This window comes from Neorhizobium sp. 05N33 (assembly GCF_056397445.1).
Genome location: NZ_JBFTNK010000001.1, coordinates 226,326 through 283,996 on the forward strand (window position 1 = coordinate 226,326; position 57,671 = coordinate 283,996).

48 protein-coding genes and 3 pseudogenes (2 of these 51 cut by a window edge) are annotated in these 57,671 nt (G+C 60.7%); 29 read left to right on the plus strand and 22 right to left on the minus strand.

The features are described from left to right. Positions 1-396 (plus strand): annotated as a pseudogene (locus AC1DLT_RS01090) (Tn3 family transposase) (its annotated part extends 48 nt beyond the left edge of the window); the annotation flags it as partial. Positions 397-848: 452 nt separating this feature from the next. Here AC1DLT_RS01090 and AC1DLT_RS01095 read toward each other — a convergent pair. Continuing rightward, entirely contained in the window at positions 849-1,187 is a 339-nt protein-coding gene (locus AC1DLT_RS01095; RefSeq protein ID WP_477485588.1) for a hypothetical protein, read from the minus strand. Between the two features lie 317 nt (positions 1,188-1,504). On the opposite strand from AC1DLT_RS01095, the gene AC1DLT_RS01100 reads away from it, so the two are divergent. Next, positions 1,505-1,810: a hypothetical protein gene (locus AC1DLT_RS01100; RefSeq protein WP_040125076.1), complete on the plus strand. Its 306-nt coding sequence runs from the start codon at positions 1,505-1,507 to the stop codon at positions 1,808-1,810. Positions 1,811-1,834: 24 nt separating this feature from the next. Here AC1DLT_RS01100 and AC1DLT_RS01105 read toward each other — a convergent pair whose 3' ends face one another. Then, the gene (locus tag AC1DLT_RS01105; protein ID WP_477485589.1) at positions 1,835-2,743 is read right to left on the minus strand and encodes a LysR family transcriptional regulator; all 909 of its coding nucleotides are present in this window, start codon (positions 2,741-2,743) and stop codon (positions 1,835-1,837) included. Between the two features lie 232 nt (positions 2,744-2,975). Between AC1DLT_RS01105 and AC1DLT_RS01110 the strand changes: the two genes are divergently transcribed. The 10 genes from AC1DLT_RS01110 to AC1DLT_RS01155 all read left to right on the plus strand — a co-directional run bounded on the left by AC1DLT_RS01110 (position 2,976) and on the right by AC1DLT_RS01155 (position 14,738). Continuing rightward, the gene (locus tag AC1DLT_RS01110; RefSeq protein ID WP_477485590.1) at positions 2,976-5,039 is read left to right on the plus strand and encodes a hydantoinase/oxoprolinase family protein; all 2,064 of its coding nucleotides are present in this window, start codon (positions 2,976-2,978) and stop codon (positions 5,037-5,039) included. Between the two features lie 4 nt (positions 5,040-5,043). Then, complete coding sequence (locus AC1DLT_RS01115) at positions 5,044-6,753, plus strand: hydantoinase B/oxoprolinase family protein (RefSeq protein WP_477485591.1); 1,710 nt, start codon at positions 5,044-5,046, stop codon at positions 6,751-6,753. Between the two features lie 10 nt (positions 6,754-6,763). Further along, positions 6,764-7,876, plus strand: a complete 1,113-nt coding sequence (locus tag AC1DLT_RS01120) for a M24 family metallopeptidase (RefSeq protein WP_477485592.1) — start codon at positions 6,764-6,766, stop codon at positions 7,874-7,876. Beyond that, entirely contained in the window at positions 7,873-8,928 is a 1,056-nt protein-coding gene (locus AC1DLT_RS01125; RefSeq protein ID WP_477485593.1) for an aminopeptidase P family N-terminal domain-containing protein, read from the plus strand. Before AC1DLT_RS01120 ends, AC1DLT_RS01125 begins: the two co-directional genes overlap by 4 nt. Then, a complete protein-coding gene (locus AC1DLT_RS01130; protein WP_477485594.1) occupies positions 8,925-10,211 on the plus strand; it encodes an MmgE/PrpD family protein in 1,287 nt (428 codons plus the stop codon). The genes AC1DLT_RS01125 and AC1DLT_RS01130 overlap by 4 nt, the downstream gene beginning before the upstream one ends. A gap of 64 nt (positions 10,212-10,275) precedes the next feature. Then, positions 10,276-11,259 (plus strand): ABC transporter substrate-binding protein, encoded by a 984-nt coding sequence (locus AC1DLT_RS01135; protein ID WP_040125088.1) that lies wholly within the window; start codon positions 10,276-10,278, stop codon positions 11,257-11,259. 63 nt (positions 11,260-11,322) lie between these two features. Beyond that, complete coding sequence (locus AC1DLT_RS01140) at positions 11,323-12,117, plus strand: ABC transporter ATP-binding protein (protein WP_477485595.1); 795 nt, start codon at positions 11,323-11,325, stop codon at positions 12,115-12,117. Beyond that, complete coding sequence (locus AC1DLT_RS01145; RefSeq protein ID WP_477485596.1) at positions 12,114-12,929, plus strand: ABC transporter permease; 816 nt, start codon at positions 12,114-12,116, stop codon at positions 12,927-12,929. The genes AC1DLT_RS01140 and AC1DLT_RS01145 overlap by 4 nt, the downstream gene beginning before the upstream one ends. Further along, positions 12,926-13,705 carry an ABC transporter permease gene (locus tag AC1DLT_RS01150; protein ID WP_477485597.1) on the plus strand — a complete coding sequence of 260 codons (780 nt, stop codon included), beginning with the start codon at positions 12,926-12,928 and terminating at the stop codon, positions 13,703-13,705. The genes AC1DLT_RS01145 and AC1DLT_RS01150 overlap by 4 nt, the downstream gene beginning before the upstream one ends. A 22-nt stretch (positions 13,706-13,727) precedes the next feature. Further along, on the plus strand, positions 13,728-14,738 hold the full coding sequence (locus tag AC1DLT_RS01155; RefSeq protein WP_477485598.1) for an amidohydrolase family protein: 1,011 nt from the start codon (positions 13,728-13,730) through the stop codon (positions 14,736-14,738). An 11-nt stretch (positions 14,739-14,749) separates the two neighbouring features. On the opposite strand, the gene AC1DLT_RS01160 is transcribed toward AC1DLT_RS01155, so the two are convergent. The 4 genes from AC1DLT_RS01160 to AC1DLT_RS01175 form a co-directional block, all read right to left on the minus strand. Continuing rightward, positions 14,750-15,988: a D-arabinono-1,4-lactone oxidase gene (locus AC1DLT_RS01160; protein ID WP_477485599.1), complete on the minus strand. Its 1,239-nt coding sequence runs from the start codon at positions 15,986-15,988 to the stop codon at positions 14,750-14,752. Positions 15,989-16,001: 13 nt separating this feature from the next. After that, complete coding sequence (locus tag AC1DLT_RS01165; RefSeq protein WP_477485600.1) at positions 16,002-16,769, minus strand: SDR family NAD(P)-dependent oxidoreductase; 768 nt, start codon at positions 16,767-16,769, stop codon at positions 16,002-16,004. Positions 16,770-16,963: 194 nt separating this feature from the next. Beyond that, entirely contained in the window at positions 16,964-18,325 is a 1,362-nt protein-coding gene (locus tag AC1DLT_RS01170) for a sigma-54-dependent transcriptional regulator (protein WP_477485601.1), read from the minus strand. Further along, positions 18,322-20,175, minus strand: a complete 1,854-nt coding sequence (locus tag AC1DLT_RS01175; RefSeq protein WP_477485602.1) for a sensor histidine kinase — start codon at positions 20,173-20,175, stop codon at positions 18,322-18,324. Before AC1DLT_RS01175 ends, AC1DLT_RS01170 begins: the two co-directional genes overlap by 4 nt. A 221-nt stretch (positions 20,176-20,396) precedes the next feature. Between AC1DLT_RS01175 and AC1DLT_RS01180 the strand changes: the two genes are divergently transcribed. Then, the gene (locus AC1DLT_RS01180; RefSeq protein ID WP_040125833.1) at positions 20,397-21,731 is read left to right on the plus strand and encodes a dicarboxylate/amino acid:cation symporter; all 1,335 of its coding nucleotides are present in this window, start codon (positions 20,397-20,399) and stop codon (positions 21,729-21,731) included. A gap of 100 nt (positions 21,732-21,831) precedes the next feature. On the opposite strand, the gene AC1DLT_RS01185 is transcribed toward AC1DLT_RS01180, so the two are convergent. The 6 genes from AC1DLT_RS01185 to AC1DLT_RS01210 form a co-directional block, all read right to left on the minus strand. After that, the gene (locus tag AC1DLT_RS01185; RefSeq protein WP_477485603.1) at positions 21,832-22,053 is read right to left on the minus strand and encodes a hypothetical protein; all 222 of its coding nucleotides are present in this window, start codon (positions 22,051-22,053) and stop codon (positions 21,832-21,834) included. 127 nt (positions 22,054-22,180) lie between these two features. Beyond that, positions 22,181-23,392 (minus strand): mandelate racemase/muconate lactonizing enzyme family protein, encoded by a 1,212-nt coding sequence (locus tag AC1DLT_RS01190; RefSeq protein ID WP_477485604.1) that lies wholly within the window; start codon positions 23,390-23,392, stop codon positions 22,181-22,183. Next, positions 23,389-25,131 (minus strand): ABC transporter ATP-binding protein, encoded by a 1,743-nt coding sequence (locus AC1DLT_RS01195; protein WP_477485605.1) that lies wholly within the window; start codon positions 25,129-25,131, stop codon positions 23,389-23,391. The genes AC1DLT_RS01190 and AC1DLT_RS01195 overlap by 4 nt, the downstream gene beginning before the upstream one ends. A gap of 7 nt (positions 25,132-25,138) precedes the next feature. Next, on the minus strand, positions 25,139-26,260 hold the full coding sequence (locus AC1DLT_RS01200) for an ABC transporter permease (RefSeq protein ID WP_040125115.1): 1,122 nt from the start codon (positions 26,258-26,260) through the stop codon (positions 25,139-25,141). Positions 26,261-26,270: 10 nt separating this feature from the next. Continuing rightward, entirely contained in the window at positions 26,271-27,257 is a 987-nt protein-coding gene (locus tag AC1DLT_RS01205; protein WP_040125117.1) for an ABC transporter permease, read from the minus strand. 130 nt (positions 27,258-27,387) lie between these two features. Continuing rightward, positions 27,388-29,337: an ABC transporter substrate-binding protein gene (locus AC1DLT_RS01210; RefSeq protein WP_247035094.1), complete on the minus strand. Its 1,950-nt coding sequence runs from the start codon at positions 29,335-29,337 to the stop codon at positions 27,388-27,390. Between the two features lie 194 nt (positions 29,338-29,531). Between AC1DLT_RS01210 and AC1DLT_RS01215 the strand changes: the two genes are divergently transcribed. From AC1DLT_RS01215 to AC1DLT_RS01235, 5 genes are all read left to right on the plus strand, one after another. Further along, positions 29,532-29,693: a hypothetical protein gene (locus AC1DLT_RS01215; protein WP_157885318.1), complete on the plus strand. Its 162-nt coding sequence runs from the start codon at positions 29,532-29,534 to the stop codon at positions 29,691-29,693. Further along, entirely contained in the window at positions 29,693-30,427 is a 735-nt protein-coding gene (locus AC1DLT_RS01220; RefSeq protein WP_040125121.1) for a FadR/GntR family transcriptional regulator, read from the plus strand. Before AC1DLT_RS01215 ends, AC1DLT_RS01220 begins: the two co-directional genes overlap by 1 nt. 23 nt (positions 30,428-30,450) lie before the next feature. Then, positions 30,451-31,281, plus strand: a complete 831-nt coding sequence (locus tag AC1DLT_RS01225) for an NAD-dependent epimerase/dehydratase family protein (RefSeq protein WP_477485606.1) — start codon at positions 30,451-30,453, stop codon at positions 31,279-31,281. After that, entirely contained in the window at positions 31,278-32,159 is an 882-nt protein-coding gene (locus AC1DLT_RS01230) for an SMP-30/gluconolactonase/LRE family protein (RefSeq protein ID WP_477485607.1), read from the plus strand. The genes AC1DLT_RS01225 and AC1DLT_RS01230 overlap by 4 nt, the downstream gene beginning before the upstream one ends. Before the next feature lie 905 nt (positions 32,160-33,064). Further along, on the plus strand, positions 33,065-33,820 hold the full coding sequence (locus AC1DLT_RS01235; protein ID WP_477485608.1) for an SDR family oxidoreductase: 756 nt from the start codon (positions 33,065-33,067) through the stop codon (positions 33,818-33,820). 178 nt (positions 33,821-33,998) lie between these two features. On the opposite strand, the gene AC1DLT_RS01240 is transcribed toward AC1DLT_RS01235, so the two are convergent. Then, complete coding sequence (locus AC1DLT_RS01240) at positions 33,999-37,139, minus strand: efflux RND transporter permease subunit (RefSeq protein ID WP_477485609.1); 3,141 nt, start codon at positions 37,137-37,139, stop codon at positions 33,999-34,001. Between the two features lies 1 nt (position 37,140). Then, positions 37,141-38,280: an efflux RND transporter periplasmic adaptor subunit gene (locus AC1DLT_RS01245; protein ID WP_477485610.1), complete on the minus strand. Its 1,140-nt coding sequence runs from the start codon at positions 38,278-38,280 to the stop codon at positions 37,141-37,143. Between the two features lie 201 nt (positions 38,281-38,481). Here AC1DLT_RS01245 and AC1DLT_RS01250 point away from each other — a divergent pair, with 201 nt between their 5' ends. The 4 genes from AC1DLT_RS01250 to AC1DLT_RS01265 all read left to right on the plus strand — a co-directional run bounded on the left by AC1DLT_RS01250 (position 38,482) and on the right by AC1DLT_RS01265 (position 42,732). After that, positions 38,482-39,153, plus strand: a complete 672-nt coding sequence (locus AC1DLT_RS01250; RefSeq protein ID WP_477485611.1) for a response regulator transcription factor — start codon at positions 38,482-38,484, stop codon at positions 39,151-39,153. Further along, on the plus strand, positions 39,153-40,490 hold the full coding sequence (locus AC1DLT_RS01255) for a sensor histidine kinase (RefSeq protein ID WP_477485982.1): 1,338 nt from the start codon (positions 39,153-39,155) through the stop codon (positions 40,488-40,490). Before AC1DLT_RS01250 ends, AC1DLT_RS01255 begins: the two co-directional genes overlap by 1 nt. Before the next feature lie 108 nt (positions 40,491-40,598). Further along, complete coding sequence (locus tag AC1DLT_RS01260; RefSeq protein ID WP_477485612.1) at positions 40,599-41,486, plus strand: DUF3313 domain-containing protein; 888 nt, start codon at positions 40,599-40,601, stop codon at positions 41,484-41,486. Positions 41,487-41,886: 400 nt separating this feature from the next. Beyond that, positions 41,887-42,732, plus strand: a complete 846-nt coding sequence (locus tag AC1DLT_RS01265) for a MipA/OmpV family protein (RefSeq protein ID WP_477485983.1) — start codon at positions 41,887-41,889, stop codon at positions 42,730-42,732. Between the two features lie 102 nt (positions 42,733-42,834). Here the strand turns inward: AC1DLT_RS01265 and AC1DLT_RS01270 are convergent, their stop codons facing one another. The 5 genes from AC1DLT_RS01270 to AC1DLT_RS01290 form a co-directional block, all read right to left on the minus strand. Then, the gene (locus tag AC1DLT_RS01270) at positions 42,835-43,557 is read right to left on the minus strand and encodes an amino acid ABC transporter permease (RefSeq protein ID WP_477485613.1); all 723 of its coding nucleotides are present in this window, start codon (positions 43,555-43,557) and stop codon (positions 42,835-42,837) included. 3 nt (positions 43,558-43,560) lie between these two features. Next, entirely contained in the window at positions 43,561-44,220 is a 660-nt protein-coding gene (locus AC1DLT_RS01275) for an amino acid ABC transporter permease (protein ID WP_477485614.1), read from the minus strand. Between the two features lie 71 nt (positions 44,221-44,291). Further along, positions 44,292-45,137, minus strand: a complete 846-nt coding sequence (locus AC1DLT_RS01280) for a transporter substrate-binding domain-containing protein (protein WP_477485615.1) — start codon at positions 45,135-45,137, stop codon at positions 44,292-44,294. Between the two features lie 96 nt (positions 45,138-45,233). Beyond that, a complete protein-coding gene (locus tag AC1DLT_RS01285) occupies positions 45,234-46,004 on the minus strand; it encodes an amino acid ABC transporter ATP-binding protein (RefSeq protein WP_477485616.1) in 771 nt (256 codons plus the stop codon). A gap of 26 nt (positions 46,005-46,030) precedes the next feature. Beyond that, on the minus strand, positions 46,031-47,179 hold the full coding sequence (locus AC1DLT_RS01290) for an NAD(P)/FAD-dependent oxidoreductase (protein ID WP_477485617.1): 1,149 nt from the start codon (positions 47,177-47,179) through the stop codon (positions 46,031-46,033). A gap of 168 nt (positions 47,180-47,347) precedes the next feature. Here AC1DLT_RS01290 and AC1DLT_RS01295 point away from each other — a divergent pair, with 168 nt between their 5' ends. After that, positions 47,348-48,466, plus strand: coding sequence for a LacI family DNA-binding transcriptional regulator (locus AC1DLT_RS01295; protein WP_247035071.1), 1,119 nt, complete (start codon positions 47,348-47,350; stop codon positions 48,464-48,466). 182 nt (positions 48,467-48,648) lie between these two features. On the opposite strand, the gene AC1DLT_RS01300 is transcribed toward AC1DLT_RS01295, so the two are convergent. Further along, positions 48,649-49,372 (minus strand): IS5 family transposase gene (locus AC1DLT_RS01300; RefSeq protein ID WP_477485984.1). Its coding sequence is split into 2 segments (ribosomal slippage): positions 48,649-49,054 and positions 49,053-49,372, totalling 726 coding nucleotides; the frame shifts between segments, so codons are not numbered across the junction. A 203-nt stretch (positions 49,373-49,575) separates the two neighbouring features. On the opposite strand from AC1DLT_RS01300, the pseudogene AC1DLT_RS01305 reads away from it, so the two are divergent. After that, positions 49,576-49,995: pseudogene (locus AC1DLT_RS01305) on the plus strand (ATP-binding protein); the annotation flags it as partial. Between the two features lie 397 nt (positions 49,996-50,392). Here the strand turns inward: AC1DLT_RS01305 and AC1DLT_RS01310 are convergent. After that, a complete protein-coding gene (locus AC1DLT_RS01310) occupies positions 50,393-51,718 on the minus strand; it encodes an aminotransferase-like domain-containing protein (RefSeq protein ID WP_477485618.1) in 1,326 nt (441 codons plus the stop codon). Positions 51,719-51,822: 104 nt separating this feature from the next. On the opposite strand from AC1DLT_RS01310, the gene AC1DLT_RS01315 reads away from it, so the two are divergent. From AC1DLT_RS01315 to AC1DLT_RS01335, 5 genes are all read left to right on the plus strand, one after another. Then, a complete protein-coding gene (locus AC1DLT_RS01315; protein WP_477485619.1) occupies positions 51,823-52,791 on the plus strand; it encodes a substrate-binding domain-containing protein in 969 nt (322 codons plus the stop codon). A 60-nt stretch (positions 52,792-52,851) separates the two neighbouring features. Continuing rightward, positions 52,852-53,739 carry an ABC transporter substrate-binding protein gene (locus AC1DLT_RS01320; RefSeq protein WP_247035503.1) on the plus strand — a complete coding sequence of 296 codons (888 nt, stop codon included), beginning with the start codon at positions 52,852-52,854 and terminating at the stop codon, positions 53,737-53,739. After that, positions 53,736-54,662, plus strand: a complete 927-nt coding sequence (locus AC1DLT_RS01325) for an amino acid ABC transporter permease (RefSeq protein WP_477485620.1) — start codon at positions 53,736-53,738, stop codon at positions 54,660-54,662. The genes AC1DLT_RS01320 and AC1DLT_RS01325 overlap by 4 nt, the downstream gene beginning before the upstream one ends. Then, positions 54,659-55,438, plus strand: coding sequence for an amino acid ABC transporter ATP-binding protein (locus tag AC1DLT_RS01330; protein ID WP_477485621.1), 780 nt, complete (start codon positions 54,659-54,661; stop codon positions 55,436-55,438). The genes AC1DLT_RS01325 and AC1DLT_RS01330 overlap by 4 nt, the downstream gene beginning before the upstream one ends. 69 nt (positions 55,439-55,507) lie before the next feature. After that, on the plus strand, positions 55,508-56,692 hold the full coding sequence (locus AC1DLT_RS01335; RefSeq protein ID WP_477485622.1) for a M20 aminoacylase family protein: 1,185 nt from the start codon (positions 55,508-55,510) through the stop codon (positions 56,690-56,692). A gap of 154 nt (positions 56,693-56,846) precedes the next feature. Here the strand turns inward: AC1DLT_RS01335 and AC1DLT_RS01340 are convergent. Continuing rightward, positions 56,847-57,671, minus strand: a pseudogene (locus tag AC1DLT_RS01340) (ISKra4 family transposase) (its annotated part continues 568 nt past the right edge of the window); the annotation flags it as partial.

Sequence of the window (57,671 nt, forward strand, 5' to 3'; positions counted from 1 at the left end):
GCGACACCCAAGGATTTGCGCAAACTGGCCGGTGGCAAGATTCGCGAGGAATTGATCATCGCGAACTGACCCGACCTGTTCCGCTGCGCCGCGACCATGGCATCCGGCAAGATCAAGCCGAGCCAGTTGCTCCGCAAGCTTGCCTCCTATCCACGCCAGAACGATCTGGTGGTTGCGCTGCGCGAGGTTGGCCGTGTGGAGCGGACACTCTTTATCATAGCGTGGATCCCCGACACGGAGATGCAGCGGCGCGCCCAGATCGGCCTTAACAAGGGCGAGGCTCACCACGCTCTCAAGAATGTGCTGGGCATCGGTCGCCAGGGTGAAATCCGTGACCGAACTACTGAGGGGCAGCATTACCGGATAGCAGGCCTCAACCTGCTTACCGCAATCATCAGGGACGATGGATCAAGGCTAGTCCTTTGGCGCCTGCCGGGCAAGCTTGGTACGTGACGTACCAAGTGCCGGAAATGCAGCCATCAGGGAGGGCGGAATGCCATATCGGTCGCGTATCCTTTGTCCGCTACCGTACGGGAACGACATGTCCGGCGATCGGGTTATTCTGCGCAGGAGGGAGCTGTGAATGACTATCATCCCGAACCTGCCGGACCGGAATATGCAGGAAGACGGAAGTCCTCGGATCGATGACCTCGCCTCGGATGTCCACCGCATGGCGCGCCGATTTCTTCACTCGAAGAAGGGATCAGGAGTTCTTGCCGAACGAGTCATCTTGCGAGCGAAATGCGAGCTTCCTTCAGGGCAGGACCCCGACGTTCTTCGGCTTCACGTGTTCAGGATAATGTGTGAAATATTCATCGCCGACGTTGCAGCGTCGCGAGGCCGGAAACCTAATGTCTGACGCCGCTGTCGTATTGCCGAAGCAGTTCCTCGACGATCTCTTTGATATGCGTTGGCTTGGGACCGAGCACATAAGAGCCTTTACACTCCGGTCCCTGCTGCTCCGTCACGACAAAAAGAAAAGGAACCGAAACAGCTTCAAGCTGCTTCGATATCCGGAACATCAGATTGGCGTCTTCGGTGGCATCGATCAGCACGCCATGGGCGGCATGCACAAGCCGCATTTCGAAAGCAGGCGGCCGCACGGGTCCCTGCAACTCTATTCCTGCTCGCTCCCAAGCATCGCGCGTGTTGGAAGAAACAAGGTTCTTGTTGCCGATGACGATCATTGTGTACTGGATCACCTGTTATCCCGCTTTACGTGTCGCCCTGCGCAACCCCGTTCTACCGCCGCAAACTGTGGGGAAGACAGGAAGTTCGTTGCACAGGCCCACAATTTTCGCGGTTCCGCAATCGGCGTGGAGCTCGGCCTGACTGCGTTGAGATTTTAAATTTGGCCGCTTTGAATAATTTTGACCCGTCGGCGCGCCTTTGGGTCTGGAAAAGTCTCTGCCGGGTTTGAGATCGTGTGCCTCTGCAAAGTTTGAGTTGACGGCTTTCGATGGCGAGGCGACAGTTGCACCGGCAGCAAGGCAGGAGAAGAAGGATGGACGAAACGGACCGCTGGCGCCACATGGCAAGCGCACCGAAGGACGGTAGTCGGATCCTGGTTACGATCCGCCCCTCCGAACAGGGGCCGGCAGAAGTTGACCTCGCCTATTGGTCGAATGGCGATCAGTTCGGTGGAGAAGGCTGGCGCGCTTCTGATTCCTCGCCCGGGCACATCATCGAATATGCCGAGCCGGAATTGAAGTGTTGGATGCCGATGCCCTCGGCCAACCTCAACCGGTTTTCAATGCCCTCGCCTTGGGAAGGCACCGACGGACAGCAGTTCGACGGGTCGGGGATTTAGAGGTTTGCGGCAAAACACGTCCCGTTAACCGGGCGCCTGGTGTCTTGAGCGAAGGAAATCCATCAAGTCGCTGGCAGGCTTGGACAAAGGGCGGCGGATTGAAGCGATCTGCCGTACATCGAAGCCCAATTCATCTCCGGCCAGATCGACCTTGACCAGCTCGCCACGCTCGAGATCAGCCGCTACGCTTCGTTCCAGCGAACAGGCAATGCCGACACCGGCAACAACGAACTCGCGCAGGAACTGGTACTCGGTCGCCTGCGCCGCGACCTTCACGTGGCTGATACCAGCGTTCGCCAGGAGCTTCGAGACGCCGCGTCCAAACAGCGAAGAGGGCGGAGGGCCTACGAAGTCATAACGTGCCACGTCCTGCGGCTTGACGCGCTTACGGTGGGCAAGGGGGTGGTTTGGCGAGGCGATGAGAACCAGCTTCTCCCGGCCGATGGTTTCAGCCCGGACGCCTCGAAGGTCTTCATTGCCCAGAAAGCAGCCGACGTCGGCCACGCCATCGCGAACCTCGGAAAAAACATCCTCCTGTTTGCCGATCCTCAGAACGAGCTGGATATCCGGCCGCGCGATCGCAAAGTCCGTCAGATCTTTTCGCAAAACAAAATTGGCGAGGCTTCGCTGGCAAGATAGAATCACCTGCTGACCGGTCTCGCCTCGGATTTTCACGACATCTGCGCGCATGTCGTCGGCCTCGGCCAGGAATTCGCGCGCATGTTGCAGCACACTTTGGCCGATCTCGGTCAGCAGCGGCTTGCGGCCCCGGCGCCGCACGAAAATCTGCCCGCCGATTTCCTTCTCGATCGCCATGATATGGGCGCTGACCGATGGCTGTGCGATACCGAAACGGTCGGCGGCAGCCGCGAAGCTCCCCTCCTCGACCACTGCAACCAGGACTTCCATGCGTCGGAGCGTGATATTGAACATGGTGATAACCTATAGCCTATAGGCTATCAAACCTAAAGCCCCCAAACCCGTTGCTAGTTACCGTTCGAATGGATCAAATGCTGTTCGAGGATGAGGAATGACATGAACAATCTCACTGGGAGCCTGGCGCTTTAACGTCAGCCGGAGTGTTCCTGCCACCGCTGCCGAGGTCTCGGCCCAATCCGCAAAGATTAAAGCATTCCGCATGGGTTCCATGCGGACAGGAGGACGCATGAATATTGTCGGAATTGATATTGGCGGCACGTTTACCGATCTCGTCGGTTATGTCGACGGCAAGATCGTAACGTCGAAGACCTCGACCGTGCCTGCCGATCCGACCCAGGGCATCGCCCGCAGCCTCGAGCTTGCGAATTGCGATCCCGACCAGCTTAACGAGATTCTTCACGGCTCGACGATCGCCATCAACACGGTGCTGGAGCGCAAGGGCGCCCGTACCGCGCTGATCACTACGAGCGGTTTCCGCGATGTCTATGCGATCGGCCGCTCGAACCGCATCCAGGCTTTCAACCTGTTTTTCAAGCGTCCGCAGCCTCTGGTGCCGCGCAGCCTGACCTTCGAAATTCCGGAACGTATCCTTGCTTCCGGCGAGGTTCAGGACCCGCTGGACGAGAAGGCGGTCGCCGCCGTCATCGCCGAGATCGAGGCCGCCGGTGTTGAATCCGTTGCCATCTGCCTGCTGCATTCCTGGGCCAATCCGGACCACGAGCGTCGCGTCGGTGACATGCTGCGCAAGGCGCTGCCGAATATCTTCGTGACGCTCTCGCACGAAATCCTGCGCGAATATCGCGAATACGAGCGGTCCTCGACCACTGCGCTCAACGCCTTTGTCGGCCCCCGCGTCGAAGGTTACCTGAAGCGTCTCGAAACCTATCTCCGCTCCGGCGCCTTCGACGGCAAGATCCATATCATGCGATCGAACGGCGGCGTGATGTCGATCGGCCAGGCGCAGGAACAGCCCGTCTCGATGATGGAATCCGGTCCGGTTGCCGGCATGATCGGCGCCGGACGTCTGGCCAAGCTGCTCGGCCTCAAGCGCTGTATCGGTTTCGACATGGGCGGCACGACCGCAAAGTCGAGCCTGATCACCGATGGAGCGCCTGCTATCGAAACCGGTTACGTGATCGGCGAAGAGGCTGACGGCCAGCCGATGCAGTTGCCAGTTGTCAACATTGTCGAAGTCGGTGCCGGCGGCGGCTCGATCGCCTGGGTCGACAATGCGGGCGGTCTGCACGTGGGTCCCCAGAGCGTCGGCGCCGATCCTGGCCCTGCCTGTTATGGCAAGGGAGCCGACTTGCCGGTCGTCACCGACGCCGACCTGATCCTCGGCCGCATCAATCCGCAGCGGTTCCTGAACGGCGGCATGCCGCTCGACAGGACGGCTTCCGAACAGGCAATGCTGAGCAAGGTCGGCAACACGCTGAAGCTCAATCCGGTCGAGGCAGCGCTCGGCGTGGCCAAGATCGCCGATAGCTCCATGTCGCTGTCGGTGCGCGCCGTCTCGATCAACAAGGGTATCGACCCGCGCGATACGGCGATGATCGCCTTCGGCGGCGCCGGCCCGCTGCATGCGATCGCCATCGCCCGCGAGATCTACATTCCGCTGGTGATCATCCCGAAACTGCCCGGCACCTTCTCGGCGCTCGGCATGCTGATGGCCTCCTGGCGGCAGGATTTCGTGCAGACTTTCATCGGCCGCGTCGGCGAACTTTCCGAGGCCGGCGTCGAAAAGGTCTATGCCGAACTCGTCGCCAGCGGCCGTGAGCAGATGAAGCGCGACGGCATCGTCGAAAACGAGGCGGATCACCGCTTCTTCGCCGATCTGCGTTATGTCGGCCAGGAACATGCGATCTCGATCCCGATCGAGAACACCGGCATGCTGTCGGGCGATACCAGTGAGGTCCGCCGCCGTTTCGATACCGAGCACGACCGCCGCTACAGCCAGTCGGCGCCGACCGAAGCACTCGAAATCGTCAGCTTGCGCCTGGTCCTGACCGCCGCCCGCACCGACAATGTTGCGGAAGAATGGCTGTCCCGTCCATGGGAGCCGGAAGCGGAAGCTGAGGTCGGCAGCCGCGATGTGGTGTTCGACGATCCGGCAAAGCCGCTGAAGACGGCGATCTACTGGCGCCCGGCGCTACCGGCCGGCTTCAAGCTCACCGGTCCTGCCGTCATCGAAGAACCGAATTCCACCATCCTGATCCATCCCGGCGACGAAGTGGTCGTCCATGAGGCAGGCCATCTGCTGGTGACGCTCGCCAAGCAGAGCGAGGAATAAGAACATGACCCTCCAGAAAAACGATCCGATCACCGTTGAAGTCGTCCGCAATGCGATCGTCGCCTATGCCGACGAGATGGCCGAGGCGCTCTGCAAGTCCGCCTACAACATGATGATCTACGAAGTCCGCGACTATTGCTGCGGCCTGATCGACACGACCGGCCGGATGATCTCGCAGAACCGCGGCGGCCTGCCGATCTTCCTCGCCGACCTCGGCATCGCCGTCGAGGACGGGATCAAGAAATACGGGTTGAAGGGTTTCGAAGAGGGCGACGTCCTCGTCATGAACCATGGCCATATCTGCGGCCAGCACCTGAACAACGTCGTCGTCTACGCGCCCTGCTTCCATGACGGTGAATTGATCGGCTTTGCGGCCAACCGCGCCCATTGGGTGGATATCGGCGGCGGCCGCCAGGGTTTCGGCTCCAACGCGACGACCGACATCTACTCCGAAGGTCTGCAGATGCGGTCCTTGAAGATCTACAAGGCCGGCGAGCTCAACGACACGCTCTACCAGATCATCCAGGACAATATCCGTTATCCGGATGCCAGCCTCGGCGATCTGCGCGCCCAGGTCGCGTCCTGTCAGATCGGCGCCAAGCGTTATGCCGAACTGGTCGCCCGTTATGGCCGCGGCGTCGTGGAAAGCTGCGTCGAGACCATCTGGGACCAGACCGACAAGGCCGCGCGCCAGGTGATCGAGCGCATTCCGGACGGCACCTATTCGGCTGAAAGCTTCCTCGACAACGATGGCCGCGATCTCGCGACGCCACTCAGGATCGCCGTCAAGGTGATCGTGTCCGGCTCGACCATCACCGTCGATTTCCATGGCATGCATCCGCAGGTGAACGGCCCCTTGAACTCCGGCCGCTCGGGCGGCATCGCGGCCGCCCGCGTCGCCTTCAAGGCGCTCACCTCGCCGGAACTCGACGTCAACGAAGGCTGCTTCCGTGCCCTCAATGTCGACCTGCCGGACGGCACGATCCTTTCGGCCCGCCCACCGGCCGCACTCGGCCAGTGGAGCATCGCGCTGCCGACCGTGATCGACACGATCCTCAAGGCGCTGGCGCCGGCCGTGCCGGAGCTGATCCCGGCCGCCCACAAGGGCGACATGGGCGGCTGCTCCTTCTTCGGCTTCTACGACGACGGTTCGCGCTTCCTGCTGATGAACATCTTTGGCGGTGGCTGGGGCGGTCGTCCGCATGAGGACGGCGAATCCGCGGCCGTCTCGGTCTGCCAGGGCGACGTGCGCAACACGCCGGTCGAGCTACAGGAGATCAAGTATCCGTTCATCGTCGAGAAGCACGCCCTGCGGCCGGATTCCGGCGGCGCCGGCGAGCATCGTGGCGGCCTCGGCATCGAACTCACCTATCGCTGCCTGCGCGCGTGCCGCGGCAATATCAATTTCGACCGCACCGTCACCCCACCCTGGGGCCTGCATGGCGGCCATACCGGCGAGGTCAGCGTGGCGATCATCGATCGGGCCGACGGCACGCAGCTGCGGGTCAACAAGGCTACCGATGTTCACTTCACGCCGGGCGACCGGATCACCTTCCTTACCGCCGGCGGCGGCGGTTACGGCGACCCCAGAAAGCGCTCGCGCACCGATCTCGACGAGGATATCGCCAATGGTCTGGTCTCCAGAGAAGCGGCTGTCCGCGACTACGGCTATGCCGAACCGCAGATGCCGCGTCGTATCGCAGCGAACGGCTGAGGACATGGCGATGATCGGCGAAATCCGCAAGAAACGGTTGATCGAGGCGATGCTGGAGGCGGGGCTCGACGGCCTCGTGCTTTACGGCAATGCCTGGCAGAACGACTACCTGCGTTATGCCGCCGATTTCGGCATTCTCGAAGGCGAGGGTCTGGCCGTCGTCACCCGCGACGGCGACGTCACTCTCTATCTCGACGACGAACTGGAGGGGGAACGCGCCGCGGTCGAATGTCCGGAGGTCAAGACCGTCGTTGCGGACGACCTGATCGGAACGGTGTCCGGCGTCATCGGCCGGCTCGGCAATAGCCGCATCGCCGCCGGCCCGAAGCGTCACCTGCCCTATGGGCTTGCCGCCCAGCGTGGCGATCTTCGTTTCGAAGACGCGACTGCGCTGGTCGATCGCCTGCTGATGGTGAAATCTGCTGATGAGTTGAATGCCGTGCGCAGCGCTGCCCGTCTGGCAGACGAAGGTTATGCAGTGTTCCGCAATGCCGCCGCTGTAGGCAAGAAGGATTACGAGCTGATCGCCGAGATCGAATCCTTCTTCCGCAACGAAGGCGTCGACGACAATTTCATGATCATCGGCGTCGGCGGTCCGGAAGTGCGCGGCATGGCGCCACCGCTCGGCAAGGTCCTGAAGCCCGGCGATCTGGTGACGACCGAGCTTACCCCTTGCGTCAACGGCTATTACGTCCAGATCTGCCGCACGCTGGTGATTGGCGAGCCGAATGAGGCACAGCGCAAGGTCTTCCGAATCTACAATGATGCTCTCGAAGCTGGGCTTGCCGTCGTGAAGCCGGGCGTTACCGCGGCCGATATCGCCCGGGCGGAAAACGACATTTTTCGCGCCCATGGTTTGGGCGAATATGTGACCAGCGAATATACCCGCGTGCGCGGCCATGGCCTTGGCCTTTTCCCGGATACCAAGCCGCATATTCTCGAAGATGTGAACACGGTGATCGAGGAAGGCATGTCGATGATCGTGCACCCGAACACATATAATCCCGAGATCGGTTATTTCGTGCACGGCGACTCGCTGATCGTCCGCGCCGACGGTCCGGAAATCCTGACGAAGACGCCGCGCGAACTGTTCTCGGTCGGCGCCCGGAGGGCAGCGGCATGAGACACGGTCTGATCCTGTGGCGCGAGGACGAACTCTCCCTGGACAACGTAAAGGCCCGGCAAGTCCGCCTGCAGCAGGCGATCGCCGCTGCGGGGCTGGACGGCGTGCTGATCTATACCAATCACGTGCGCTCCGCCGGTGTCACCTGGGTCTCCGGGTTTACGCCCTATTGGTCGGACGGCTTGGTCCTGGTCCTGCGCGACGGCCTTCCGATCTTCCTGACGGCGCTGTCGAAACGCGTCGGCGAGTGGGTCAAATCCGTGGCTCCGACCTTCGAAGTGGCTCATTCACCGTTCCCGGGCAAACTTGCCGGTGAACGCCTGGCCCAGGTCGGTGCAAAGCGTCTCGGCGTGGTCGAACTCGACCGCATGCCCGGCGGCGTGGTCGATGAGATTCTCTCCGTCCTGCCGGTCGAACTCTCCGATGCAACGGAGCTTTTCACGGCGGTTCGCGGAAAGGCGGATCGCGCCGAACTCGATCTCGTGCGCCGCACGGACGATATCGCCCGCGAGGCGTTCAAGGCGGGTGATATCAAGGGCAGACTTGCCGGCGATTTCACCGGCCCGGTCGAACGGGCCGCGCGGCTTGCCGGCGCCGAGGAATGTTACGTCGCCGTAGCGCCCGATCTTTCCCAGGATCGCCGTTTCATCCGCACCGGCAGGCAAGAACTCGGCCGCACTTTTGCGGTGCGCCTGTCGATCGCCTATAACGGCGTCTGGGTTCGCCGGATCGAAACATTCTCCGCCGTTTCCGAAATCGCCGCGCGCCTTAACTCCGTGAGCGCGGAGCTGGACAGCGTGTCTCCCACTTTTCCGGCCAATGGCTCAATTTCGGCTTTCCGTCTGCCTTATGGTGCCGAACTGATCGACTGGCATCTCGAGGCACCGCACGGCACCCGGCCGCTGAAGGTCGTGGCCGATGCGCAAACGCCGCTTGCCGCGCCGGTCCCCTACGGCATTCTGACGACGGCCTTCACGCTCGACGGCGAGACGATCGTCGCGTCGCGCCCGGTCGGACTTGGCAATAGTTCAATGCGGGAGGCGGCTGAATGAACGCACGCGATCTCGTTTCCATTCTTCTGACGGTCGATGGCGGAGACCAGAAACTCCGCGATCTCGTCAACCTCCATACCGTCGACGCGCTGGCATGTCTGGCGGCCGGTGCCGGTGCGTCCGAAGGCTCCTCACTCCTCGCCTTCTATCGCGAGACCGGTGCCGGCGACGCAGTCTCCTCTGCTGCGGGCGCGTCGGCGGTCGTCCGTTTTACGGAATGGGACGCGATCCACGTGCCATCCTGCGCAACGCCCGATGCCATGGCGGTGCCGGCTGGGCTGATCTTCGCGCAGGACCATGAGACCTATGTGAAGGCTGTCGCCGCGGGCCATTCGGTTGGCGTGGCGCTGTCGGAGGCCGTCGGCGGCGTTTCGGCCCTGCCGGAAACCTGGCCGGGCTTGTTTGCAGCGCCTGCTGTGGCGGCCGTCAGTGCGGCGATCGCACTTGGTCTTTCGGACGAACAGGTTGCCCAGGCGTTGGTGCTGTCCATGGCCGGCAGTTCGGGACGCAACGGCCGCCCGTCCGGCATGCCGTCGGCCCGCTGGCTGGTGATCGGCGAAGCCACATTGAAGGGTATCCGAGCGGCGCTTGCAGCCAAGGCCGGCATCATGGGCGATCTCGAACTGCTGTCTCCAAGCTGGATGAAAGGACAAGCGGCGGCGGCGGTTGCCCTGGAGCCTAACCATGTCGATCCGCTGGCGATCACAGGGGTCGGCGTGAAGCCCTTCGTCTCCGCCCGCCAGGGCGTCAATGCGATCCAGGCTTTCCGTCATCTGCTGGAGGAGGGTGTTGATCCCAATGCTGTCGACAGTATCGAAGTTTTTCTGCCACCGGTCGCAGCCCCCGTCGTCAGCCGGCCGCTTGTTGCCGAAGATCGTTTGTCGACCATCGCTCATCTCGGCCTGCAGCTCGGCATTGCCGCTTTCGAGCCCGCACGGCTGATGGATGTCGACCGCACTCGTCCCTTCAATGCGGATGTCCTGGCCTTTGCCCAGCGCGTGACGATCATGGCCGATGACACGCTCGCCGGCGAAGGTTGGCCGGCGCGGGTTGTCGTTTCGGAAAAGGGACAGACACACGAGGCCGTCTGGCCGCAGACTACCGGTGAGGACGCTCAGGTGATGCTCGACCGCAAGATCGACAGCCTTCCCGCGACCACGGTGCGGCAATTGCAGCGGCTGCAAGCCGCGCTTGCCGAAGCCGGCGCGGCTGCCGTTCAGGAAGCCCGCAGCCTCCTGCTGAAGTTTACGGACGCCTCTTTCCCAAGGAGCGAGGCGGCCTGAAGGGACACTGGAATTAACGAAAAGCAGATGCCGCAGGGAGTGTCGGCGTCACAAGGAGGAGAGAATGTTGAAATTTCTGAAAACCATGGCGACAGCGGCGGCATTTGCCGCGCTGTCCTTTCAGGCGGCGAGCGCCCAGGCGATCGAGAAGAAGGACATCACGATCGGCCTGCCGCTCAATACCTCGACCCTGTTGCCGATCTATGTTGCCGATGCACAGGGTTTCTTCAAGGAAGAAGGTATCAACGTGAAGATCGTCGCCTTCAAGGGCGGCACGGACCTGGTGCGCGGCATGGTCGCCGGCGCCGTGGATATCGGCGTTGGCGCGTTCTCGGAAGCGCTTGTCGGTGTCGAAACCGGCCAGGGCGTGAAGATCTTCTACGGCGGCTTCAACATGGCCGTCTTCGACTGGTATTCGGTGCCGTCGATCAAGACGCTCGAAGACGCCAAGGGCAAGCGTTTCGGTATCTCGACCTTCGGGTCGTCGACCGACTTCCTGACGCGTTATGCGCTGAAGACAAAGGGCATCGATCCGAAGAGCGAAGTGCAGATCGTCCAGGGCGGCGGCTCCGTGCCGCGTCTCGCTGCGATGGAAGCCGGCCAGCTCGAAGTCAACATCTTCGCGACGCCGGAAAAGTTCATGGCGGCCGATCGCGGCTTCAACCTGATCCTGCAACAGAAGTCGATCGCGCCGGATTTCCCGTTCCACTGCTTCTATGCGCGTGAGGATTTCATCAAGAACGATCCGAATGCCATCAAGGCCGTATTGCGCGGCTTTGCCAAGGCCGTCCGGTGGTCCAAGGCCCACAAGGAGGAGTCGGTCAAGCTCCTCGCCTCCAAGCTCGGCCTCGAGGAGACCTATCTCAACCGCGGTTATGACGACTTCATCGACGAGATCTTCGAAGACGGCCGTCTGGCGAGCGACGCCGGCATGAAGGCCTTCTGGGACGTCGGCATCATGAACGGCACCTATAAGCAACCCATGCCGGTCGACAAGTATTGGATCGGCACGTTCCACGATACCTACAACGAGTGGAAGCCGAAGTGAGCCTTCCATCTGCATGACAATATAACGAGAGCGGGCGGAGGCCCGCTCCAGGAGGAGAAAGCAGTGGCGCAGATTGAAATCCGCGATCTCGGAATCGATTATCGCAAACCGAAGAGCAACGAGGTGTTCTCTGCCGTCGACAGTGTCGCCTTGTCGGTCGAAAAGGGCGAATTCGTCACCATCGTCGGCTCCAGCGGTTGCGGCAAGAGCACGCTGCTGATGGCGGTCGCGGGGCTTGTCGAACTGACGCGTGGTTCTATTGAGATCGATGGCAAGCGGATTGATGGTCCGGGTCCCGACCGCGCGGTGGTGTTTCAGGAAGCCTCTCTGCTTCCCTGGCGTTCGGTGCGTGGCAACGTCAAGTTCGGGCTCGAAATGCAGCGCTGGAGCGGCGGCGACCTCAACGAGCGGGCCATGCAGATGATCCGCCTCGTCGGCCTCGGCCGCTTCTCCGACTATCATCCCCACCAGCTTTCCGGCGGCATGCGCCAGCGCGTCAACATCGCCCGGGCGCTTGCCGTCGATCCTGAAGTGCTGCTCATGGACGAGCCGTTCGGGGCGCTCGACGCCCAGACCCGCGAGATCATGGGCACCGAGCTTTTGCGCATCTGGGAGCGCGCCAAGAAGACGGCTTTGTTCGTCACCCACGATATCGACGAAGCGATATTCCTGGCCGACAAGATCGTCGTCATGGGCCGAAACCCGGGTCATATCAAGGAAGTGATCAAGGTCGATCTGCCGCGCCCGCGCAACGAGGCAATCCTCGACAGCGAGGACTTCCACGAATTGCGCAAGCGGCTGCGCGCGCATCTGGCGGAAGACATGTCCAGCATGCAGCTGGTGCAGGAGGTCGCATGAGATCGGCAGAGATCACCGCTGGACCAGCGGAAACCCGACAGCTTTCCCTTTCCTTCCTGCGTCCGTCCCGCTCGGCGATCATCGGGACGCTTGCCGTCCTTGCATTTCTTGTGCTGTGGCAGATCGCGCCGACCATGGGCTGGGTGAATGGCCGTTTCACCAGCCGCCCGACGGAGGTTTTCTTCGCGGCGATCGATATCTTCCGGAATGACAATTTCCTCTATCACGCCCGCATCAGCCTGACGGAATTCGTCGCCGGTTTCGCGCTGGCGATCGTGGTGTCCATTCCGCTCGGCGTGCTGCTCGGCACCTCGAAGATCGCCCGCTACCTGATCGATCCGCCGCTGATGGCGCTTTATATCGCCCCGACGCTGGTGCTGCTGCCAATCATGGTGATCTGGCTCGGCATCGACATGGCGCCGAAGATCGCCGTGGTTTTCCTCGGCGCTGTCTTCCCGATCGTTCTCAACACCATGGCCGGCATGAGCGAAGCCGATCCGCGGTTCATCCGGATGGCGCGTTCGTTCGGCGCGACCAGGTTCGATATCTTCACCCGCGTCCTGGTGCCGGGTTCGCTGCCGGCGTTGCTCACGGGCCTGAGGCTCGCCGTCGGCCGTGCCGTGCTCGGCGTCATCGTCGGCGAGTTGTTCGTGTCGCAGGCGGGCATCGGCTATCAGCTCAATCTCTATGGCTCCGCCATGCGCATCGACCGCCTGCTTGTCTATGCACTGATCGTCAGCGCCTTCGGCTACACGCTGACCGTCATGGTCCGCTCGGTGGAGAACAAGGTCCGCGACTGGAGGTCGAAATGATCGCCGAACTTTTCTATCGCCGCCAGGCGCTCGTGCTCGGCACCCTGTCGATGATCGGCATCGTGGTTTTCTGGCAGATCGCCGTCGACACCGGCTTCATCAATCCGTTCTTCATCTCGACGCCGAGCCAGGTCGCCGTGGAATTCATGGCTCAGTTCGAAGATGGTTCGGTCGCCACCAATGTGGCGGCGACGCTTTATTGCTTCGTCTGGTCGCTCGGTCTTGCCGCCGTGGTCGGTATTGTCCTCGGCATGCTGGCCGGCTGGTTTGCGGATGTGGAATCGGCGCTCGAACCGTTCATCTGGTTCAAATATTCGGCGCCGACCGTCGCCTTCTATCCGCTTTTCGTCGCCTGGCTCGGATACGGCCGGCCGACGATCATTGCGATCGCCTTCCTTTTCGCACTGACGCCGATCTATGCCAACACCCTGTCCGGCATCAAGAATACCGATCGCGACCTTGCCCGCGCGGCCCGTTCCTTCGGGGCGAAGCCGCTCGACATCTTCCTGCGTGTTGCATTGCCGGGATCCGTGCCGGTGATGATGGCCGGCCTTCGCCTCGGCGTCGGCCGGGCGCTGACCGGTGTCGTGGTCGCCGAACTCTTCGGCGCCAATGCCGGCCTTGGCTACGCCATCACCTATTACGGCCAGCTGATGCAGACGACCAAGATGATGGTGTCGATCGTCATCGTCGTCGTGCTCGGTGTGCTGCTGACCCAGATCCTGTCGTTCCTGGAAAGCAGGACCGATTCCTGGCGCGTCGATAGCAACCGTTGAAGAACATCTTGAGGATAGTCTCATGAAAATCATCGATTCCCATTTCCACTGGTGGCCGCGGTCGATTTTCGAACCGCTTCTGAAGCGCGAAGGTTTTCCAAGGGCCGTCGTGAATGCGCGCGGCGGCTACACCTATCACGGCGCCAATGGGCGCCGCGGCACGGTGGCGAGCTGGAAGGAATGGTTCGATCTCGACGAGCAGCTCGCCTATATGGACAGTCTCGGCCATGACATTTCGGTGGTCTGCTCAATCGGCCCGCTGTCGATCTACTTCTCGGAACTGCCGGCCGAGGAGGGCCGCGACGCGGCGCTGGCCTGGAACGAGGAAATGGCCTGGGCGCAGCGGCGTTATCCCGGCCGCGTCTGGGCCTCGGCGGCGATTCCGCTGGTCGACACGCGAGTTGCGATCGAAGTGCTCGACGATGCCGTCAACCGGCTTGGCCTCATGGGGGTCAACCTGCCCGGCAGCGTCGGCAAGGAAGGCATGATCGACGATGTCCGGCTGGAACCTTTCTACGAGCGGGTCGCGGAGCTTGGCCTGCCGATGTTCCTGCATCCGACAGATGCGGTGTTCGCCGACGTGATGCAGGGCTATAATGATGCCCTGCACCTGAGCCTCGGCCGCGTGGTCGAAGTGAGCGCGGCAGCATCGCGGCTCATCCTTTCCGGCATGATGGAGCGTCATCCGGGCCTCAAGATCGTCATGTCGCATACGGGCGGCGCGCTACCATACCAGTCCGGCCGCATGGACAAAAATTCCAAGACCGCGGGCCTGACCAAGCCGGTCAGCCACTATCTCCACCAGATGTTCACCGATACGGTTTCACCGCATTCCGCCGGCCAGAAGTTCGCGATCGACTATTTCGGCGCCGACAACGTCATGTACGGTACGGACTATCCCTGCTGGGATCCGGCCGTCTGCCTAAAACTTCTCGATGAGATCGAGATGAGTGCCGCCACGAAGCAAAAGGTCTTCCACGATAACGCAGTACGCATTCTCGGCCTCAAACCGTCCAAGGCTGCCGTTGCCTAGGCGCTTGATCCTTATCCAAACAACATCTTCAAGTGGTCGTTCAGGAACTGGCCTTTCGGATCCAAATCCCGTCGGAGCGCTCGAAATTCCTTGGCGCGAGGGTAAAGCCTTGTGACGTCGTCCGTGTCGAGGAAATGCATCTTTCCCCAATGCGGGCGAGAATTGTACCTGCCAAGAATTTGGTCGACGTCCCTCAGGAAGGGCCAGTAATCGATACCCGGACCACCCGACACCGACAGGGTGATACTGTCCTGGTGATGAAAGGGGCTCATCCAGGCCGGATCGCCGGCGGTAAACCGGTATTCGATCGGATAGATGCAGTTGGTGTGCTTGTTGAGCATCAGATCCCGGACAGCCCTCACCGCGGCCTTGCCGTGCTCCAGCGGAACCGCGTATTCCAGTTCGACGAAATTCGGCACGTATTCGATGGGATAAACTTCCGAACTATAGGCAATTTTCTCGAATTCGCTTTCCATCGGTGCTGCGTCGGTCATGTCCATGACCTTCATCTCGCAGACATCGGCCAGCTTGTTCGTGCTCGACACCGCAGACGTGTCGGCAAGGCAATAGAGATGGCGGCTTTCGGGCGTCGGGCACCAGAAGAAGCCGAAATGGCGGTGTTGGGACGCCAGTTCGTCGTGACGTTCCATACAGGTCTCGAAATCGTCCCGCCAGAGACGTTCGTGCAGATTATAGGCGTCCATGACGTTGAGCGTCAGCGAGGAGATAACGCCGAGCGTACCAACCGAAACCTGGGCCGCATGTAGCCTGTCCCTGTCGCGGCCGTCGATATCGAGGATGTCTCCGGTGGCGGTGACGATACGCATGCCGGCAATCGACGAGGCCAGGTTTCCGAGCTTGATCCCGGTACCGTGGGTTCCGGTCGTAAATGCGCCGGCGACGGCCTGGCTGTCGATGTCGCCCTGGTTGAACAGCGAAAGACCGTGCTCCTTCAGCGTCCTGCCGATTTCGTTGATGCGCGTGCCGCCGGCGACGGTGATCTGCTTTCGCTCCCGATCGATATTCTGCACGCCGCGCAGGTTTGCGAGCGACAGCAACAGGCCGTTGGTGCCGACGACGGGTGTGAAGGAATGTCCCGAGCCCGAAACACGCACCGCCAGGTCACGCCGATCAGCTTCGTGGACAAGCTCCGCCACTTCGGCTTCCGTTTCCGGCGATGCCTTGAATTGTGAGACGCAATATTGATTGCCGACCCAGTTGCGCCACAGGCCGCCTTTTTCCAAAGCCATGTCTCCCCTCCCCTCACATCGCTGTAAAACAATTATCGACAAACAGATGGGTACCGCTGACGAAGCTGGCATCGTCGCTTGCAAGGTAGAGAGCCGCCTTGGCCACCTCGTCCGGCCGGCACATCCTGCCCTGTTGGGCCGCGATCGCCGCATCCGAGACGTCGACCCCGTAACGGGTCAGTGCCTCGACCTCCTTCTGGCCATGCGGCGTCTGGATGAAGCCCGGGCACACGGCGTTGCAGCGGATGTTGCGGTCTCGAAACTCGACCGCGATCGCCCGGGCAAACATGTGGCACGCGCCCTTGGTCGTATCGTAGAGAACTTCCATCGGTGTGGCGGCGACCGCCGAGATCGACGACGTGCAGACGATGGACCCGCCGCCAGCCTTGATCATCTGCGGCAGGACGGCACGCGTCATCAGGAACATGCTGCGGACATTGATGGCCATCAGCCGATCCCAGTCCTCCACCGAGGTTTCGAGGAACGGCCGGACGATGATCGTTCCGGCATGATTGAACAGCACCGTGATCGGTCCGAGTTCGCCGGAAATCGCGTCTACCGCGTGTTTCACCTGCAGTTCGTCGGAAACGTCGGCGGGTGCGAACGCAACCGTCATACCCTCTTCGCGCAGGCGAGCGGCGACGGCCGCCCCCTGGCTATGCGGGAGATCAACGATCCCGACCGCAGCACCTTCCCGGGCAAAAAGCTCGCTCGCGGCAAGCCCGCATCCGCCCGCGCCGCCACTGATGAGCGCCACCTTACCGTCCAGACGACCAGCCATTCATCCTCCAACCATCGTTGATAACCGCCGATCAGTAGCTGAGTTGGGCTCTTTTCGCGCCTCTTGTTCTCCGGCTGATGAAGGATGGCCATGCTTCTGCTTGATGGCAGCAAGTTGGCCTATTTTTGTGCCGCGGTCTATCGCTGACATGGCCCCCGTGCGTATCGATAGAGCCTGCCTGCGCCCCTGGACCCTTATCGGGCCGGCTTGACGCCCTGGTCGAAGGAGGCGCGCTCAATCCCGTGCCGTTGGAGCTTGTCGTAGAAGGTTTTCCGCGGAATACCGAGCGCCTCGATCGTACGGCGGACATCGCCTCCGTTGCTGGCCAGCGTCTCCCGGAGGATTTCCGCTTCATGCTGGTTGAGGCGCTGGGGTAACGTCAAGGTGGCCGCCTCTGGTGACGCCGTTGCCCTGTCGTCGTCACCTGCAAGCCCGAGGACGAAACGCTCCGCAAAGTGAGACAGTTCGCGGACATTGCCGGGCCAATGATGGGTTTCGAGATATTGGCGGGTAAAGGATGACAGAGCGGGCGTTTGACGGTTGAACCGCTTGGCGGCCCGTTCGCAAAAGAATCCGAAAAGCAGGAGGACGTCGTCGCGCCGTTCACGCAGCGGCGGGATGGAGATGGTGACGACGTTGAGCCGGTAATAGAGGTCTTCCCTAAATGCGCCGCGTTGCGCGGGATCGCCGAGATCGACCTTGGCGGCGGCCACGACCCTCAGATCGATCGGCCGTGTCTCATTGGTGCCGAGAGGTGCCACTTCACGCGCTTCCAGGACGCGCAGCATATGGATCTGCGTGGCGGGCGGCATGCTTTCGATCTCGTCGAGGAAAAGCGTGCCGCCACTCGAATATTCGATCCTGCCGACCCGCTTCTTTTGCGCACCGGTGAAAGCGCCGGGCTCGTGGCCGAACAATTCGCTTTCGATGATGGTTTCGGGAAGCGCGCCGCAATTGAGCGCAACGAAACTGCCCTTCGAGCGCCTGCTCCATCGATGGATCAGATTGGCAACGACTTCCTTGCCGCTGCCGGTCTCCCCGGTCACCAGAACGTCGACATCGGTATCGGCAATCTGACGAAGTGTTCTGCGCAGCCGCTCCATGGCGACGGTCTGGCCGATGAGCGGCAGGTCGTCGCGTGCCTGTTCGGCCACATCGCGGAGTGTCCTGTTCTCCAGGATCAGCCGCCGTTTTTCTGCAGCGCGGCGAATGGCCTGCACCAGACGGTCCGCGGGGAAAGGTTTGGTGATGAAGTCGTAGGCCCCATCCTGCATCGCCTTGACGGCCATCGGTATGTCGCCATGGCCGGTCATCAGGATGACGGGAAGGTCCGGATCGAGCTTGCGGACGCCGTCGAAGAGTTGCAGCCCGTCGATCTCGGGCATGCGGATGTCGGAAACGATGACGCCCGCGAAACTATCGTCGATCCGGACCAGCGCGGCGGAAGCCTTCGAAAATCGAGAGACTGCAAAGCCCGCAAGCTCGATCGTCTGGGCGGTAGCCTTGAGAAGATCGGCATCGTCGTCAACCAGAATGACAGGGGTTGGATTGCTCATGATGCCGCCTTGCGCAGATAGACAATGAAAGTTGTGCCGGTTTCGCCGCTTTCGACCTCGATGCGACCGCCGTAGTCGGCGACGATATCCTTCGAAATAACCAGACCAAGTCCAAGACCCTTTTCCTTGGACGTGTTGAACGGCGAAAAGAGCGAGCTTCTGATTGCCGGATCAATGCCGGGACCATTGTCCGAGACGCGGATCACAACCTCGTCCGATAGTGTCTCCACGGAGACATTGACGCTTGCATCGGTCCGGCCTTCCAGCGCTTCCAAGGCATTCTGGAAAAGATTGATCAGTACCTGTTCGAGCCGGACGCGATTGCCGGTGACGGCAAGGCCGGGCGGCGGCAGATCGATCGCGAGTATGTCGAGCCGCCCGGCGAAGCGGCTTCGCAGAAGAACGACCGCGCCTTCGATGGCACCCCGCAGATCGACGGCTTCGGGCGGCGTTCGTCCCTTGCGTCCGAAGGCCTTGAGCTCCTCGGTGATCATGCCGATGCGCTCCGTCAGCGCTGCGATCTCGCCGAGATTTTCCTCCGCCGACGCTTTCCGGTCCCGTTGCAGGAAGATACGGGCATTGTCCGCATAGGCGCGGATTGTTGCGACCGGCTGGTTGATTTCATGGGCAACCCCGGCCGCAACCTGGCCAAGGATCGCCAGGCGGTTTGCCTGCACGAGCTCCTGCTGCACCACCTGCAGTTTTGACTCGGTACTGCGATGATCGGCAATCTCTTCCTGCAGGAGGTCCCTGGCGCGGCTCAGATCGACGGTTCGTTCCGTGACACGACGTTCGAGCTCTTCGCGCAGGGTTTTCTCCGCGGCGATGCGAATGGTGATCATCTGCCGCCGCCGCAGAAGGAATGCGATCAGCGCCAGGATCGGAACAAGCACGGCAAGTGCAAGCAGTCGTGCTTCGCGAACCGCAGCCGCGACGGACGGCTCGGTCGGCACGAGATATTCAAGGCGCCAGGATGTCGAAGGGACCGGCGTCAGAAGGCGAAGATACTCACCTTCGCTTGTTCCCGGCAAAACCGCCGAAACGATCGATGCGTCGTCGGAGAGAGGTTGCGGCCGCACGATCGGAAGAGGCGTCAAAGGGGCGTCGCCGAATTGCAGGCTCTGGCGGATGGCGCCAAGCCGCTCTGCCGGCAATGGCGCAGTCGTCGTGAAGCGCCAGGAGGGAATGCTGGTGATCAAAACGACACCATTGGCGTCGGTGACATAGGCGGGACGGTTTGCCTCCCGCCAATCGCTTTCAAGCTGGTCGAATTCCATCTTCACCACAACGACACCGAGCGCGCCGGCCTGGTTTTCGGCGCGCCGCGAGATATAGAGTCCGGGCCGCTTGCTGACGCTGCCCAAGGCGAAGTGCTCTGCCGTTCCGTTCTCCATCGCCCGTTGAAAATATTCGCGGAACGAATAGTCGTTGCCGACGAAGCTCAAGGGTTCGCGCCAGTTGCTGGATGCGACCGCGATGCCGTCCCTGCCGGTGACGTAGAGAACGGAGGCGTGGGTGCCGGCCACGAGCCCTTCCAGTTTTCGGTCCAGGGCATCGACCGCTTCTGCGTCTCTCGATGCGAGCGCGCCGACCACTTGTTGATCCTCGGCCAGAAGCAGGGGAAGTGCGCGCGGTCTTTCGAGCACCGCACGCAACAGCGCAACCTTCAGATTGGCATCGGCGTGGCCCTGTGCAATGAGCGCTGCGACTGCGGAACTGCGGCCGTAATGACCGGCCGCATAAAGAGCGGATATCAGGATCGCGGTGGCTGCCAAGCCAAAGACGGGCCAGGTTGACCGTGCGAACGGGGGAACCTTGACCGATTTCTCTCGATGACGCTGCTCAAGCATCGGTGAATGTGTGCATAAATCCGCATGAAATGCAAAGGCCGATGCGGAAATCCGCACGCCACGTCATAAAGTCCGCCTTCCACGCCTAAATTTAAACGAGATAAATCAAGTGGTTGGCATTATCCGGTTCTTTGGCACGCATGTTGCTCCAGCAAAGCCTGCAGCAACAGTAACGCCGCGCCCCGGGAGGCCGATTTGGTTGGGGCGCCATGGAGGATATGATGAACGCAACGATTTCCGATGCGCCAACGCACGGCAAGCTTCCTTTCTACCGCCACCTTTATTTCCAGGTTCTCGTGGCGATCGCCGCTGGCATCCTGCTCGGTCATTTCTATCCGGACACCGGCGCTTCCCTGAAGCCGCTCGGCGATGCCTTCATCAAGCTGGTGAAGATGATCATCGCGCCAGTGATTTTCCTGACCGTCGCAACCGGTATCGCCGGCATGGCCGATCTGCAAAAGGTCGGGCGAGTCGCTGGCAAGGCGATGATCTACTTTCTGGTGTTTTCGACGCTCGCGCTCGCCGTTGGCCTGCTCGTCTCGAATATCGTTCAGCCGGGTGCCGGCATGCACATCGATCCGGCCACGCTCGACGCCAAGGCGGTCGCGACCTATACGGCGAAGGCGCATGACACCACGATCACCGGCTTCTTGATGAACATCATTCCGGATACGATCGTCGGTGCCTTTGCACAGGGCGATATCCTGCAGGTGCTGTTCTTCTCGGTTCTCTTCGGCATCGCGCTTGGCATGGTCGGCGAACGCGGTCGTCCAGTTATTGACTTCCTGCAGGCATTGACCGCGCCGATCTTCCGTCTCGTAACCATCCTGATGAAGGCTGCGCCGATCGGCGCCTTCGGCGCCATGGCCTTTACCATCGGCAAGTACGGCATCGGTTCGATTGCCAACCTTGCGATGCTGATCGGCACTTTCTATCTCACCTCGCTCCTCTTCGTGCTGGTCGTCCTCGGGGCCGTCGCACGCTACAACGGCTTTTCGATCATCTCACTCATCCGCTACATCAAGGAAGAACTGCTTCTTGTGCTCGGCACTTCCTCGTCGGAAGCGGCATTGCCCGGCTTGATGGCGAAGATGGAACGCGCCGGCTGCAAGCGCTCGGTGGTCGGTCTTGTCATTCCGACCGGCTATTCCTTCAATCTCGACGGTACCAACATCTACATGACGCTGGCCGCACTCTTCATTGCCCAGGCGACTGACACGCCGATCACGCTTGGCGACCAGATCCTGCTGCTGCTCGTCGCGATGTTGAGCTCGAAGGGAGCTGCAGGCATTACCGGGGCCGGCTTCATCACCCTGGCGGCGACCCTTTCGGTGGTCCCATCCGTGCCGGTCGCCGGCATGGCGCTGATCCTCGGCATCGATCGCTTCATGTCGGAATGCCGGGCGCTCACCAATCTGGTCGGCAATGCGGTCGCGACCGTCGTCGTCGCCCGCTGGGAAAACGAGCTGGACCCGACGCAGTTCGCTGCCGCCATGGCGGGCAATGTCGATGCCGAAAACGCTGTGCTGATACCCTCAGCCCAGCCTGCCGAATAATCGTCTGCTGCTATCGCAGCCGAAAAAGGTCGCCGGTCAGCCGGCGGCCTTTGCCGTTTCCGCAGAACGCAGGTGCTCTTGTCTTGGAATAAGCGGGGCTTTATTCTTCAGGCACGCCTTCGAGCAGGCCGTCATACACTTCGATGAGTGCATTGGTGATCGCCTGTCCCAGCGCGTTGCCGGCTACGCGGACCTGGTCCTCGGTGCCGTCTCGTGAGGCTTTGGCCAGTTCAAAACCCTCTTCGGCGACGATCTGCTTGGCCACTTCGATAGCCCACAGCCCGAAGTCGCCGCGATTATCTATCTTGATCGAGTTATCCATTGCGGTCTGCCTGTTGCTGGAGCAGCCTTCCTATATCGCCTCGGCAATGATGGACAGCGTCTATTCCCACAATATTCATCGCCGCCGCGAACGATGTCCCGATCAATTTTTCATGGCTGGGCCGCCCTCAGGTGTTGAAGTAATGCCGGCGCGACAGGCGCGTCTGCACGTAGAGGCGTTCGCCGTGAGTCCCCGGCGCGTAGGCGCCGCCGCTTTCCTGCACCGGGATCGAAACGTTGCCGTCGCTCGGGAAGCGGGCGACGAATTCCTCGTCGATATCGCAGCCGAGACCCGGCCCATTCGGGACCGCAAGCGAACCGCCTTGCTGGACAGGGTGCGGCACGATCGTGTGCTTACGGCCCTCCCAGTCGTCGTCGATCCGTTCGAGGATGAGTGCGTTCGGGATCGAGGCGAGCAGATGAAGTGCCGCATATTCCGCGACCGGGCCGAGCGAGCCAGAATGCGGCGCCATCTGGATGTGATGCGCTTCCGCCATCGCGGCGATCTTCTTCATCTGGGTAATGCCGCCGGCGCGTCCCGTATCCGGCTGGATCACGTCGATCAGTTCTTCCTCGATCAACTGCCGTTCGCCGAAGATGGTCGCAGTGCGTTCGCCGGCTGCGAGCGGGATATGGGCTGCGTCGCGGATACGCCGGTACCCTTCGACATTGTCCGGTGCGATCGGGTCTTCAACCCAAAGCAGTTCGTAGGGTTCGAGCTTGCGCACCAGGCGGCAGGCATCGGCCGGCGTCATCCATGGCGGGCCGTGCAGATCGATCGCGATGTCCATCTCGTCGCCGACGGCATCGCGCAGCATGGCGACCTTGCGAACCGGATCGGAAACGCCGCCGCATTTGAGCGCCTTGATGCCGCGGTTCTTGAGGGAAAGCGCCTTTTCGACCGTGTTGGCATGCGAATAGATCGGAATTCGGTCACGCAGCTTGCCTCCGAGCAGGTTCCATACCGGCACGCCCAGCACCTTGCCCTTGATGTCCCACAGCGCCATGTCGATGCCGGTCGCAGCGCCGCCACCGACCGTGCCGAGCATGCCGTGGCCCATCATGGCGATCGCCATCTTTTGCCACAGCTTTTCGATATGAGTCGGATCTTCCCCGATCAGAAGCGGGGCGAGGTCCCTGATCGCGGTTTCGACGACACGCGGCCAGCCGGAGCATTCGCCGATGCCGGTAATGCCCTCGTCGGTATCGATTTTCAGGAAGAGCCAGTTGCGGGTTCCGCCGAAAGGCTGGGCCGATTTTGGCACCGGCGCCGTCTGCCGCGCCTCAAGGTCGGGTGAGCCGACCTGCATAAGGAAGGTGCGAATACCGGTGATCTTCATCCTGCCGTGCTCCCATTCTTGACCTGGCTGGGTTCGGTATAACGGAATCGCCTGGAGCGATCGCGGTCGCGCGGATCCGGTCGCGGAATGGCCGAGATGAGCGCTTGCGTATAAGGGTGGTCCGGCGCGTTGCAGACCTTGTCGGCCTCGCCCACTTCGACAAGCTTGCCGCGATACATGACGCCCACCCGGTCGCACATGTAGCGAATGACCCCGATGTCGTGGCTGATGAAGATATAGGCGAGACCAAGTTCGTCCTGCAGCCGCATCAGAAGATCGAGCACCTGGAAGCGCACGGAAACGTCGAGCGCCGAGGTCGCCTCGTCGGCGACGATGATGCGCGGATTGAGCGTGATCGCCCGGGCGATGCCGATGCGCTGGCGCTGGCCGCCCGAAAACGCATGCGGGTAACGCTCGCGTCCGGCGGGATCGAGGCCGACCTGATCCATCAGGTGGCAGACCCGCTCGTCGAGTTCCTTGCCACGGGCGATGCCGTTGACCAGCAGGGGTTCGCCGATCACCTGTGCGACGGTCATGCGCGGATTGAGCGACCCGAACGGGTCCTGGAAAACCATGCGCAGTTCGCGCCGCGCGGCCTTCAGCTCGGCACCTTCGAGTTTGGCAAGATCGACGACCTTGCCGTCGGCGCGTCGATAGAGCATCTCGCCACCCGTCGGATCATAGAGACGCATGACCGAGCGGCCCATTGTCGTCTTGCCGGAGCCGCTCTCTCCCACGATGCCGAGCGTCTCGCCGGGAAGCAGCGCGATCGAGACGTCGTTCAGCGCCTTCATGTCGCCGAAATGCATGGAAAGGTTGCGGATGGTGAGGATCGGCTCGGCTGTCGTGTCGAGCGGCGGACGGGCAAGCCTGATCTCGGCCTTCTGCTCCAGCTTCAGCACCGAGCCGATCAGCATGCGCGTGTAAGGATCCTGCGGCGAATGGAAGATCTGCTCGACCGGCCCGTATTCCTTGGCGACGCCATGATGCATGACCAGCACGTCGTCGGCGATCTGGGCGACGACGCCCATGTCGTGGGTGATGAACAGCACGGCCATGCCGGTCGACTGCTGCAGCCGTTTGATCAGGTCGAGGATCTCGGCCTGGGTCGTCACGTCGAGCGCCGTGGTTGGCTCGTCGGCAATCAGCAGCTGCGGCTTGCAGGCGAGCGCCATGGCGATCATGGCGCGCTGGCGCATGCCGCCGGAATACTGGAAGGCGTAGCGGTCGAGCGCCTTTTCCGGATCGGGAATTTCCACCTGCCGCAGTAGCGAGATTGCCTCAGTCCTTGCCTGCGCCTTGCTCATGTTGAGGTGCAACCGCAGCACTTCGGTGATCTGGTCGCCAACCGTGTGCACCGGCGAGAGCGACGACATCGGCTCCTGGAAGATCATCGCGATGTCGCGGCCGCGCACCGAGCGGATCGCCCGGCTGCGCGGGTTGAGCTTGGCGAGGTCGAGCGACGTGCCGTCCGGGCGGTGCAGTAAAATCGATCCGGAGGCAATCTCGCCGGGCGAGTCTACGATCTGCAGGATCGAGCGCGCGGTCACGGATTTCCCCGATCCGCTCTCACCGACGACGCAGAGCGTTTTGCCAGGCTCGATCGAGAAGGAAAGATCATCCACGGCCCTGAAGACGCCGGTGCGGAGCGCAAACTCGGTCACCAGGTTCTTGACTTCGAGCAACGGCTTGCCCGCTGCAATCGAGGGGCGGGGGACGATGGAAAGGACATCGGTCATCGGCGCCTCACTTGTTGTAGGGATCGGCCGCATCACGCAGGCCGTCGCCGAAGAGGTTGAGCGCCATGACGGCGACGACGACCGCGAGCCCCGGCATGAAGAGCCATGGAGCGGTGGCGATGGAGCGGATGTTCTGCGCTTCACGCAGCAGCACGCCCCAGGAGATCGTCGGTGGCTGCAGGCCGAGACCGAGGAACGACAGCGAGGTCTCCGCGAGGATCATCGCAGGCACCGCCAAAGTCATCGAGGCGATGATGTGGCTTGAGAAGCTCGGCAACATGTGGCGGAAGATGATGCGGCCTTCCGAGACGCCGTCGAGGCGTGCTGCGGCGACGAACTCTTCGGTGCGAAGCGACAGAAAGCGGCCGCGCACGACGCGGGCGAGCTGCGCCCAGCCCGTGAACGACAGGATGATGGTGATCATCATGTACTGGAGTGTCGCCGGCCAGCCCTGCGGCAATGCGGCCGCCAGCGCCAGCCAGATCGGAATGGTCGGCAGCGACAGCACGAAATCGATGACGCGCTGCATGACGAAATCGATCCGGCCGCCATAATAACCGGAGATGCCGCCGAGAACGATGCCGAGCAGCAGCGACAGGAAGACCCCGACCAGACCGATCGACAGCGATATCTGGGCACCTTGCACCGTGCGGCTATAGACGTCACGGCCGAGGCGATCGGCGCCGAACAGATAAAGCGGCTTGCTCTTGTCGGTGGTGGCGATCAGGTGAATGTCGGTCTCGAAAAGACCGAGTACCGAATAGGTGTAGCCTCGGCCAAAGAAGGCGATCGGCACCTTCACGCCCGTATCCTCCACGAAGACGGCTGCCAGCGTGTTCGGGTCCCGCGTCAGCTTCATCCCATAATAATGCGGTCCGATCTGGAAGCCGTTGGTGGTATCGAACAGGTGAAGGCCCTGCGGCGGGTGAAACGTCGAGCGGGCATTCTGCATGAACGGGTCGTTGATCGCGAAGAAGCCCGGTACGAGCGCAACGATATACATGGCAAGCGTGACGACGAGCGCCGCCATGGCGAGCTTGTGCCGCTTGAAAGCCCACCAGATGAGCTGCCATTGCGAGGCAACGGCGGCGCGGTCCGGCCTGACATTGGTGATGGAGACATCGACCATGGGTGTTCTCCTATTCTAGCCGAATGCGCGGATCGACCAGCGCAAGCAGGATGTCGCTGATCAGCGAGCCGATCAGGGTGAGCGCGCAGATCAAAAGCACGAAGGCGCCGGCGAGATACATGTCCTGCGCCATCAGTGACTGGAGGAGCAGTGGGGCGGCGGTCGGCAGGTTGAGGACGATCGCAACCACGACGGAGCCGGAAATCAGGTTCGGCAGCAGCCAGGCGATCGTCGAGATGAATGGGTTGAGTGCGATGCGCAGCGGATATTTGATCAGCAGCCGGAACTCGGAAAGACCCTTGGCACGCGCCGTCGTCACATAAGGCTTCGGCAACTCGTCCAGCATGTTGGCGCGCATGACGCGGATCAGGCTTGCGGTAGACGAGATCGCAAGGATCGCAACCGGCAGCCACAGATGTGTCAGCAGGTCGTACATCTTGGCAAGGCTCCAGGAGGCCATCTCGTATTCCGGAGAGAAAAGCCCGCCGACGTCCGCGCCGAATTCGACCGCCGCGACATACATCAGCACCAGCGCCAGCAGGAAGGACGGGATAGACAGGCCGAAGAAGGTGAAGGCCGTGAAGGCATAGTCGCCGATCGAGTATTTCTTCACCGCGGAATAGACGCCGATCGGCAGCGCCAGCGCCCAGGTGGCGATCAGGCTTACGAGGGCCAGCACAAGAGTGAGCGCCATGCGCTCCCAGATCAGACCGGAGACCGGCTGTTGCCATTCGAACGAGATGCCGAAATCACCGCGGGTGAGGATGCCCCAGATCCATTTCAAATATTGTATCAACATCGGTTGGTCGAGGCCGAACCGCTCGCGCAGCTGCGCGGCAGTATTCTGGTCGACCACCTCGTTGGAAGACGCGAGAGTGGCAATGTAGGTGGTGACGAAGTCGCCGGGCGGGAGCTGGATCAGGACGAAGGCCAGGAAACTCACCGCAAACAGCGATGGGATCATCCAGAAAAGTCGCTTGACGATGAATTTCAGCATCGAACGCTCGCAATACGGATTGCACGGCATGCCGACGCGAGGCCAAAGGCTGTCGCTTCAACGTCCATGCAACGGGGCTGGAGGAGTGCCGCCGCCGATCAGACGGCGGCACCGGCGAGATAAACCCAGATCAGCTCGTGAAGGTGAACTGCTGTGGCAGAGCGGGACCCGGATTCGGCCAGGACCAGCTGTCCGGCTCCTTCTCAGGCACGTTGCGCAGATTGTTGCGGATGATGCCGAAGCCACCGACGGCAAGGCAGATCCCCATCACTTCGAAGTCCTCGGCAGCCAGATCGAAGATCTGCTTCATGACTTCCCCGCGCTTGGCGAGATCGGCCGTCGAGCGGGCGGCGTCGAAGAGCTTCATACGCTTCTTCTGGCTTTCCGGCGGTTCCTCGCCCTTCTGGCCGTTCGACGTGTACCAGAGCGTCCACGGGATCGCGTAGCGCGAACCCTGTGGGTGGAACGCGAAGTAGTCGCGCGGATCGAGCATCGGATCGAGACCGCCCGGGCCCGGCCAGACCTGCGCGTCGTGCGCATTGTCGTCGCCGCGGGTGTAGTAGAGCGCGCGCTCGATCGTATTGACCTTCATGTCGATGCCGATCTTGGCCCAATGCGCCTTCACCAGTTCCAGCGTATCCACGAGGTCCGGATAAAGCGTCGGGATGACGTCCACCGCAAAGAAGATCGGCTGGCCATCCGGCCGCAGGCGGATCCCGTTGGCATTCTTCTTGTCCAGGCCCGCCTTGTCCAGGAGGGCATTGGCTTTGTCCGGGGCGTATTCGGTGAACTGGCGCGCAAGCTTCTCATGGTACCAGGGATGACCGGGCCGCGGACCGGTCTGGTAACCTTCGCTCTGGCCGAAATAGACGATGTCGATGATTTCCTGGCGATTGATGCCCGTCGACAGAGCCTGACGGAAGGACTTGTCGGCGAAGATCTTGCGCAACACCGGGTCTTTGTGGGTCATGTTCAGATAGAGCGAGCATTGCTGTGCCGCGGACGGCACCAGCGTCATCAGGCGATAGTCGCCCTTCTTCATGTTCTGCGACAGGGTCGGCTTGTTGGCGAGCACGCTGATATGGCGCTCCTGGATGTCGATCTTGCCGGAGATGACGTTCAGCATCAGGGATTCGACGTCCTGAGAGATGCCGAAATTCAACTCGTCGATATAGGGAAGCTGGTTGCCTTCCGTATCGACCTGCCAGAAGTAGGGATTGCGGGTCATGACGACGCGGGTTGCACCGCCCGAATAGGGCTCCTTGACGACCCAGGGATCCATTGTCGGCTTTTCGACATTCGACCAGCGAGAAGGGATTTCGATATCGCCGCACTTGGAACGGAAAAGTTCCGTCCATCCTGCCGCTCCGGCCGCCTTCGCGTCCGCATCGAGATTCGGGTTATATTTCGGAAGGAACTTGCTGCAGTAGTGCTTGGCAAACAGCGTCGGATGCTGACCGAGCGGGGTCGCCAGGTTTTCCAGATAGAGCGCGTTGGCGGCAGCGAAGGTGAACTTGACGGTGTAGTCGTCAATTTTCTCGACGATCACCGGCTTGCCGGCGACGGCAAGCTGGGCCGGCGTGGAGCTGTAAAGCTCCTTGTTCTTGACGACATCCTCGATCGCGAACACCACGTCGTCGGCCGTGAACGGATGACCGTCCGACCATTTCGCACCCTTCAGCAGATGAAAGGTGAATTGCGAGGCGTCGGCATTGACTTCCCACTTCTCGGCAAGGTTCGGCAGGACTGCGGTAAAGTCCATATTCCAGCGGACAAGGCCCTGGTTGCCGACCATGCGCAGGATGCCGTTGTGGTCGGACGAGCCGCGCAGGCCGCGCCGCAACGTGCCGCCATACGTGCCGATCTTTTCCCAGGGCTTCACCACCATGGGGGTTTGCGGCAGCCGTTCGGCCAGCGGCGGAAGCTTTCCGTCCTTCACCAGGGCTGCCAGTTGCGGTGCTTCCTTGGCCCCGGCAGCGCTCGCGCTGCCGCCCGCCATGGACAGGGCCACTGCCCCGCTGACACCCGCCAGGAATGTCCGGCGGGTTACGCCGGAAGACATGATTTCATCGTCGCGCATAGATCTCCTCCCAATTCAGACCGTGCCGACCTGGTTGGCGATCTGGCCGGGTTCCCAGCCAACAGACCGCCATGGACCTCCATCCCATCGGCAAACGGGACCATAACCGGTTTTCAGATGATTACAAGTATTGACAGATTTTGACAGGCTCAATAGTCCTACCTCCCAAAAGCATGCCGAACGGGAGGAGACGCATGACTTACAATCCTCAAGACGTGGCCAATCCTCAAGACGTGGCGGAGGAAGCCTTCGTCGATCAAAGGCTCACGGCGGGCCGCAGGATTTCTGGTCTCTATTCTCCGGAAAAGGAAGCGCAGCCCGAGTTCCCCGAATGGGGACGTGAAAAGGGACGTTGATGAACCAGGCCGGCGTGATAGCGGCAGCCAAGGCCGAGCCTCGCTTCAGCGACATCATCTACGAGAGGATCGTGGAAATGATTGCTGATGGCCGCTTTCCAGTCAATGAAAGGCTTCCGTCGGAGCCCAATCTCTCCGTGATGTTCGGCGCGTCACGGCCGGTCGTGCGCGAGGCCCTGGAGCGTCTTCGTGCCGACCAGTTGATCGTCTCGCGCAAAGGCTCCGGTTCCTACGTGCGGCAGCGGCCGGACTCTTCAGTCCTCAACCAGGTCCCGGTCGGTTCACTGGCCGACGTGCAGCGGTTTTTTGAGTTCCGGGCAGGCCTCGAGGCGGAAGCCGCGGCACTCGCGGCGCGCAACTGGCAGGTTAATGACAAGGTCCGCATCATGGCGGCGCTCGCGGCACTCGAGCACTGTCTGGAGGTCGGAGAACTGGGTGCCGAGGAGGATCAAAGGCTGCATGATGCCATCGCCATGGCGACCGGCAACCAGTTCCACACGATCGTCCGGGAGTGGTTCAAGCCGCATTTTTCGATCGGCATGTCGGTGACGCGTAGCCTCAGCCTCAAGCGGACGCCGCTGCATGTCCGCCATGTGCAGGACGAACATGCGGCAATCGTGGAAGCCATCCTCGCCCGTCGGGAAACGGATGCGCACAACGCCATGAAAACGCATATCCTGAATGCGCGCGCCCGCATGTTCCAAGGCGTCGAGGCTCAATCTATCGACGCCTGATGGCGGCCGCAGGGAGACGCATTTTGAAACGGATCGCAATAACCGGCGGGGCGGGCCGCATTGCCACGCAGCTCAGGGATTTTCTGCGCCCTGTCGTGCAGCATATCAGGCTGATCGATGTCAGACCGGCGAAAGAGCTTGCATCGAGTGAAAGTTTTTTCGAAGGCAATCTCGCGGATGCAGATGCGATGCGCGCCGCCCTCGACGGGATGGACGGTGTCATCCATCTTGGCGGTCTGCCTAACGAGGCAGGCATCGACGACATGTTGCAGACAAATATCCTCGGTACCTACAATCTCTACGATGCAGCGCGCGCAACCGGCGTGAACCGCGTTGTTTTTGCCTCCAGCAATCACACGACTGGCTTTTATCCGCGGTCCGAAACGATTACCCCGTTCGATGTTCCCCGCCCCGACACGCGTTACGGCCTGTCAAAATGCTGGGGCGAGATGGTCGCGGGCTTTTATTACGACAAGGCCGGCATCTCGACACTGTCGATCCGCATCGGCAACGCTGCCGCCTATCCGAACAGCGAACGCACGGCTGCCATCTGGATCAGCCCTCGCGACCTCTACCAGCTCGTCTGGATCGGCCTTACCCACCCGGAAATCGCTGCCGCTGTCGTCTACGGCGTTTCGCGCAACGATTCCGGCTGGTGGCGCGACGAAACTGCCGAGCGCCTCGGTTATCGCCCGCAGGACCATAGTCGCGATCACCTGCGTATCGAGCAGATAGCCGAAAGTGCAGTAGCCGCATTCTTTCAGGGCGGCAGCTTCTGCGAAACCGAACACGACGGACAAGTCAGGCAGCGCGACAGAAACGGCCTGATCGTTCCTGGAAAGGCTGGGGCATGAGCAAACCGGACATCATCACCCCGAAGGTGCGACGGGTCATCGACTTTCCGCTGAAGGTCGGCGAATCGCCCACTTGGGACGACCGCACCGGAGATCTCTGGCTGGTCGACATCCTGGCGCCGGCAGCGATCTGCCTGCACGCCAACGGACAGGTCGACCGTTACGACATGCCGCACAAGATCGGCTGCCTGGCGCTCTGCGAAAGCGGCGATATCGCCGTAGCGCTCGAAAACGGCGTTCACCTCCTGAACCCGAAAACCGGGACGATGAAGCTGCTCTGCAATCCCGACGGCGGGCGCCCCGACAGCCGGCTCAATGACGGCAAGGTCGGCCCCGACGGCTGCTTCTGGGTCGGCACCCGTGACGAGGCTATCCCGCAGACCGGCAATGCCCGCCTCTATCGCGTCATGCCCGACGGCTCCTTCACCACGATCATCGATGGCGGGCTGCTGACCTCCAATGGCCTTGCTTGGAGCCCGGACGGCCGAACCATGTATCACTCGGACAGCAGCGGCCTTTTTGCCCAGGTCTTCGATTTCGATCCGCAGAAGGGCGTCACCGGTCCCCCTCGCCGGCTGCACGATTTCGCCCCGGAAGAAGGCCGGCCGGATGGCGCCGCCATGGATGCGAACGGCTTCTACTGGATCGCCGGCATCCTGTCGGGCGGTGTCAACCGGCTGTCGCCGGAGGGCGAGGTCGTGGAGATCTACAAAATGCCGGCGAAATCACCGACCATGCCCTGTTTCGGCGGGCCGGATCTCGCAACGATCTACGTCACCACCCTCTCCACCGACAACAACGGCACGTTCGAACACGGAACGCTCTTCGCCTTCGAAGCCGGCGTCCGCGGCACACCCGTCCACCGTTTCAGGATTTGAACCCGGGGCCGACCGTTGAAGCAGATTTGTGCGCATGGACAAGGAACCGCCATGGGCCAAGCCGCCTCCGGCCAAGTTGCGTCTCAAAGGTTTCGACCGTTTCAAATGGTTTCAGCGCAGAGGGAACTTTCGATGCCACCCGCGGTTAGGAGGCGGTTGTGATAACAGAGAGGAAACATTTCATGATCGTAAAACTTCTCACTGTGAGCGCTCTTGCACTTGGTCTTGCTACTTCCGCATTCGCTCAGGGTGCTGGCGGCGGCACCGGTTCCGGCGGTTCGGGTTCAACCGGCACTTCAGGCACCGGCACATCGACCGACGCCACCGGCACTGGAACCCCGGGCACTGGAGCCGGAGGCGCGATAGTGCCCGACACGACAACGACGGGCAGCACCAACGCGCAAGGCGCGGGTAATTCAGGCAGCACGAACGCTAATTGCGGCCAGAGCCCAACCACTGCGGGGGCAAACGGCACCAACGCATCTACGTCCGACCCGAACAGCCCGACGAACCGGGCAAACTCGTGCTGATCCCGATCTCGCGACATTTCGTTGCCTCAAGCCCCGTAGCCCTTACCGGCTATGGGGCTTTTTGATATTCCCAAAAGCAAACACCGCTCGGGCAACGGCGTTGACCGCGGGCGCTGGCTCGGTTAGTTGTTTGGCTGCAGCGATGAAACCCGCGCTGTCGTAGGCGTTACCGTCATCCAACGCGTCCTTTGTCGAGAAGGTCCCAGCAGGGAGAACTCGACTTTGAAGGCGCGCGGTATGGATTTATATCATCACCCAAGGCCGATCTTTCGCCAAGACCAAGGAAATCTGGTCTTCGATGAGGGATGCCCGTATGGGTTTCGATGACTAGCCGTGGCCTTTCCTTGAACGCAGAACTTCGGAAAGGTTCCAACAATGAGAATGACCGACAACACTATACTGATCACTGGCGGCACGAGCGGGATTGGCCGTGCGCTTGCCGAAGCTCTTCATGATCGAGGCAACCGCGTCATCATAACGGGACGGCGGCAGGGCCAGCTTGAAAGCATCGCGGCCGGTCGCCCCGGCATTGTCGGGATGCACCTCGACTTGGACGATCCTCACTCCCTGACGCGCCTGGCGAGCGACGTCCGCGTACGGTTCCCCGACCTTAATGTATTGATAGCCAACGCCGGGATTTCTCGAACTGAGGATATCGCGTCTGGTGATTGGAAGGTGGCCGAGGCCGAAACGATTGTGCAGACGAATATCCTCGGTGTGCTGCGCGTGATTGCCGCCTTCCTGCCGACATTGAGGAAGCAACGTCACGCAACTATCATGGCGACCAGTTCCGCGCTCGCCTTCGTGCCTCGCGCCGACTTTGCCACATATTGCGCGAGCAAAGCGTTCCTGCATTCATGGCTGGTCTCGCTGCGCCACCAGCTTCGCACCTTGCCTGTCGAGGTTCTCGAATTGTCGCCGCCCTATGTCCAGACCGAATTGACCGGCACTGCACAGGCCGCCGACCCTCGCGCGATGCCTCTGGGCTCTTATATTTCGGAGGTGATGGCGATGCTTGAGCAAGGCAACCACCCGCGCGGCGAATTGCTCCTCGAACGCGATCAGGCCCGCCGCTGGGCTGAACGCGACGGGACTTACGACAACATATTTGCCGCCCTCAATCCCGCCTAAAAGGGGTCGGCACAATCCTTTGCCTTGCCAGCCGACCTACCTCTAACCGAGCAAGTCAGCTACATGGCGAACCGCCTGGAGAGAAGAACCAGGAGTACAAGCGGCCCTCCAAAAAGGGCCGCCATCATGATGGCGGAGAAGAGAAACCTGCCGAGCAGGCGGAGAAGGGTCTTACGAGTCATCGCTTTGCCGATTTCGGCGAGTGAAGTTCGTTTTCGCTGGCCGAATGCGTCCGCACCCTCCCCGCAATCCACTGCGTCAGACTGTCGATGTAGGAGAGGATGACAGGCACCACGATCAAGGTCAGCAGGGTGGAACTGACAAGGCCGCCGATGACGGCATGCGCCATCGGAGCCCGTTGCGCGCCGCCGCTGCCGGCCGCCATCGCGAGCGGGATCATGCCGGCGATCATCGCGAGCGATGTCATGATGATCGGCCGGAACCGTACCGCGCCTGCATTGACGAGCGCCTCGCTGAGGGTCAAACCCTGCCGGCGCTCCCGGTTGGCGAAATCGACCAACAGGATGCCGTTCTTGGTAACGAGCCCCATCAGCATGATGAAGCCAATCATCGAGAACATGTTGATGGTACTTCCCGCGACCATGAGGCCAATAAGCACGCCGACCAGCGACAGCGGAAGTGCAGCCATGATCGCGATCGGCTGGGTGAAGCTTCCGAACTGGGACGCCAACACGACATAGATGAAGATCACCGCCATCGTCAGCGCCTTGAACATGCCGCCTGTCGCTTTCTCTATGTCCTCGGAATCGCCACCGAATTTTATGCGGTAGCCCGCCGGAAGATCTTGCTTGGCTACCATGGCTTCCAGTTCGGCTGTGACATCCCCTACCGCTCGACCAGATATATCCGCCGAGATCAGGATCTCTCTRGACATGTCGAGACGACGGATTTCGGAGGCCGCCGGGACGACTGCAATGTCCGCGACCTGATCCAGCCGGACCATGCGCGGGCTGCCGCTTGCGTCATCGCCAGGGACCTTGATCATCAACTCCCCGAGAGCGGCGGCGTTGGAGCGCTCGTCGCGGGGAAGCCGGACGACAACGTCGTAGGTCTGTCCGCGCCTATCGGTCCAGGTGGAAACGTCTTCGCCGCCGATCAGCGGCGAGAGCATTCCGGCCAACTCGGAGATACCGATGCCCAAATCACTCGCCTGCTCGCGCTTGAGCCGAACGGAAAGGATGGAATTTTCCTCGCTAGCGCTTGAATTGATGTCCACCATGCCGGGCATCCCGCGCATGCCTGTGGTCAGATCCGCCGCGATCTTTTCCAGTACCCGCTGATCGTCACCCAGCACACTCAGTTGGATCGGACTGGCGCCTCCGCCCAGGCCCTCCTGGATGATAGCGATCTTGATCCCCGGTATGACGGAAAGGCGTTCCCGGATGGGACCCGCGATGGTGGCAGGCGTCCGTTTGCGTTGCTCCAACGGTATGAGGCTGACGAGAATGGCGGCTTTATGTTTGCCCATGGTGCTGCCGGTGTTGATCGTCGAGTAGACCGATGCAACTTCCGGAAACTCATGCAGCGCGTTCTCGATCTGCCCCACCTTGGCGCGCGTGTAGTCCAACGAAGAACCTGCCGGCGTCGTCACGTTGATCTGGAATCGACCTTCGTCCGCATTGGGAACGAATTCGACACCCACCAGGGGAACCATCAAAATGCTGCCGACGAGGATGCCGCCAGTCAGCGCAAGCGTGATCAAACGATGTCGCAGGGTCCAGCGGATGATCTGCCGATAGCGCTCGGCGAGCCTTTCGAATCCGGCATCGAAGTGAGCGATCGATCGTCCAACCGGTCCGCGCCTTGCGCCGGGCTCGGCGTCGGGATCATGCCAGACGCTGGAAAGCATGGGGTCGAGGGTGAAGGCGACGAACAGCGAGATCAGCACGGCAGCGGAAACTGTGACCCCGAACTCGTAGAAAAAACGCCCAACCATGCCTTCCATGAACGCGACAGGCAGGAAGACGGCGACGATCGTGGCGGTCGTCGCCGTCACCGCGAGCCCGATTTCGCTCGTGCCATCGAGAGCCGCCTTCAAATGCGACTTGCCCATGTGCAGATGGCGCATGATGTTCTCGCGCACCACGATCGCGTCATCGACAAGGATGCCGATCGAGAGCGTCAACGCCAGCAGGCTGAGCATGTTGAGCGTGAAGCCGAGAAAATCGATGACAGCGAGCGTGCCGATCATGGCGATTGGAAGCGTCAGCCCCGTGATCACCGTGCTTCGCCATGAGTTGAGGAACAGGAAAACGATGGCGACCGCCAATGCCGCTCCCTCGATCAATGTCGATTGCACCTGGCCGAGCGACTCCTGAATGAGGGTCGAGGCATCCGTGATGACTTGAAGCCGCATGTTTTGGGCGCCGAGTTCGGCGTTCAGCTGATCGAGCCGCTTGCGTACATCGCTCACCACCTGCACGGTATTGGCGTCCCGGACCTTGACGATGGCGACGGCGAGTGCTGTTTCGCCGTTATAGATCGCCCGGCTTTCCGGATCCGCCGCGCCATCCTTTACGGTGGCAACATCGCGGAGATAGACCGCTCCACCGCCGCGGCGAGCGACGATCATATCCAGGAGATCCTTCGGTTCCGCGATCCGCCCTTGCACTTGAATAGTGCGTTCCGTCAGACCACTGATCACGCTTCCGGCAGGCTTGTTCTGATTGGCAGCCCGGAGGGCCTTGATGACTTCGTCGACGCCGATACCCAATGCGCGCAGCCGCGTCTCATCGACACTGATGTCGACCTGCCGTTTCTGCCCGCCGATCAGCGTCGCCTGCCCGACCCCGGCTATCGTCGTCAGTTGGCGCAACACGCGCTGGTCGGCGATCGTTGTGAGTTCCGGCATTCCGAGAGAGGGCGAACTGATCGCCACCGAAAGTATCGGTTCGTCTGATGGATTGAACCGCGCCACGACAGGCTTGTCGGCTTCCTCCGGAAGCTCTGCTTCGAGGGCTGCTATCTTATCGCGGACATCCTGCGCTGCCGTCGTGCTAACCACCTCCAGCTTGAACTGGGCGATGACGACCGACCGCCCTTCGTAGGAGGTCGACGTGATCTCATCGAGGCCGCTGATCGTATTGAGCACCTCCTCGACGGGCTTGGTCACCTCCGTCTCGATGGTTTCGGGCGTCGCACCTGGATAGGTCGTCGTGACTACGACAACCGGGACGTCGACATTCGGAAACTGGTCGGCGCCGAGGCGCTGGTAGGAAAACGCGCCAAGCACAAGCAACACCACCATCATCATGGTGGCGAAGACGGGATGACCAATCGAAATGCGGGTGAGAAACATGTCAGCCCGCCTTCGGGATCGTGACGGTGACGTCCGGTCGCAGCTCGGGCAGCGGCACGGTCACGATCGTGTCGCCGTAAGCCAAGCCTTCGGAAATCTCCAGGCTGTTACTCCCGCCTGATCCCAATCCGACAGTCACGGGCTGGCGGACGAGACGGCCTTTTTTCAGCTTGAGGACATAGTCTCCCGTCTCGTCCTTGCGCAGCGAGATAGCCGGTATCACGATCGCGTCTTCATTTTGCCGGACCAGGATCGTGCCCGTCGCGAACGATCCGCCCCGCAGGCGGGCGCCCCCGTTGGAGAGCCGGATATAGACCGGAATGAAGCGCGTGCCTTGATCGGCGACCGGACTGATACGGTCCACGCGTCCGACAACGGTTTGCCCGTCAAGCCCGTCGATGTGCAACTCTGCCCGTTGGGCGATCGCAACACGGTGCACATCGCGCGTCGAGACCAGGACTTTTGCTTCCATAATGCTCGTATCGACGATCGTGAAAAGTTCGGCACCGGCGCCGACGCGGGAGCCCTGATTGATCGCCCGACTTGAGACGACCCCGTCGAACGGCGCCAGAACTTCGGCCTCCCGCAAAGCGGTGCGTGCGATGTCCGCCTGGGCTGAAAGGCTTTTCTGTCTGGCAGTCGAGGCGGCAACTTCGCTTCGTGCCTTGTCGAGCTGCTCCTGGCTCGCGATGTTCTTGTCCGCGAGCTGTTCGATCCTGTTGAGCGACTGCATGGCAAGCAGCATCTCTGCCACCGCGACATCGCGATCGCCTTCACGCTGCTTGAGGAATGACTGGAGATCGTCCGTCTCGAAACGAGCCAGCACGTCCCCTGCCTTGACCGCCTGTCCCGCAACGGCGCGAACCTCGATGATCCTGCCTCCATCCTTGGCGTGCAGGACAGCACGATTGATCGGCTCGAGGTCCCCGCTGACGCGCAGCCGTTCCACCACGGAAGTGGGCCGGATGTCGGCAATTTCCGAAGAAGCCAGCTCCAGCGGTTTGTCGCGTTGGTTCGCCGCGACCGCCTCGACGACCTCTTTCACCCGTTCATTCGCATCGACCGTTCCGCGTGCGGGATCGATAAACACGACAGCGAGGTAGACGCCTCCCAGAAGCATCCCTGCCTTGGTCAATCTCATTGCCCATTTCAAAGCCATAACGACATTCCCTGGATTTAAAGCACGGCCGCCTGCGGGCGGCGCCTCGCGTTTTCGCGACTGGATGGTTCCGGTTGCTAGGCTTTGAGAATTGCAGCAACATTACCTGATGGTTCCTTTGTCCCCGTAATGCTGCCGCAATCTTCGCGGCGGAGAAGAACGGGACAGGAGAGCCAAGGGACGATGAGACTTCTATTGATAGAGGACGAGAGAGAGCTGGCTGGCGCTCTTTCAGCGGCGCTGAGCAAACACGGCATCGTCACCGATCACACCATGCTTCTTGCGGACGCTTTCGAGTTGACGCGCCAGAATACCTACGATGCAATCCTTCTCGACCGGCGGCTGCCTGATGGCGAAGGGCTGACCTTCATCCCGATGTTGAGGCGGACAGGCACCGACACGCCGGTCATTGTGCTGACCGCGCGCAATGAGCCATTGGAGCGTGTCGAAGGGCTGGATGTCGGCGCGGACGATTATCTGGGCAAGCCGTTTCTTGTCGACGAGCTGATGGCGCGATTGCGGGCAGTTCTGCGCCGACCGCCAAGTCTGGCGGAACTTCAAATCACGGTGGGCCGGATGGTGATCGATCCCCTGCATTTGAGCGTAACCGTCGAGTCGACCCCGCTCGACCTGCCCAGGCGCGAACTTCTCGTCCTAGTGGCGCTGGCCAAGCGGAAAGACAAAACTGTCCTTCGATCGACCCTGGAGGCGGCGGTCTACAATTACGAAGAAGAAATCCAGTCGAACGCGCTCGATGCGCATATTTCAAGATTGCGCAAACGACTGCTGGATGCCGGTGCCGGTGTCGCGATCCACAATATCCGCGGCGTCGGATATCTCCTGAGGGAAGAATGATGCGCCTTTCGAACAGATCCAACCCGTCCCTTTGGTGGAAGCTCAGCTGGCAGCTCAGCCTTGTTATCGTCGCCGTGGTTGCCGCGGTGATCATCGGGCTTTGCGTATGGGCAGCGACGATCATGTCGCCCAACATCGCCATGGAAGAGACGGTTGGTTCAGCGATAGCTGCGGCCACGTCACGCGGCAGCCAAGGACGTTTGGAGTTGCGAGAAACGCTGGAGCTAAAGGCACTCAAGGAGCAGAACAGTGCCCTTTGGTATGTGGTGGCTACGATAGATGGTGCATCCGTGTCCTATGGCACCATCCCCCCACCCTATCGGGATCTCGCGCATCTGGTCCATCTGTTCGACGATGCAGACATACGGGGGTCGGCTACGACAAAAGAGGTCGCGACGATCGATAGTGCCGAAACAGCTTTCGGCGAGGTACGGATTCTTTTTGGTGGAGTGGCTGGCAAAGGTTGGCCAGCATTCGCTCTTTTGACCAGGGCCTACCCGATCTATGTCTCTCTGCTTGCCGTCGCTCTGCCAGCGATATTCCTTACCGTTCCGCGCATCGTCGGCCACGCGCTCGCACGGGTGAGCGATGTCGCTGACAAAGCATCGCAGATCCAACCGCGCCAGCACGGAGCACGCCTGCCGGTGGAAGGTATTCCCAAAGAAGTTGCTCCGCTGGTGATTGCATTCAACGGTACGCTGGAGCGGCTTGAGAGTGAATTGAAGAAACGCCAGCGCTTCCTGATCGACGCGGCGCATGAGCTCAGAACACCGATCGCCATCATGCAGACCCGGATCGATGGGACGCCCGAGGGTCAGGAACGCAGGCGATTGTTGAACGACGTTGCGCGTTTGGCCGAGACCGCCGAACAGCTCCTGGACTTTGAGCGCAACGACCAGGCGACCGATCTCCATGAAGCGGTCGATCTCGTCGAGATCGCACGCACGGTGGTTGCCGACCTGGCACCTCAGGCGATCGCTGCCGGCTACCAGATCTCTTTTCAAAGCGAGGTGGAAAGCGTTGAGCGGCGTGGCAGCCCTTCCGCTCTGCCAAGAGCGGTCAGCAATCTGGTCCGCAATGCGATCGACCACGGAGGCGATAGGGGAATGATCACCGTTTCGGTCTCGGCCGGCGGGCGGATCACCGTGGCCGACGAAGGGTCAGGCATACCGGCCGAACATCAGGAACTGGTTTTCGAGCCCTTCTACCGCGTTACCCCCAAAAGCAGAGGCGCAGGCCTCGGTTTGAGCCTGGTGAAACAGATCGTCGCAAACCATCGGGGACAAGTCAGTCTCCAAAGCGGCTCGACCGGAACGCAGATCGCTGTCGATCTTTGATAGACTGCCTGACGGCGGCGCCCGCCGCTATCCGAATGCTCTGTAATGCCGCCGCAATCCTTTGCCCCCACTGTCATCCCGGAACATCCCTGACGGAGGCCAGAAAGCGTGCGTAGCAATCCATCCATTCAATCGTTTCCCCGACGTGTCGGCCCTTCACCAATTCCTGCTTTCAGATCTCTGGGTCTCGCTTTGTCTCTGACACTTGCGGTAAGCGGATGCGCTTCGGTGCCTCTGAAGGAAGGAGCCACCCTGACCTCCTACAGCAATCTTGGCGCACCGAAAGGAACGCTGGCCAAGAAACGCCTCTACATTGATGGTGGACATATGGCCACTGTGAAGACCGTCAGCATCGTGCCGACGACTTTCTCCTTCAGCGCTGCATCCCGCATCAAATCGGAAGCCGACCGCTCGCTGGTGTCGAACGTTCTGGACCGGGCGCTCTGCGTCGCGCTCAGCGACAAATACCAGATCGTTCCGGCTGGCCAAACGGCGGATTTGACGATCCGATCCGTCGTCACCGATATTGTCCCGACGAACAAGGCGATGGCCGGGGTTGCAACCGCCGTAACCGTTGGCACCGGCTTTGTCCTGCCCGTCAGCGTGCCACGCCTGCCCTTCGGCCTCGGAGGATTGGCCGTCGAAGCGGAGGCTGTCGATGGCGGCGGTATTCAGAGCGCGGCGATGCTGTGGGCCCGCGGCGCAAATTCGATCCAGGACAAGCCCCGCGTTTCTGAAGTCGGGGACGCATACGGCCTCGCCTCCAAGTTCGCGTCCGACTTTTCGCGAATGCTCATTTCCGGCAAGGAGCCGAAAGGATTGAACGTCTCCCTTCCTTCAGGGCAAAGGATGCGGTCCTGGCTCGGCGGAAAACCGAAATATCCGGCGTGTGACGCCTTCGGGCGAGCGCCTGGATTGGTGGGAGTCGTGGCGGCCAAGTATGGGGCGCCGCCGGAATGGGCCGACAAGAAACCGAAATCGGTCATTACACGCTGACATATCATCCAAGGGGGGCCGGCATACGCGTCAGCGAAGCCGTTGCACTTTTTACGGAGGAACGGCGGTCGAGCCCTCCAGCGACCGGCGGCTCCGTAAGGCGGCATGGACGGACGGAGCAATGGCCAGCACCCGAAAGCCTTGCGCCGTTCGTCCGCTGCTCGCCGGCATTCGCAGCAGGATTAGTGGCCACTGAGCCCTGGAGCACCGACATTGCCGGCTGATTTTCATCTCGACTTGTAATGCTGCGGCAATTCTTCAACCGCAACATCCCCCCGAAACCATACCCCGGTTTCTTTAGCTTTTATAATCAGGAGTCAATTTGGTGAGCCAGCACGATCAACATCATCCGGAAGACCGGCACCGCAATACGGTCTTTAGCGGAGTTGGGGCTTCCGACATCATTCAGCGAAGGTGGACGATAAAAATCTCGATCGCGGCATTGGCCGCAGCCTCGGCGCTCTTCCCGGTCACGGCGTTTGCGGCCGACCTTGAAGCAACGGACGCGGCGATTGCCCCTCCCCAGCAGTTCGATACCGGACGCTACGGCGGAATTCGCGGCAAACTGCATGACTGGAAGGTGACGATCGGCGTCGGAGCAATTTATATGCCCGAATACGAGGGATCCGACGAATTCGAGGTGCAGCCGTTTCCGCTTATCTCCGCCCAATTCGGGGAGCGGGTGCACCTCGATACCAGTGGCCTCACCGTCGATCTTTTCGAAACAAACGGCTTCAGGGTAGGCGTTACCGGTGGCGTCGAGATGGGGCGCAAGGAGGATGACTCGGACCATCTGCCTGGTCTGGGCGACATCGACATGGGCGGCGTCATCGGAGGGATCGTCAGCTATGACGTCGGTCCATTCGGCGTCTACGCCAAGTTGGACAAGACCATAGGCGGCAGCGAGGGACTGACCGGCACTTTCGGCGCGAAAGTTTCCCATCGCTACGAACGGTTCATCTTCTCCGCCGATGTGTCCGGCACATGGGCCGACGACAAGCACATGGAGTCGTATTTCGGCGTGACGTCGATCCAGTCAGCTCGGTCCGGCCTGGCGGAATACGAAGCGAAGGCGGGGATCAAGCGCGTCGATCTCAAGGGCTCGATCACCTACATGATGACCGAGAACTGGAGCGTCACGGGCGCCGGCGGCGCGGGTTTCCTGCTCGGGGATGCCAAGGACAGCCCGATCGTCAAGGACGACATTCAACCCTTTGCAATGCTGGCAGTCGGATACAAGTTCTAAAGGCGAGTAAAATCGTGCGGCAGCTGTGACGGCTGCCGCCATTCTGCGGCAATTTCGTGAGCGAGGGCGAACCGGCCCGCTCGATATCGTTCGGACTGCAGCTCAGGTCATGGTGGCTTGCAGGGCAACCGTAGGCGCCGCTGGCTGAGTCTTGCCATTCGCCCGCAGGTATGGTTTCGCGAAATGCCGCTCGAGCTTCGCGCCCAAGGCAGATATCGACCAGCAGAGAGCGAAATACACGATCAGAATGGAACCATAGACCAGATAGGCCGGGCTTCCTCCGCGCGCGATGGTCGTCTGCTCGATCAGAATCTGCGCCGAACGCAGCAGTTCGTTGACACCGAGGACCGCACCAAGCGAACTCGCCTGGGTGAGGCTGGTGACGAGGCTGACGTAAGGGGGCAGAATGACCGGCATCGCCTGCGGGAGGATGACCAGAAACAGTCCTTTCCAGCCGCGCAGGCCGGATGACAGGGCAGCTTCCCGCTGGCCGCTCGGCACGGACAGCAGGCCGGCGCGAATAATATGCGCGCCGTTCGCCCCGCCCCAGACCGACACGCTGAGGGCGCTCGACCAGAACGGATTGAACGATAGCCCCGCATGCGGCAGCACGAAATAGACCATCAGCACCGTGACCATCAGCGGAATGTCGCGAAGGCATTCGACGAGACCGTAGACAGGTCGTCTCAACCACGCCGATTGGGCGGAAAGACCGGCTGCGAAGATCACCGCGAAAAGCGTGCCGCCTGCGATCATGACCGACGAGAGAAACAGGGTATTCAAGAGACCGCCCAACAGGAAGGACTGGAATTCCAGAAGCAGCATCGTCTACCTCCCGCCGAATGGTCGGCTGAGACGCCGTTCGACCACGTAGCCGAGGCCAGAGATGGTGAAGACGCAGAGCAGATAAATCACGCAAATCGAAGCGAACATCTCGATCGCCCGGAAATCGTAGGCGATCCGGTCGACAGCGACAAAAGTCAGCTCCACCAGGCCGATCGCCTGCAGGTATGCGGAATTCTTCACGGTCGCCACGATCGTATTCATCGCCGACGGCAGAGCGGCGCGGCTCGCCAGAGGCAGGATGATGAATACCGAATGTTGCCATCGCTTGAGACCGAGCGACGCCGACGCATCATGCATTCCTCTGCCGACAGCCGCGAGACCGGCCCGGAAATTTTCGATCTGAAAGGCACTTGCCCAGGCCGTCAGCGCAATGACCCCGGACCAGAAGATGCTGAACCGCATCCCCAGGCTCGGAAGGCCATAGAAGATAAAGAAGATCTGCACGAGGTAAGGCGTGCCTCGGATGAATTCGACATAGGCAGTGACAGCATATTGCAGCGGTTTGACCCCGCTTGTCCGCAAAACCGCGCCTAACAGGCCGATAAGGCAAGACAGGAATATTGCGAGAAAGCTGACGATCAGCGTCATTTTCAGACCGGTCATCAGATCCGGCAGGGCCTCGAGAATATAAGCAAAATCCATGGCCGTCATCCTGCTCGAAAATACCGGTGAACATGGGTCCTGACGGTCGAACCGTCAGGACCCATGTTCGTTCACTTTGCGGCCGGCGGATCCGTTTCGAAGGATTTTACCATTTCCGCCGCGACGATCGGATCCTTGACGAAGGTCGGCACCGTCTTCGAATAGAATTTCTCGTTCTTCAGCTTCTTGAGGACGCCATTGACGAAAGTTTTCAGCTCCTCTTCCCCTTTGCGGACGCCGACGCCATTAAAGCCGAGATCGACGGGCTCTTCCAGCGTGCGGAATTCAGGATAGTTGCCCGCAAGCGTCGCGATCGTGATTGCGTCACCCACATATCCGTCGGCACGGCCCTGCTGCAGGGCCTGCAGATTGTCGGCATTGGTGTTGAGTTGGACGAATTCCAGGCTCGGAATGCGCTCCTTCAGCCACTTCAGCTGCGACCCGCCCTTGATGATGAGCATCGACTTGCCGTCGAGGTCGGCCAGCTTCTGAACCTTGCTGTCCTTCGGTACGATCACCCGGCTGCTGCCCCAGTAGTAGATATCGGAGTAATCGATCACCTGTTCGCGAGACGGAGTCTTGCCGAGCGTGGCAATGATCAGGTCGATCTTCCCACCAGTCAGGGAAGGAATGCGGGCGTCCGTCGCTACGCAGCTCAGTTCCGCCTTTTCGGCGGCCCCGAAGGCGGCAATGCCGATTTGCTTTGCCATTTCGATCTCGATGCCGGCCGGCTTGCCGTCGGTGCCGGATGCTCCAAATGGAGGAGAATCGCATTTGACGCCGATCCGGACCACGCCGGCGTCCTTGATCGCCTTCGGCGGGGCCTGAGCCGAGGCGGACAGCGCCGGAACCACGAAGGCGGCAAGGGTGCCTAGCGCTATGGCCGAACGGCGAAGCATGCTGATGGATATGTACATGGCTGTTGTTCCCTTTGTATCATTGTTTTGTCCACCGAACGTTTTCCCGTCCGTATGCTTTTTGCCGCAAACCGCGCCGGCTGCAGAAATAACCTGCTAGTGCAATATCTGGTTGAGAAACGCCTTTGTCCGGCTTTCCCGTGGATTGCTGAAGAACTCCTCCGGAGGCGCGGTTTCGACGATCCGTCCCGCATCCATGAAAACGACCCTGTCCGCCACCTGCCGCGCGAAACCCATTTCATGCGTGACGCACACCATGGTCATACCGTCGCTCGCCAGCTGCGCCATCGTGTCCAGCACCTCGCGCACGAGTTCCGGATCGAGTGCCGAGGTCGGTTCATCGAACAGCATGATCTTCGGGTTCATGCAGAGCGATCGGGCGATCGCCGCGCGCTGCTGTTGTCCGCCCGACAGCTGGCTTGGATAAAAATCGGCTTTGTCGGGAATTCGCACCCGTTCCAGATAGGCGCGCGCCACAGCCTCGGCATCCTTTCTCCCAACGCCCTTTACCCAGCGGGGAGCCAGCGTGCAGTTCTCGAGCACGGTAAGATGCGGATAGAGATTGAAGTTCTGAAACACCATGCCGACATCCTGCCGGACGCGGTCGATGATCTTCCTATTGTCGGTCAGCTCCGTACCGTTGACGATGATACGGCCCTTCTGGTGACTTTCCAGATAGTTGATGCAGCGGATCATGGTGGACTTGCCAGAACCCGAGGGACCGCAAACCACCACTTTTTCGCCACGCCTGACGGTGAGGTTGACGTCATGCAACACCTGGAGGATGGAAAACCATTTGTCGACGCCGGACAATTCGACGGCAATTTCCGGATCGGTCATCTCCAAACTCTTCTCCTTCGCCGTCATCTGCGATCTCCTCCCTAACGCGCGGCTTACGAGGCCAAAGCCTGACTTTTCTGCGCGAAACGGGCCGGCCGGAAACTTGCAAGCAGAGGGCTCATCTCACCGGTCATGATTTCACGGGCGATGAGCTCGCCGGTAATCAGCCCCAGCGTCGCGCCGCTATGGCTGAATGCGACGAAATAGCCCGGGATGCCCTCGAGCGGGCCGATCACCGACTCCCCGTCGCCCGGCACGGGCTTCGGTCCGCAATGATAGCTCTCCAGTTCCAGCGCGGGGTTGCCTTCGAGCACGTTCGAGGCTTCCGAAAGAAGGCGACGAAGCGTCTCATCCTTCACCTCGTAAGTCCCATCGGGTCCACGATTGAGTTCCTCCTCCGACCATGCGGAATCGCAGACGATGGCGCCGTCCGGCGTGGGGCGCAGCGCCACGTTCGGTGTATTGAGAACGGCGCGAACTGCGAGCTTGAAAGGCTTCGATTTGACAAGAAGCGCGATCGGCGTGTCATCGGCAATGATATGGCCTGCCTGTTTTGCCATGTCAGGCACGGCCGCACCGGTGGCGACGAGAACCGCATCCGCCTCTATATGCATGCCGTTTGCAGTCGAGACCCCTGCCGCACGTCCGGCTTTGATATTGGCGACGGCTTTGCCGGCACGGGTTACCACCTGGCCGCCGAGGGTTTTGAATTCCTGCACCAGGATGTCGATCAGGGAAGGTAGATCCACCCAGCCCTCACCCGGATTGAAAATCGCGCCCTGACGCGAAATCGCGGCCGCGTTGATGCCGGGCGTGATCTTCGCCACGTCTGCTGCGTCAAGAAGCTGGCAGTCATAACCGATCGCCTGCTCGTGAGCGTAGGCTTCGGCAATCCGGTTCGACGCGTCGTCCGCATCCCATGTCAGGCCACCGTCGAAGCGAAGCCACGCAGCTCCTTCATTGCGGCTTGCCAGCGTCCGGTAGCGATCGATGCCGATAACCCGAAGACGGTGATATTCGGCGGAGCGGAAACGTGCCGAATTGAGCCATGCAAGGGACCGACCGGACGCGCCGCTGGCGAGCGCCCCTTCCGTGACAAGAGTGACGTGCACGCCGAGCCGGGCCAGATGAACCGCCGAAGAAACACCAAAAATACCGCCGCCGATGACGGCGACCCGCTTGCCTGAGGATGGGGCTGTCAAATGCATATTCCTTCGTCTTTGATTGCCGCAGGGCCTTCGTCTATCCAAGGCGCAAAAGCGCCGGTATTTCCAAATGAGACCGGTATCAACCGTATTTGAGACCGGTCTCACATGTCAATGGTGTGATTTTCTTGACGCCGTTTTTTTCTCAGCCTATGTCACGGACCCATGATGAAGAGAACGGCGTCAAAGCGGCTGGTAACCATCTCGGACGTTGCCCAGAGCGCGGGCGTGTCCAAGGCGACGGCCGCACGTGTTCTGGGCAGCTACGGCACGGCAAGCCCTGTCGTGAAGGAGAAGGTTCGCGAAGCCGCAAAGAGGCTCGGTTATCAGGCCAACGAGCTTGCGCGCAGTATGACGACTGGAAAGTCGAAGACGATAGGCGTCGTCGTCGGCGACATCGAAAACCCTTATTTCGGTCAGGCCGTGCGCGGGATCAGCGATGCGGCTCACGCTGCCGGATTCGATGTCATCCTGTCCAATTCCGGCGAGGATGCCGCCAAGGAAAAGGCTGCCGTACGCGTCCTGATGGGCAAGCGGGTGGACGGATTGATCGTTACGCCAGCTTCGGTATTCGAGACCCAGCATCTGCACGAGGTCCAACGATCGGGCCGACCTCTCGTCCTTCTGGACCGGACCATCCCGGATCTTGCGGTCGATGCCGTCGTCACGGACGACCGGCAGGCGGCGGAGGCCGCTACCCGAGCCCTGATCGAGGCTGGCCATCGCCGTATCGCCTACATCTCTGCCACGGAATCGGAGGACCCGATCTACCGGGGACCGCACCAGATCAACCTCAGCACGGTGATGGAGAGAATAGAGGGCGTTGTCGCGGCAAGCCGCTCAGCCGGCATCCAGCATCCGGAACGTTATATCCGGCTCGGTGCCCACCGTCGCGGTCTGGGTGACAAGATCATTGCCGAATTGCTTCAGGGCGCCGACAGGCCGACTGCCATACTGGCGTCTGATACTGTGGTGGCGCTTGAAGTGTTCAAAACCCTCCGCAGATTGGGAATGTCCATCCCCGGCGATCTGTCGCTCGTCGCTTTCCACGATGCCGACTGGACAAGCGTGACCAGCCCGCCGATTACGGTCATCGCTCAGCCGGTCTACGAGCTGGGATTTGAAAGCGCGCAGATCCTTGTCCGGCGTATTACCGGTATGGGCGATACGCCACGCTGCCGGGTACTCGCAACCACGCTCATCAAACGACAATCGATAGGGGCACCGCCGGAGCTTGAGGATAGCGGCGCGGTTCTCCAGGACGATGCCGCGAAAATCGGTTGATGCACCTCGCCGTCATTGCCGTTGATTCCAGCGCTGCAAACTGACGGCTGATGCCGCCCCAAAACCGGCAGATCTGACGCGAATTGCCCTCGACCTGAACGATCGAGGCAAGCAGGTCGATATCGTGGGGAGACCTATTCCAGCTCGGTGTCTTCCACCGTGATGCCGGACTGGAAATGCCACTATTGGTACAAAGCTGCCGACCGGCTGATCCGCGACAAGTGAATGGTTCTGCGGTCGTAGCGGGTGGCGAAGCGGCGGAAGTGCTTCATTCGGTTAAAGCGCCGCTCGATGCGGTTGCGCTGTTTGTAGAGGAGTTCATCGTGCGGAATAATAATCTTGCGCGAGCGGTTTGACGGGATCACCGCCTCGGCTCCCATGTCGGCAATCGTTTCCCGCAAGGCATTGCTGTCATAGGCTTTGTCAGCCAGCACGGCATTGCCGCTCTGGCCCTCCAGAAGAGCCGGCGCTTGCGTGATGTCGCCGACCTGACCGGCAGTCACGATGAAACGCAACGGTCGGCCCAGCGCATCGGCCAGCATGTGGATCTTGGTGGTCAGTCCGCCTCGGGAGCGCCCCAACGCCTGATCCTTGGCCCCCCTTTTCCGGAATTGGCCCCCCTTTTCCGGAAGCTGCCTGCTGATGGGCACGGACGATCGTGCTGTCGATCATCAGGTATTGGTTGTCACGATCGGCCGTCAGCGTCTCGAACACCTGCTCCCAGATGCCAGCATGGCACCAGCGGCTGAAGCGCTTATGCACCGTCTTCCACTTGCCATACCGCTCCGGCAGATCGCGCCAATGTGCGCCGGAGCGCAAAACCCAGAGGCAACCATTGATAAACAAACGGTTATCCGAGCCTGTACGCCCCGGATCGCCCACCTTGCCCGGCAACAAGGACACGATCTTCGTCCACTACCCATCACTCAGTTCATAACGCTTAGCCGCCATAACGACCCCCGTGGTTCAACACGGTGTCCTATGAATTAGCGGTCAGGCGATTTGATGTTGTGGAACGGCTCTGCTCCCACCCTATCCTGAATCCAGGTGCCGAGCGTGTGGTTCGGCGAAGAGCATGGAGCCTTCTCATGACTTTGATCACAACCATCGGTCTCGACACGGGAAAGTCCCACCTGTCCATCGCGCTTGCACGCGCCCTGATCCGCAACGGAGCACGCGGGCGCTTCTTCAACGTCGTCGACCTCGTCAATCGGCTTGAGACGGAGGCACGTAGCGGCAAACAGGGGCGGCTGGCCGACTTCATCACCAGGCTCGACTTCGTCATCATGGACGAACTCGGTTATCTCCCATTTGCCCAGGCCGGCGGCCAGCTCCTCTTCCATCTCATCAGTAGGCTCTACGAGCGGACATCGATCATCGTCACGACGAACCTGGCCTTTGGCGAGTGGCCGGCCGTATTCGGCGATGCCAAAATGACCGCCGCTCTGCTCGATCGGCTCACGCACCATTGCGAGATCGTCGAGACCGGAAACGAATCCTGGCGCTTCAAAAACCGCTCTCAAAGCTAAAGCCGAAAAGGCAAACAACCCGCGCCCGCAGGCCCCTGCGCTAAATGAAAAGCTCCGGGCCTACGCGCGCTGACCCGTTGCAACCAGAAGCAGGGGTTCCTTTTGGACGCCGATACGGGGTCCCGTTACGACGCCGATTGACAGGTGAAGCCGAAACGAGGAATTCGAACTCCGATTCCCGGCATCACCTGCACGGGCGTCACTGCTACCGGCCAGCGAACCACATGAATTGTTGAAGACCTTTTAGGTGCCAAAAGCCACGATATCCGCGCAAAGGCGCATTGGAACGTTGTGACGACCGCGCGTACCTACGTCATCAACAAACACCGCGTTCGGGGCGGCAATGGAACATTGTGACACCGCATGCACCAGAGCTGTCAACGCGTAGCGTGTGCAGCTACATAATGTGGGCGAGTGCAATCGCGTTAGCTACATCCTCGGAGCGCTCATCCAACATCGACGTTGCCACCCTAATGTTATTGCTGTGAGCAATGCAGAATTTGCTTCCCGAGTTGACCGCAATATTCCGGGCAGCGAGCGTAACCATTGCAAAGGGCTCAGAGACCACCGGCACCCACAAAGATAACCCGTCTCCATCTTCGATGGTTAGGCCGCGCACGCGCAGAGCGCTAGTGAGCATATCGCGTCGTTTTTTATAGATAGCCCGGGCAGATGCGATGCCTTCCCAAGTTTCCGGTTGGCGCAACAACCATGCGCCGGCGGCTTGAAGAACGCGGCTGGTCCAGGCGGCACTAAAACTACGATAAGACTGGATCTGTTCAACGATTGCCGCTGTGCCTGACAATACCGCCAAACGAAGATCGGGGCCGAGCGTCTTGGAAAACGAGGTGATGTGAATGACCCTATCGGGAAACTGCGCGCCAAGCGAATGACGCTCAACCCCCGAAATATCGGACATGCCGTCATCCTCAATTATGAGGGTGTCGCTGTCACGTAGTACTTCAGTCAGTTCGCCCAAACGTTGCGGCGTCACTGTCCGGCCGGTCACTGAATGCAGCCGCGGCTGAAACAGGAAAACGACCGGTTTGTAGCGCATCGCATCCTGGAGCGATGAGGGCAGCGGGCCGTACTCGTCACATTTCACAGGTAGTATACGTGCACCCTGATGCTCAAGAATATCGAGGAGCCGCATCGCCGTCGGTTCTTCGATGGCGACAGGCGCGCCGGGCGTCACCAGCGCATGAATAGCAGTATACACTGCATTATAACCGCCGTTGGTCGCAAGCATCGCTTCCGGTTCATAAGGCCATGTCTTGCGTACTTCGGCCTCCAGCTCCGGCAGAATACGGCTGCGCTCATAGCTGTTGAGGTTCTCTGCCGAAGCCCCGTATGCCAGCGCCTTCTCCAAAGTCGGCAGCAGCCTTGGGTCGGGAACGGCCATCGTCAGGTCGAGCACATCTGCACCGTAGTGGCCGGAACTCGCAAGACGCTCTGGTTTTGCGATGAAGCGGTCACCACTGACCCAGGTGCCGTTACGGCCCCTTCCTGTAATGATCTTTTGCCGTCTGAGTTCGCTCCAAGCTTCCGAAATCGTCGCCGGGCTGACACCGAGCGAAAAAGCGAGATCACGGATCGGAGGCAGCTTGGCGCCTACGGGAAGCGCCCCTGCCCTGATCAAGGCACTGGTTTCCAACGCGATTCCGTGAATTGTTCGATCGCTTAATTTTTCGGCAAACCAGATCGAATCGTAGGCGTCGCTCATTTTCTCACCCAGTTTAAATGTTCAATAACGTAATAACATTTGATCATTACGATGTGAACATTTTAATCTCTCTTCATAAGCACTTTCTGACATGAGTATGTAGAATGACACTGGGCCTTCGAATTGCACTGCGTGACTGGGACTATATGACCCCGCTGATCCTCGGCGATGTCGCTTCCGACAAGCTCGACTTACGGGTGGACCGGATCGGAACGCTTGTGTCCCATCTCGGCAAGAGCCCCGACCACGAGGCCGCCGAGATTTCGTTCAGCCGCTATACCCAGCTTCGCCACGACGGCGATGACAGCGTCGTTGGCATTCCCAACTTCATCATGCGCGGCTTCCGCCATCGCTGCATCATGACCACTCGCGACAGCGATCTGACAACGCTCGGCCAGCTGGCCGGCAAACGCATCGGCGTCACCGGATGGCGCGACAGCGGCAACACGTGGACGCGTGCGGCTATCCGCCGCGAAGGCGTCGGGGTCAAGGATGCGATGTGGTATGCTGGCCGCCTGACAGAGGCACACCCAGTCACCGATCGCCTCGACGGCTTTGGCCAGCCCGGCCTGATCGAAGCCTGCCCCGGCGAACGCCCGATGGTAGACCTTTTGCGCGAAGGTGGGCTGGATGCGATCTTTACGCCCTTCATGCCCGATGGCTATTTCGAGCCTGGCTCACCGTTCCGTCAGGTGCTGGCCGATTTCCGCGCAGAAGAGCGCCGGTATTTCGACGATGTGGGATACGTTCCTGGCATGCACCTGATCGGCATCAAGGCTGACATCGTTGCCGAGAACCCGTGGGTAATTGCCGAAGTCAGCAAACTGATCGACGAGTCGCAGCGCATGTGGACCATCAAGCGTCGCAAATATGCCGAAACCACGCCATGGATGTTCGACGAGGTCCTGAAAACCTCGCGCGAGCTGCCCAAAGGCTGGGATGCCAGCGGATTTGCCGCCAACCGCAAGATGATCGACGATTTTGCCAGTGAACTGCACGCGCAGGGCATCATGAAGCGCCACATGGCGCCGGAAGAGCTTTTCGCATTCGATACGGATGGCAGCCGGATCTGACCGGCAGCTGTAACGTTACTCTCTCAAGAAACGTAGCTTTGTAAAACAAGGGGAATGACCATGTCGCATAAGAAACTCATCGCTCTCGCCCTCGCCGGCGTAGCACTTGCGGGCGTCGCCAGGGCGCAGGACGCATCCATCAAACTGGACGTCAACAAGGCGCTCCACAATCGCCTGCCGGAAGACATCAAGTCCGCCGGCAAGATGATCTCCGTCAACAACGGTTCGTTCCCTCCCTACGAAATCGTCACCGGCACCGATATGACAGGCGCCAGTGCCGACCTGACCGATGCGCTCGGACAGGTTCTCGGCGTCAAGATCGAGCATGCGACTGTCGGTGGTCTGCCGGCCCTGCTGGCCGGCGTCAACGCGGGCCGTTACCAGTTCGCCTTCGGCCCGATCGGCGACTACAAGGATCGCGAAGCAGCAAGCGACTTCGTCGATTGGGTGCAAGAATTCGTGGTCTTCGCCACTCTCAAGGGCAATCCCAAGGGCATTGGCTCGCTGGACACGTCCTGCGGCCAGCGCATCTCGGTCATGGCCGGCGGATCCGCCGAACGGGTGATCAAGGCACAGTCGGACAAGTGCAAGGCTGACGGCAAGGAACCGGTGGAGGTCCAGTCCTATACCGATCAGCCGGCATCGATCCTGGCCGTCCGTTCCAAGCGCGCCGATGCCTTCTTCTCCTCACAGGCGCCGCTGACCTATTTCGTCTCCCAGGCGAACGGCCAGCTGGAACTGACCGGCGTCGGCCAGAAGAACGGCTTTGAAGACATCTTCCAGGGCGCCGTCGTGCCGAAGGGCTCACCGCTCGGCCCGGTGTTCGTCGATGCCATCAAGGTGCTCATGGACAATGGCACCTATGCCGCGATCATGAAGAAATGGGGCCTCGAGAACAACATGATCAAGCAGCCCGGCCTCAACCTTGGCGGGCAGCTTCCCAAATGAGCACCGCCAGCAACAACAACGCAGCGCCTTCGGGCGCCGCGGACTTCCGCGACGTGGCGACGGCTCACACGCCTTTCCGGGCTGGCCCTCTCGCCCTCCGGATCGTGATTGCGCTGGTCGTCGTCGACTTCGGCTGGATCATTGCCGCCAATGAAAACTTCGGCTGGCCGGTTGTTGCGCGGTATTTCTTCGATCCGACGGTTTTGAGCGGTCTTTACGTCAGCCTTGGCCTCACCGTGATCGCCATGATCCTCGGTGTCGCGCTCGGCCTGGTGATCGCTATTGCCCGCATGTCAGACGACAAACTGGCGAGTTCGTTCGCCTCGCTGTTCATCTGGTTCTTCCGCGGCACGCCGCTGCTCGTCCAGCTGATCTTCTGGTACAACATGTCGACGTTGTTTCCGGCGATATCGATTTCACTTCCCTTCGGTCCGACACTCATCAGTTGGGATACCAATTCTGTGATCACGCCGATGACCGCGGCGATCGTCGGCCTCGCACTCAACGAAGCGGCCTATATGGCAGAAGTCATCCGCGGCGGCCTTCTGTCGGTTGACCGCGGCCAGACCGAAACGGCGGAAGCCTTCGGCATGACCAAGGCGCGAGCCCTGCGGCGGATCATTATTCCGCAGGCGATGCGTTCGATTGTGCCGCCGACCGGCAACCAGTTGATCAGCATGATCAAGGCGACGTCGATCGTCAGCGTCATCGCCATGGCCGATCTGCTTTACTCGGTGCAATCGATCTATAACCGCACCTTCGAGATCATCCCGATGCTGCTGGTCGCGGTCCTCTGGTACCTGCTCATCACCTCGGTGCTGAATATCGGTCAGGGCTATATCGAAGCCTATTATGGTCGCAGCGACCGCCGCAATGGCGCCACGCCCAAGCCAGCAGCCGTCACAGAGGAGGCAAGCCATTGACCATCGTCGATATCACCAAGCCCCTCGTCCAGGCTCGTAATGTCCACAAGTCCTTCGAGCGGCTCGAAGTGTTGAAGGGCATCGACCTCGACATTATGCCGGGGGAAGTCGTGGCCGTTCTGGGGCCGTCCGGCTCGGGCAAATCCACCTTCCTGCGCTGTATCAATCACCTCGAAGATATCCAGAAGGGATATATCGAGGTGGATGGCGAGCAGATCGGTTACCGCGTCAAGAACGACCGGCTGGAAAGGCTGTCGCCCAACGGCATTGCCAGGCAGCGTCGAAAGATTGGCATGGTGTTCCAGCAGTTCAATCTCTACCCGCACATGACGGTCTTGCAGAACATTATCGAGGCGCCGGTCGGCGTTCACGGTCAGAGCCGCAAGGATGCCATCGAGAACGCCAAGCGCCTTTTGGAGCGCGTCGGTCTGTCGGAGAAAGCACATGCCTACCCGCGGCAGCTTTCCGGCGGCCAGCAACAACGCGTCGCAATTGCCCGCGCGCTGGCGATCAAGCCAAAGCTGATGCTGTTCGATGAGCCAACCTCGGCGCTCGATCCGGAACTGGTCGGCGAAGTGCTGGCGACCATGCGGGACCTGGCAAAGCAGGGTCTTACCATGATCGTCGTCACCCACGAGATCAGTTTTGCGCGTGAAGCGGCCGACCGGGTGGTGTTCATGGACGGAGGGGTGGTCGTCGAACAGGGAAAACCGGAAGACGTGATCGGCAACCCGCAGCATACGCGCACGCAGGCTTTTCTGTCGCGCTTCCTGTAAATCCTCCCCGACTAGCCCCGGCCGAAAGGCCGGGGTCTTTTGTTCAAAATCTTAAAGTCTGGATATTCCATGCCTAGCCAAGACAATCTCTACGCCCGCGTCGCCGATTTCGACTCTATGGAAGCCGAGCTGAAGGCGACCCGCCAGCATCTCCATGCTCATCCGGAACTCTCTTTCGAAGAGGCCGAAACTGCCCGATACGTAGCCGAAAAACTCGAAAGCTGGGGTTACACGGTAACTCGCAATGTCGGCGGTCATGGGGTTGTGGCGACGCTCAAGAATGGCGAAGGCACCCGGAGCATCGGTATCCGCGCCGACATGGATGCGTTGCCGATCGAAGAAGAGACTGGCGTCGCCTATGCCAGCACCGTGCCCGGCAAGATGCATGCGTGTGGCCACGACGGCCACACCACGGTTCTGCTCGGGGCCGCTGAATATTTGGCGCGCACCAAGCGCTTCAACGGCACAGTGACGCTGATCTTCCAGCCTGCTGAGGAAGCAGGCCAATTCAGCGGTGCGCAACGGATGATCGCTGACGGCCTGTTCGAACGCTTTCCGATCGACGCTATTTTTGGCCTGCACAACCATCCCGGCATGCCGGCCGGCACGCTGCTCACTCGATCCGGCCCGATGATGGCCGCCGGCGACACCGTCAAGATCACCGTCACCGGCAAGGGCGGACATGCCTCGCGTCCGCACCTGACCGTCGATCCGGTCCTTGTCGCCTGTAATCTCGTGATGACGTTGCAATCGATCGTCTCGCGCAATGTCGATCCGACCCAGACGGCGGTCGTCACGGTAAGCACCATTCATGCCGGAGAGGCATCGAACGTCATCCCTAATAATGCCAGGATTTCGATGAGCGTGCGCTGCTTCGATCCGGCGATCCGCGTTTTCCTCGAGGAGCGCATTCGCAAATTGACGGCAAGCGTTGCCGAAGGGCACGGCGCCACCGCCGAGATCGAATACGAATACGGTTATCCCGTTGTAGTAAATTCCGAGGAGGAGACGGCCTTCGCACGCGAGGTCGCCGAGGAACTGGTTGGCACCGACAATGTCTCGACCTGCCCGCCTCTGCCCGGCAGCGAAGACTTTGCCTATTTCCTTCACCATCGTCCCGGCAGCTTCCTGCGGCTTGGCAACGGCAAAAATTCACAGATCCTGCATTCATCAAAATACGACTTCAACGATGGCAGCCTGACCACTGGCGCTGCGATGTGGGCACGCCTGGCCGAGCGTTATCTCAACGTATGAGGCCGTCTAAAAATAGAGTTTCGCCTTGATGGGATTCGAACAGCGACCTCGGCAGACTTAATGCTTCAGACACTTAGGCATTCATGTGTGGCGTAGTTATTTTTATGGAACTGCTGTAGGAGGCAGACCCATGGGCGCTGAACAGGGAAGGCACGTTTAGCCTTGGCTGCCGGAACGGTGCCCGCAATCGATCGCGAAGTTCACCATTGATCTCGACCGCCCGAACCTGCATGAGCATGTGAGCACCATTGAGCGTCCAGCGCATCTGTTGCTTCTTGAGCATCCGCTTGCCGACCAACGAGTTCACCGCTGACTCAGCGAGGGTGGTGGCGACACGAAGCCCGGCTCGGTAGCGCTTCCGTAGTTGACGATCGCACCGCGGTTCGATCGAATATAGGTCAAGAGTTGCGAACCGAGGCTGTGAAGCCTTTCGAGCGAGAAAACGTCTTCTTGCTGCGAGTGCTTCAGCCGTGCCAATAGCCCCTCGAGACTACGGATGGCGCGATCGACACGTCCGTGCCACAGACGCCATTTTACGGCTGTGATCTCCCTGTCGATGGACGAAAGGCTTTCGGAGAGACCGGATTGGGATCGTACCATACAGTCCGCGATCTGCTGCATGGTCCTGGACCCGCATGGCAATTTGGAACCAGTCGATAATATGAGTTGTCGGTTTTGGCAGAGCACGAGGCAGGCGCTTGAGGATTTCAGCGCCATCCGAGAGCACGATAACGTCGCCAAAACCGCGATATCCCTCCCGTCGAAGCGCATGCCAAGTTCGATCCCGGACTGCCCTCTGCTCGGTGTTGGCGGTGACGAAATAGCGGCCGCCGGCATCGCCCCTACCACCGCGACCGCATCGGCCTACAACAAGCTCGAAGCTTCGTGCTGAATTGGGTTCCGCGCTACGAACGTGGGCGGTGTCGATGCTGATGATCACCAGGAAGCGGCATTTCGAGTTGATGTCACTCCTCCATCT

What these genes read in the sequence shown, in the direction of transcription:
- AC1DLT_RS01095 (WP_477485588.1), bottom strand. Translation starts at nt 1,187, where the DNA reads ATGATCGTCATCGGCAACAAGAACCTTGTTTCTTCCAACACGCGCGAT.
- AC1DLT_RS01100 (WP_040125076.1), top strand. Translation starts at nt 1,505, where the DNA reads ATGGACGAAACGGACCGCTGGCGCCACATGGCAAGCGCACCGAAGGAC.
- AC1DLT_RS01105 (WP_477485589.1), bottom strand. Translation starts at nt 2,743, where the DNA reads ATGTTCAATATCACGCTCCGACGCATGGAAGTCCTGGTTGCAGTGGTC.
- AC1DLT_RS01110 (WP_477485590.1), top strand. Translation starts at nt 2,976, where the DNA reads ATGAATATTGTCGGAATTGATATTGGCGGCACGTTTACCGATCTCGTC.
- AC1DLT_RS01115 (WP_477485591.1), top strand. Translation starts at nt 5,044, where the DNA reads ATGACCCTCCAGAAAAACGATCCGATCACCGTTGAAGTCGTCCGCAAT.
- AC1DLT_RS01120 (WP_477485592.1), top strand. Translation starts at nt 6,764, where the DNA reads ATGATCGGCGAAATCCGCAAGAAACGGTTGATCGAGGCGATGCTGGAG.
- AC1DLT_RS01125 (WP_477485593.1), top strand. Translation starts at nt 7,873, where the DNA reads ATGAGACACGGTCTGATCCTGTGGCGCGAGGACGAACTCTCCCTGGAC.
- AC1DLT_RS01130 (WP_477485594.1), top strand. Translation starts at nt 8,925, where the DNA reads ATGAACGCACGCGATCTCGTTTCCATTCTTCTGACGGTCGATGGCGGA.
- AC1DLT_RS01135 (WP_040125088.1), top strand. Translation starts at nt 10,276, where the DNA reads ATGTTGAAATTTCTGAAAACCATGGCGACAGCGGCGGCATTTGCCGCG.
- AC1DLT_RS01145 (WP_477485596.1), top strand. Translation starts at nt 12,114, where the DNA reads ATGAGATCGGCAGAGATCACCGCTGGACCAGCGGAAACCCGACAGCTT.
- AC1DLT_RS01150 (WP_477485597.1), top strand. Translation starts at nt 12,926, where the DNA reads ATGATCGCCGAACTTTTCTATCGCCGCCAGGCGCTCGTGCTCGGCACC.
- AC1DLT_RS01155 (WP_477485598.1), top strand. Translation starts at nt 13,728, where the DNA reads ATGAAAATCATCGATTCCCATTTCCACTGGTGGCCGCGGTCGATTTTC.
- AC1DLT_RS01160 (WP_477485599.1), bottom strand. Translation starts at nt 15,988, where the DNA reads ATGGCTTTGGAAAAAGGCGGCCTGTGGCGCAACTGGGTCGGCAATCAA.
- AC1DLT_RS01165 (WP_477485600.1), bottom strand. Translation starts at nt 16,769, where the DNA reads ATGGCTGGTCGTCTGGACGGTAAGGTGGCGCTCATCAGTGGCGGCGCG.
- AC1DLT_RS01170 (WP_477485601.1), bottom strand. Translation starts at nt 18,325, where the DNA reads ATGAGCAATCCAACCCCTGTCATTCTGGTTGACGACGATGCCGATCTT.
- AC1DLT_RS01175 (WP_477485602.1), bottom strand. Translation starts at nt 20,175, where the DNA reads ATGCTTGAGCAGCGTCATCGAGAGAAATCGGTCAAGGTTCCCCCGTTC.
- AC1DLT_RS01180 (WP_040125833.1), top strand. Translation starts at nt 20,397, where the DNA reads ATGAACGCAACGATTTCCGATGCGCCAACGCACGGCAAGCTTCCTTTC.
- AC1DLT_RS01185 (WP_477485603.1), bottom strand. Translation starts at nt 22,053, where the DNA reads ATGGATAACTCGATCAAGATAGATAATCGCGGCGACTTCGGGCTGTGG.
- AC1DLT_RS01190 (WP_477485604.1), bottom strand. Translation starts at nt 23,392, where the DNA reads ATGAAGATCACCGGTATTCGCACCTTCCTTATGCAGGTCGGCTCACCC.
- AC1DLT_RS01195 (WP_477485605.1), bottom strand. Translation starts at nt 25,131, where the DNA reads ATGACCGATGTCCTTTCCATCGTCCCCCGCCCCTCGATTGCAGCGGGC.
- AC1DLT_RS01200 (WP_040125115.1), bottom strand. Translation starts at nt 26,260, where the DNA reads ATGGTCGATGTCTCCATCACCAATGTCAGGCCGGACCGCGCCGCCGTT.
- AC1DLT_RS01205 (WP_040125117.1), bottom strand. Translation starts at nt 27,257, where the DNA reads ATGCTGAAATTCATCGTCAAGCGACTTTTCTGGATGATCCCATCGCTG.
- AC1DLT_RS01210 (WP_247035094.1), bottom strand. Translation starts at nt 29,337, where the DNA reads ATGCGCGACGATGAAATCATGTCTTCCGGCGTAACCCGCCGGACATTC.
- AC1DLT_RS01215 (WP_157885318.1), top strand. Translation starts at nt 29,532, where the DNA reads ATGACTTACAATCCTCAAGACGTGGCCAATCCTCAAGACGTGGCGGAG.
- AC1DLT_RS01220 (WP_040125121.1), top strand. Translation starts at nt 29,693, where the DNA reads ATGAACCAGGCCGGCGTGATAGCGGCAGCCAAGGCCGAGCCTCGCTTC.
- AC1DLT_RS01230 (WP_477485607.1), top strand. Translation starts at nt 31,278, where the DNA reads ATGAGCAAACCGGACATCATCACCCCGAAGGTGCGACGGGTCATCGAC.
- AC1DLT_RS01235 (WP_477485608.1), top strand. Translation starts at nt 33,065, where the DNA reads ATGAGAATGACCGACAACACTATACTGATCACTGGCGGCACGAGCGGG.
- AC1DLT_RS01245 (WP_477485610.1), bottom strand. Translation starts at nt 38,280, where the DNA reads ATGAGATTGACCAAGGCAGGGATGCTTCTGGGAGGCGTCTACCTCGCT.
- AC1DLT_RS01250 (WP_477485611.1), top strand. Translation starts at nt 38,482, where the DNA reads ATGAGACTTCTATTGATAGAGGACGAGAGAGAGCTGGCTGGCGCTCTT.
- AC1DLT_RS01255 (WP_477485982.1), top strand. Translation starts at nt 39,153, where the DNA reads ATGCGCCTTTCGAACAGATCCAACCCGTCCCTTTGGTGGAAGCTCAGC.
- AC1DLT_RS01270 (WP_477485613.1), bottom strand. Translation starts at nt 43,557, where the DNA reads ATGCTGCTTCTGGAATTCCAGTCCTTCCTGTTGGGCGGTCTCTTGAAT.
- AC1DLT_RS01275 (WP_477485614.1), bottom strand. Translation starts at nt 44,220, where the DNA reads ATGGATTTTGCTTATATTCTCGAGGCCCTGCCGGATCTGATGACCGGT.
- AC1DLT_RS01280 (WP_477485615.1), bottom strand. Translation starts at nt 45,137, where the DNA reads ATGTACATATCCATCAGCATGCTTCGCCGTTCGGCCATAGCGCTAGGC.
- AC1DLT_RS01285 (WP_477485616.1), bottom strand. Translation starts at nt 46,004, where the DNA reads ATGACGGCGAAGGAGAAGAGTTTGGAGATGACCGATCCGGAAATTGCC.
- AC1DLT_RS01295 (WP_247035071.1), top strand. Translation starts at nt 47,348, where the DNA reads ATGATGAAGAGAACGGCGTCAAAGCGGCTGGTAACCATCTCGGACGTT.
- AC1DLT_RS01310 (WP_477485618.1), bottom strand. Translation starts at nt 51,718, where the DNA reads ATGAGCGACGCCTACGATTCGATCTGGTTTGCCGAAAAATTAAGCGAT.
- AC1DLT_RS01315 (WP_477485619.1), top strand. Translation starts at nt 51,823, where the DNA reads ATGACACTGGGCCTTCGAATTGCACTGCGTGACTGGGACTATATGACC.
- AC1DLT_RS01320 (WP_247035503.1), top strand. Translation starts at nt 52,852, where the DNA reads ATGTCGCATAAGAAACTCATCGCTCTCGCCCTCGCCGGCGTAGCACTT.
- AC1DLT_RS01325 (WP_477485620.1), top strand. Translation starts at nt 53,736, where the DNA reads ATGAGCACCGCCAGCAACAACAACGCAGCGCCTTCGGGCGCCGCGGAC.
- AC1DLT_RS01335 (WP_477485622.1), top strand. Translation starts at nt 55,508, where the DNA reads ATGCCTAGCCAAGACAATCTCTACGCCCGCGTCGCCGATTTCGACTCT.